The 56,938-nt window shown below is 72.0% G+C and carries 52 protein-coding genes and 1 tRNA gene (2 of these 53 cut by a window edge); 13 read left to right on the forward strand and 40 right to left on the reverse strand.

The window, feature by feature from the left end; translation table 11 throughout:
* The 8 genes from Q9S71_RS11735 to Q9S71_RS11770 all read right to left on the reverse strand — a co-directional run.
* A protein-coding gene (locus tag Q9S71_RS11735; RefSeq protein WP_311863262.1) for an NAD(P)/FAD-dependent oxidoreductase crosses the window boundary here: on the reverse strand, positions 1-978 show its 5' portion. The gene continues 417 nt to the left of window position 1, outside the view; only the first 978 of its 1,395 coding nucleotides appear in the window; the start codon lies at positions 976-978; its stop codon lies beyond the left edge, outside the window.
* Between the two features lie 32 nt (positions 979-1,010).
* Positions 1,011-2,294 (reverse strand): S8 family serine peptidase, encoded by a 1,284-nt coding sequence (locus tag Q9S71_RS11740; RefSeq protein WP_311862501.1) that lies wholly within the window; start codon positions 2,292-2,294, stop codon positions 1,011-1,013.
* Positions 2,291-2,761, reverse strand: a complete 471-nt coding sequence (locus Q9S71_RS11745; protein ID WP_311863265.1) for a DUF501 domain-containing protein — start codon at positions 2,759-2,761, stop codon at positions 2,291-2,293. The genes Q9S71_RS11740 and Q9S71_RS11745 overlap by 4 nt, the downstream gene beginning before the upstream one ends.
* Positions 2,762-2,848: 87 nt before the next feature.
* Positions 2,849-3,229 carry a septum formation initiator family protein gene (locus Q9S71_RS11750; protein ID WP_311862502.1) on the reverse strand — a complete coding sequence of 127 codons (381 nt, stop codon included), beginning with the start codon at positions 3,227-3,229 and terminating at the stop codon, positions 2,849-2,851.
* Between the two features lie 162 nt (positions 3,230-3,391).
* Complete coding sequence (eno, locus tag Q9S71_RS11755) at positions 3,392-4,672, reverse strand: phosphopyruvate hydratase (protein WP_217530374.1); 1,281 nt, start codon at positions 4,670-4,672, stop codon at positions 3,392-3,394.
* Between the two features lie 94 nt (positions 4,673-4,766).
* Positions 4,767-5,447, reverse strand: a complete 681-nt coding sequence (locus Q9S71_RS11760; RefSeq protein ID WP_311862504.1) for an O-methyltransferase — start codon at positions 5,445-5,447, stop codon at positions 4,767-4,769.
* An 8-nt stretch (positions 5,448-5,455) separates the two neighbouring features.
* Positions 5,456-6,466: a DUF1648 domain-containing protein gene (locus Q9S71_RS11765; RefSeq protein ID WP_311862505.1), complete on the reverse strand. Its 1,011-nt coding sequence runs from the start codon at positions 6,464-6,466 to the stop codon at positions 5,456-5,458.
* Positions 6,456-6,812, reverse strand: coding sequence for a GntR family transcriptional regulator (locus Q9S71_RS11770; RefSeq protein ID WP_253034014.1), 357 nt, complete (start codon positions 6,810-6,812; stop codon positions 6,456-6,458). The genes Q9S71_RS11765 and Q9S71_RS11770 overlap by 11 nt, the downstream gene beginning before the upstream one ends.
* Positions 6,813-6,874: 62 nt before the next feature.
* Between Q9S71_RS11770 and Q9S71_RS11775 the strand changes: the two genes are divergently transcribed.
* Positions 6,875-8,122 carry an APC family permease gene (locus tag Q9S71_RS11775; RefSeq protein WP_311862506.1) on the forward strand — a complete coding sequence of 416 codons (1,248 nt, stop codon included), beginning with the start codon at positions 6,875-6,877 and terminating at the stop codon, positions 8,120-8,122.
* Here Q9S71_RS11775 and Q9S71_RS11780 read toward each other — a convergent pair.
* The 4 genes from Q9S71_RS11780 to Q9S71_RS11795 form a co-directional block, all read right to left on the reverse strand.
* Entirely contained in the window at positions 8,031-8,903 is an 873-nt protein-coding gene (locus Q9S71_RS11780; protein ID WP_311862507.1) for an SGNH/GDSL hydrolase family protein, read from the reverse strand. The two genes, Q9S71_RS11775 and Q9S71_RS11780, sit on opposite strands and share 92 nt — an antisense overlap.
* Before the next feature lie 57 nt (positions 8,904-8,960).
* Positions 8,961-9,413 (reverse strand): YdeI/OmpD-associated family protein, encoded by a 453-nt coding sequence (locus Q9S71_RS11785; protein WP_064001742.1) that lies wholly within the window; start codon positions 9,411-9,413, stop codon positions 8,961-8,963.
* A gap of 32 nt (positions 9,414-9,445) precedes the next feature.
* The gene (locus Q9S71_RS11790) at positions 9,446-10,702 is read right to left on the reverse strand and encodes a histidine--tRNA ligase (protein ID WP_311863270.1); all 1,257 of its coding nucleotides are present in this window, start codon (positions 10,700-10,702) and stop codon (positions 9,446-9,448) included.
* A gap of 83 nt (positions 10,703-10,785) precedes the next feature.
* Complete coding sequence (locus Q9S71_RS11795) at positions 10,786-11,445, reverse strand: nucleoside triphosphate pyrophosphohydrolase (protein WP_311862509.1); 660 nt, start codon at positions 11,443-11,445, stop codon at positions 10,786-10,788.
* Positions 11,446-11,530: 85 nt separating this feature from the next.
* Between Q9S71_RS11795 and Q9S71_RS11800 the strand changes: the two genes are divergently transcribed.
* Complete coding sequence (locus Q9S71_RS11800; protein ID WP_311862510.1) at positions 11,531-12,967, forward strand: basic amino acid/polyamine antiporter; 1,437 nt, start codon at positions 11,531-11,533, stop codon at positions 12,965-12,967.
* Positions 12,968-13,035: 68 nt separating this feature from the next.
* Entirely contained in the window at positions 13,036-15,708 is a 2,673-nt protein-coding gene (locus tag Q9S71_RS11805) for a phosphoenolpyruvate carboxylase (protein ID WP_311862511.1), read from the forward strand.
* A 69-nt stretch (positions 15,709-15,777) separates the two neighbouring features.
* Here the strand turns inward: Q9S71_RS11805 and mfd are convergent, their stop codons facing one another.
* From mfd to Q9S71_RS11825, 4 genes are all read right to left on the reverse strand, one after another.
* The gene (gene mfd, locus Q9S71_RS11810) at positions 15,778-19,368 is read right to left on the reverse strand and encodes a transcription-repair coupling factor (protein ID WP_311862512.1); all 3,591 of its coding nucleotides are present in this window, start codon (positions 19,366-19,368) and stop codon (positions 15,778-15,780) included.
* A 305-nt stretch (positions 19,369-19,673) separates the two neighbouring features.
* Positions 19,674-20,105, reverse strand: coding sequence for an SRPBCC family protein (locus Q9S71_RS11815; RefSeq protein WP_311862513.1), 432 nt, complete (start codon positions 20,103-20,105; stop codon positions 19,674-19,676).
* 20 nt (positions 20,106-20,125) lie between these two features.
* Complete coding sequence (gene pth, locus Q9S71_RS11820; RefSeq protein ID WP_311862514.1) at positions 20,126-20,710, reverse strand: aminoacyl-tRNA hydrolase; 585 nt, start codon at positions 20,708-20,710, stop codon at positions 20,126-20,128.
* A gap of 66 nt (positions 20,711-20,776) precedes the next feature.
* The gene (locus Q9S71_RS11825; protein ID WP_311862515.1) at positions 20,777-21,409 is read right to left on the reverse strand and encodes a 50S ribosomal protein L25/general stress protein Ctc; all 633 of its coding nucleotides are present in this window, start codon (positions 21,407-21,409) and stop codon (positions 20,777-20,779) included.
* Positions 21,410-21,893: 484 nt separating this feature from the next.
* On the opposite strand from Q9S71_RS11825, the gene gndA reads away from it, so the two are divergent.
* From gndA to Q9S71_RS11845, 4 genes are all read left to right on the forward strand, one after another.
* Entirely contained in the window at positions 21,894-23,483 is a 1,590-nt protein-coding gene (gene gndA / locus Q9S71_RS11830) for an NADP-dependent phosphogluconate dehydrogenase (RefSeq protein WP_311862516.1), read from the forward strand.
* Positions 23,484-23,563: 80 nt separating this feature from the next.
* Entirely contained in the window at positions 23,564-23,962 is a 399-nt protein-coding gene (locus Q9S71_RS11835; RefSeq protein WP_311863273.1) for a VanZ family protein, read from the forward strand.
* A 49-nt stretch (positions 23,963-24,011) separates the two neighbouring features.
* Positions 24,012-24,737, forward strand: a complete 726-nt coding sequence (locus tag Q9S71_RS11840) for a response regulator transcription factor (RefSeq protein ID WP_064001732.1) — start codon at positions 24,012-24,014, stop codon at positions 24,735-24,737.
* On the forward strand, positions 24,734-26,200 hold the full coding sequence (locus Q9S71_RS11845) for a sensor histidine kinase (protein ID WP_311862517.1): 1,467 nt from the start codon (positions 24,734-24,736) through the stop codon (positions 26,198-26,200). The genes Q9S71_RS11840 and Q9S71_RS11845 overlap by 4 nt, the downstream gene beginning before the upstream one ends.
* On the opposite strand, the gene Q9S71_RS11850 is transcribed toward Q9S71_RS11845, so the two are convergent.
* The 6 genes from Q9S71_RS11850 to Q9S71_RS11875 all read right to left on the reverse strand — a co-directional run bounded on the left by Q9S71_RS11850 (position 26,194) and on the right by Q9S71_RS11875 (position 31,748).
* Positions 26,194-27,747 (reverse strand): FAD-dependent oxidoreductase, encoded by a 1,554-nt coding sequence (locus tag Q9S71_RS11850; RefSeq protein ID WP_311862518.1) that lies wholly within the window; start codon positions 27,745-27,747, stop codon positions 26,194-26,196. The two genes, Q9S71_RS11845 and Q9S71_RS11850, sit on opposite strands and share 7 nt — an antisense overlap.
* Positions 27,744-28,610, reverse strand: a complete 867-nt coding sequence (locus Q9S71_RS11855; protein WP_311862519.1) for an FAD:protein FMN transferase — start codon at positions 28,608-28,610, stop codon at positions 27,744-27,746. Before Q9S71_RS11855 ends, Q9S71_RS11850 begins: the two co-directional genes overlap by 4 nt.
* Positions 28,607-29,062, reverse strand: coding sequence for an FMN-binding protein (locus tag Q9S71_RS11860; RefSeq protein ID WP_311862520.1), 456 nt, complete (start codon positions 29,060-29,062; stop codon positions 28,607-28,609). Before Q9S71_RS11860 ends, Q9S71_RS11855 begins: the two co-directional genes overlap by 4 nt.
* Before the next feature lie 128 nt (positions 29,063-29,190).
* Complete coding sequence (locus Q9S71_RS11865; RefSeq protein ID WP_311862521.1) at positions 29,191-30,228, reverse strand: ribose-phosphate diphosphokinase; 1,038 nt, start codon at positions 30,226-30,228, stop codon at positions 29,191-29,193.
* Positions 30,200-31,675 carry a bifunctional UDP-N-acetylglucosamine diphosphorylase/glucosamine-1-phosphate N-acetyltransferase GlmU gene (glmU, locus tag Q9S71_RS11870; protein WP_217530413.1) on the reverse strand — a complete coding sequence of 492 codons (1,476 nt, stop codon included), beginning with the start codon at positions 31,673-31,675 and terminating at the stop codon, positions 30,200-30,202. The genes Q9S71_RS11865 and glmU overlap by 29 nt, the downstream gene beginning before the upstream one ends.
* Before the next feature lies 1 nt (position 31,676).
* A tRNA-Gln gene (locus Q9S71_RS11875) sits at positions 31,677-31,748 on the reverse strand.
* 104 nt (positions 31,749-31,852) lie between these two features.
* Here Q9S71_RS11875 and Q9S71_RS11880 point away from each other — a divergent pair.
* Positions 31,853-32,350 carry a MarR family winged helix-turn-helix transcriptional regulator gene (locus Q9S71_RS11880; protein WP_064001725.1) on the forward strand — a complete coding sequence of 166 codons (498 nt, stop codon included), beginning with the start codon at positions 31,853-31,855 and terminating at the stop codon, positions 32,348-32,350.
* 12 nt (positions 32,351-32,362) lie between these two features.
* Entirely contained in the window at positions 32,363-33,277 is a 915-nt protein-coding gene (locus Q9S71_RS11885) for a pseudouridine synthase (protein WP_311863276.1), read from the forward strand.
* On the opposite strand, the gene Q9S71_RS11890 is transcribed toward Q9S71_RS11885, so the two are convergent.
* The 5 genes from Q9S71_RS11890 to mgrA are packed head-to-tail and all read right to left on the reverse strand — an operon-like array spanning position 33,278 to position 38,760.
* Positions 33,278-35,086 (reverse strand): ABC-F family ATP-binding cassette domain-containing protein, encoded by a 1,809-nt coding sequence (locus Q9S71_RS11890; RefSeq protein WP_311862522.1) that lies wholly within the window; start codon positions 35,084-35,086, stop codon positions 33,278-33,280.
* Between the two features lie 31 nt (positions 35,087-35,117).
* Positions 35,118-35,417 carry a hypothetical protein gene (locus Q9S71_RS11895; RefSeq protein WP_311862523.1) on the reverse strand — a complete coding sequence of 100 codons (300 nt, stop codon included), beginning with the start codon at positions 35,415-35,417 and terminating at the stop codon, positions 35,118-35,120.
* A 2-nt stretch (positions 35,418-35,419) separates the two neighbouring features.
* Positions 35,420-36,730, reverse strand: coding sequence for a GNAT family N-acetyltransferase (locus tag Q9S71_RS11900; protein ID WP_311862524.1), 1,311 nt, complete (start codon positions 36,728-36,730; stop codon positions 35,420-35,422).
* A 33-nt stretch (positions 36,731-36,763) separates the two neighbouring features.
* Entirely contained in the window at positions 36,764-37,690 is a 927-nt protein-coding gene (locus tag Q9S71_RS11905; protein WP_311862525.1) for a 4-(cytidine 5'-diphospho)-2-C-methyl-D-erythritol kinase, read from the reverse strand.
* Positions 37,687-38,760, reverse strand: coding sequence for an L-glyceraldehyde 3-phosphate reductase (gene mgrA / locus Q9S71_RS11910; protein WP_217530424.1), 1,074 nt, complete (start codon positions 38,758-38,760; stop codon positions 37,687-37,689). The genes Q9S71_RS11905 and mgrA overlap by 4 nt, the downstream gene beginning before the upstream one ends.
* A gap of 94 nt (positions 38,761-38,854) precedes the next feature.
* On the opposite strand from mgrA, the gene Q9S71_RS11915 reads away from it, so the two are divergent.
* The gene (locus tag Q9S71_RS11915) at positions 38,855-40,423 is read left to right on the forward strand and encodes a stealth conserved region 3 domain-containing protein (protein ID WP_311862526.1); all 1,569 of its coding nucleotides are present in this window, start codon (positions 38,855-38,857) and stop codon (positions 40,421-40,423) included.
* On the opposite strand, the gene Q9S71_RS11920 is transcribed toward Q9S71_RS11915, so the two are convergent.
* The 10 genes from Q9S71_RS11920 to hemE form a co-directional block, all read right to left on the reverse strand.
* The gene (locus tag Q9S71_RS11920; protein ID WP_311862527.1) at positions 40,383-41,297 is read right to left on the reverse strand and encodes a phosphodiesterase; all 915 of its coding nucleotides are present in this window, start codon (positions 41,295-41,297) and stop codon (positions 40,383-40,385) included. The two genes, Q9S71_RS11915 and Q9S71_RS11920, sit on opposite strands and share 41 nt — an antisense overlap.
* A gap of 122 nt (positions 41,298-41,419) precedes the next feature.
* Positions 41,420-42,259: a 16S rRNA (adenine(1518)-N(6)/adenine(1519)-N(6))-dimethyltransferase RsmA gene (gene rsmA, locus Q9S71_RS11925; protein ID WP_253034038.1), complete on the reverse strand. Its 840-nt coding sequence runs from the start codon at positions 42,257-42,259 to the stop codon at positions 41,420-41,422.
* 33 nt (positions 42,260-42,292) lie between these two features.
* Positions 42,293-43,597 carry a glutamate-1-semialdehyde 2,1-aminomutase gene (hemL, locus tag Q9S71_RS11930; protein WP_311862528.1) on the reverse strand — a complete coding sequence of 435 codons (1,305 nt, stop codon included), beginning with the start codon at positions 43,595-43,597 and terminating at the stop codon, positions 42,293-42,295.
* Complete coding sequence (gene hemB / locus Q9S71_RS11935) at positions 43,594-44,589, reverse strand: porphobilinogen synthase (protein WP_311862529.1); 996 nt, start codon at positions 44,587-44,589, stop codon at positions 43,594-43,596. The genes hemL and hemB overlap by 4 nt, the downstream gene beginning before the upstream one ends.
* Positions 44,586-45,359 (reverse strand): uroporphyrinogen-III synthase, encoded by a 774-nt coding sequence (locus Q9S71_RS11940; protein ID WP_311862530.1) that lies wholly within the window; start codon positions 45,357-45,359, stop codon positions 44,586-44,588. The genes hemB and Q9S71_RS11940 overlap by 4 nt, the downstream gene beginning before the upstream one ends.
* On the reverse strand, positions 45,356-46,273 hold the full coding sequence (gene hemC / locus Q9S71_RS11945; protein ID WP_311862532.1) for a hydroxymethylbilane synthase: 918 nt from the start codon (positions 46,271-46,273) through the stop codon (positions 45,356-45,358). The genes Q9S71_RS11940 and hemC overlap by 4 nt, the downstream gene beginning before the upstream one ends.
* A complete protein-coding gene (locus tag Q9S71_RS11950; RefSeq protein WP_311862533.1) occupies positions 46,270-47,508 on the reverse strand; it encodes a ferrochelatase in 1,239 nt (412 codons plus the stop codon). The genes hemC and Q9S71_RS11950 overlap by 4 nt, the downstream gene beginning before the upstream one ends.
* Positions 47,505-48,188: a hydrogen peroxide-dependent heme synthase gene (gene hemQ, locus Q9S71_RS11955; protein WP_311862534.1), complete on the reverse strand. Its 684-nt coding sequence runs from the start codon at positions 48,186-48,188 to the stop codon at positions 47,505-47,507. Before hemQ ends, Q9S71_RS11950 begins: the two co-directional genes overlap by 4 nt.
* Positions 48,178-49,566 (reverse strand): protoporphyrinogen/coproporphyrinogen oxidase, encoded by a 1,389-nt coding sequence (locus Q9S71_RS11960; RefSeq protein ID WP_311862535.1) that lies wholly within the window; start codon positions 49,564-49,566, stop codon positions 48,178-48,180. The genes hemQ and Q9S71_RS11960 overlap by 11 nt, the downstream gene beginning before the upstream one ends.
* Complete coding sequence (hemE, locus tag Q9S71_RS11965) at positions 49,563-50,684, reverse strand: uroporphyrinogen decarboxylase (RefSeq protein WP_422880366.1); 1,122 nt, start codon at positions 50,682-50,684, stop codon at positions 49,563-49,565. Before hemE ends, Q9S71_RS11960 begins: the two co-directional genes overlap by 4 nt.
* Before the next feature lie 59 nt (positions 50,685-50,743).
* On the opposite strand from hemE, the gene Q9S71_RS11970 reads away from it, so the two are divergent.
* The gene (locus tag Q9S71_RS11970) at positions 50,744-52,015 is read left to right on the forward strand and encodes a glutamyl-tRNA reductase (protein ID WP_311862537.1); all 1,272 of its coding nucleotides are present in this window, start codon (positions 50,744-50,746) and stop codon (positions 52,013-52,015) included.
* On the forward strand, positions 52,012-53,025 hold the full coding sequence (locus Q9S71_RS11975) for a LacI family DNA-binding transcriptional regulator (RefSeq protein WP_311862538.1): 1,014 nt from the start codon (positions 52,012-52,014) through the stop codon (positions 53,023-53,025). The genes Q9S71_RS11970 and Q9S71_RS11975 overlap by 4 nt, the downstream gene beginning before the upstream one ends.
* Here the strand turns inward: Q9S71_RS11975 and Q9S71_RS11980 are convergent.
* Genes Q9S71_RS11980 through Q9S71_RS11990 form a run of 3 tightly spaced genes read right to left on the reverse strand, consistent with a single transcriptional unit; the run spans position 53,004 to position 56,518 of the window.
* Entirely contained in the window at positions 53,004-53,888 is an 885-nt protein-coding gene (locus tag Q9S71_RS11980; protein WP_311862539.1) for a TatD family hydrolase, read from the reverse strand. The genes Q9S71_RS11975 and Q9S71_RS11980 overlap by 22 nt on opposite strands.
* Positions 53,885-55,453, reverse strand: coding sequence for a methionine--tRNA ligase (metG, locus tag Q9S71_RS11985; RefSeq protein WP_311862541.1), 1,569 nt, complete (start codon positions 55,451-55,453; stop codon positions 53,885-53,887). Before metG ends, Q9S71_RS11980 begins: the two co-directional genes overlap by 4 nt.
* Before the next feature lie 51 nt (positions 55,454-55,504).
* The gene (locus tag Q9S71_RS11990; protein WP_311862543.1) at positions 55,505-56,518 is read right to left on the reverse strand and encodes a LacI family DNA-binding transcriptional regulator; all 1,014 of its coding nucleotides are present in this window, start codon (positions 56,516-56,518) and stop codon (positions 55,505-55,507) included.
* Positions 56,519-56,703: 185 nt separating this feature from the next.
* Between Q9S71_RS11990 and Q9S71_RS11995 the strand changes: the two genes are divergently transcribed.
* Positions 56,704-56,938 carry the start of a beta-galactosidase gene (locus Q9S71_RS11995; RefSeq protein ID WP_311862545.1) on the forward strand. 1,787 nt of this gene lie beyond the right edge of the window, so 235 of the gene's 2,022 nt are visible here — the first part of the coding sequence; the start codon lies at positions 56,704-56,706; its stop codon lies beyond the right edge, outside the window.

A 56,938-nucleotide genomic window follows, 5' to 3' on the forward strand; every position in this document is an offset into this window, starting at 1 on the left:
GTTGGGGACGCAGAACCCGCCGACACCGCCGCCGGAGAGGTCCGGGACGGCGGAGACGTCACCGGCGGCCCAGGCGCCCTCGACGACCTCTTCGGGCGTGCCCACCCGCAGGTCGGCGCGCGTGCGCAGACGGCCCCGCTCCTCCACGGGCAGGTCGCTGCCGCGGACGACGGTGGGGTTCGCCATGACACCGGCGGTCCAGATGATCACATCGGTCGGGATGACCTGGCCCGTCGAGAGCTCGACGTTGCCGTCGACGGCGCCCTTGACCTGGGTGTCGAGGTGGACGTTGGCGCCGCGCTTGGCGAGGTCCTTGAGGACCCACTCGCTCGTCTTGAGCGACACCTCGGGCATGATGCGCCCCATCGCCTCGATGAGGTGGAAGTGCGTCTCCTCGAACGAGATCGTCGGGTAGTCCTTCAGCAGCGCGCTCGCGAAGGCGCGCGTCTCGGCGAGCACCTCGATGCCCGCGAAGCCGCCACCGACGACGACCACGGTGAGCAGACGGTCGCGCTCGGGCCCGGGAGGCAGGTTCGCCGCCCGGTCGAAGTTCGTGAGGATGCGGTCGCGGATCGCGACGGCCTCTTCGATCGTCTTCAGGCCGATCGCGTTCTCGGCGATGCCGGGGATCGGGAAGGTGCGCGAGACGGCGCCGGCGGTCACGACGATCTGGTCGTACTGCTCCTGCCACGGCTCGCCGACCTCGGGCGTGATCGTCGCCGTCTTGCTGGCGTGGTCGATGCCGGTGACCTTGGCGATGACGATGCGCGTGCGCTTCAGGTGGCGACGCAGACCGACCACGACGTGGCGGGCCTCGATGCCGCCCGCCGCGACCTCGGGGAGGAACGGCTGGTACGTCATGTACGGAAGCGGGTCGACGATCGTGACCTCGGCCTCACCCTTACGGAGGTGCTTCTCGAGCTTCCACGCGGTGTAGAAACCGGCGTAGCCGCCTCCGACGACCAGGATCTTGGGCACAGTGGTAGTCACAGTCGGAAGAACTCCTTGATTCAACGGCTCGGCGGTCGCGGGGTGCGCGCCGATCGGATGCGCCGGGCAGCAGCGGTGACCCCGAGCACGATCAGTATAGTCCCCAGGCTGACCACGATCAGCGGCACCGTTCCGTAGCGCAACGAATCGCTGCTGGGCAGGAGCGGCGATGCGGCCGAACTCGGCGGCTCGGCCTCGGGCAGCGGTGCCACCGTGTAGGGGGTCGGGGTCGGGCTCGTCTGCGGGGTCGATTCAGCCCGGCGGTAGAGCCGGATCCACTCGCGGAGGTCGCCCATCGGGTTCGCCGAGACCTTCGCCACCGGAGCGGAGACCGCCTTGGCCGCGTTGATGAGGCCGTACCCGTACAGCGGGTCGGGGACCTTCTTCGCGCGCTCGCTCGGCGTCGCGGTGGCGATGATCCGCTTGATCACGTTCGCGGCATCCAGGTCGGGGTGCGCGGACCGCACCAGGGCGGCGACTCCGGCGACGATGGGGGCCGCGCCGCTCGTGCCGTCCCAGATGACGAGGTCGCCGTTCGCGGAGACACCCAGCAGCTCCTCGCTCGGCGCGGAGATGCCGATGACAATGCCCTGCGTGGAGGCCGTTCGACTCGCTCGGCCCTCCCGGTCCACCCCGCCGACCGTCAGGACGCCCGGGATCGTCGCGGGGGCGCCGACCTCCTCGGTGCCGCTCTCGCGGTTGCCGGCGGCGACGACGACCACGACGTCGTGGTCGAACGCGTAGAGGAAGGCGTCGTCCCACGACCGGTCCCAATCGAGGGTGTTCGTCGTGAACGAGAGGTTGATGACGTCGGCGCCGTGATCGACCGCCCACCGGATCGCCTCGGCGACCTGATCGACGAACGGGACGCTCGCTGAGCTCCCGAAGCCGATCGAGAGCGACAGCAGGTCGGCCTCCGGGGCCACCCCGATCATGCCCTTGTCGGCCGCCGTCCCCCGGCCCGCGGCGAGGGAGGCGACCCAACTGCCGTGGTTGCGGTCGCTGTCACCCACGGGTGTGCGGCCGTCGGCCTTGCCCACCCCGGAGAAGTCGGCTCCCCCGACGACGGCGCCGTCGAGTTCCTTCGGCCCTTTGCCGATGCCCGTGTCGATGACGGCGATCGTCGTCCCGGCGCCCTTGGTCGTCTTCCAGGCGTCGGAGATCCCGTACTCCTTCAGCCAGTACTCCATGTTCCGCACCGGATCGACCGGCGGAGGCGTCGGCGACGGGCCGGGCGCGGCCGCCGTGAGCACCGCCGTGACGGCGATGACGGCGGCGGCGAGAAGGGCGCGGACTCCCCTCATCCGGTCACCCTCGGCGTCGCGCAGGTGCACCGCTGCGGCGACCACGACCCGCGCGCGAGGGCGATGTCGCCGATCGGGTTCACTCCGGGACCGGCGGCGAGCGAGTGCGCGGCGAGGGCGTGCAGGCACTTCACGCGGGTCGGCATCCCGCCCGCGGACACGCCGGCGATCTCGGGGACGGCACCGTGCACCTCGCGGTCGGCGAGATAGGCGTCGTGGGCGCGGGCGTAGGACGCCGCGAGCTCCTCGTCGGCGGCGAGGTCGTCGTTCAGCTCCCGCATCACCTGGGTCGCCTCGAGGGCCGACATGGCGGCCGTCGCCCCCGGATGGGTCAGGTAGTAGAACGTCGGGAACGGGGTACCGTCGGGCAGCCGCGGTTCGGTGGCCACCACCGTCGGATTGCCGCAGACGCACCGCGCCGCGATGCCGATCACGCCGCGCATGGGGCGCCCCAGCTGCTCACGCATGGTGTCGTGATCGGCGGCTGACGCGGGCGAGAGTGTCGGATGAGGCACCGGTCAAGGGTACCGGGCGACGCGCGTGAGAGCTGGGCGTCAGCCCGGGGCCACGGTCCCTGCGAGTCCCGCCTCGGTCACGGAGCGCAGGAACTGCGTCATCCAATCGCGCTGCGTCTCCTGGACGTCGTCGCTGACGGGGCGCTGCGCGGGCTCGATCAGGTCGGTGGGGAGGTCGTCCGCGACGAGGTACACGACCTCGCCGGGCCGCCGATAGTACAGCCGCTCGCGGGCCTGGGCGACGATGTAGGCCTCGTCGCGCCAGCGTTCGCGCTCGCTCGTCAGCTGGGTGATCTCGTCCTTCGTGGCCTGGACGTCGTGAGTGAGCGCCGCGATCTGCTGCCGCTGGTCGACGTAGGTGCCGATCGTCGGGACGAGGACGAACGCCGCGAGCACGACGAGCCCGAGCATGATCCCCATGAACCCCGACATCCGGATGCCGCCGACCCAGTCGCGGACATCGACGCGTCGACCCGATCGGGGCGTGCGATCCTCGCCGCGCGGGGCCCGGGACGCACGGGAAGGGGGAGCCGATGGTCGGTCCACGGCTCCCCCTTCTCGTCGGTGTCTGTGCGGTGCGCGTCAGGCGGTGAAACGCGGGAACGCGGCGGCGCCGATGAACTCCGCAGCCTCGCCCAGGTCTTCCTCGATGCGCAGAAGCTGATTGTACTTCGCGACGCGCTCGCTCCGAGCGGGCGCGCCCGACTTGATCTGACCCGAGTTGACGGCGACGGCGAGGTCGGCGATCGTCGTGTCCTCGGTCTCACCCGAGCGGTGCGAGAGCATCGTGGTGTAGCCGGCGCGGTGCGCGACGTCGATCGCGTCGAGCGTCTCGCTGAGCGTGCCGATCTGGTTCACCTTGACCAGGAGCGAGTTCGCCGCTCCGCGCTTGATGCCGTCGGCCAGGCGCTGCGGGTTGGTGACGAAGAGGTCGTCGCCGACGAGCTGCACCTTCTTGCCCAGGCGCTCGGTGAGGGCGGTCCAGTTCTCCCAGTCGTCCTCGGCGAGGGCGTCCTCGATCGTCACGATGGGGAACGAGTCGACCAGGTCGGCGTAGTAGTCGGTGAGCTGCTCGGCGGTCCAGTCCTTGTTCTCGAGGCGGTAGACGCCGTCGTTGAAGAACTCGGTCGCGGCCACGTCGAGGCCCAGGGCGATCTGCGAACCGGGGGTGAAGCCGGCCTTCTCGATCGCCTTGACGAGGAAGTCGAGGCCCTCGCGGTTGCTGGGGAGGTCGGGGGCGAACCCGCCCTCGTCACCCAGGCCCGTCGCGTAGCCGGCGGCCTGCAGCTCCTTCTTCAGGACCTGGTAGACCTCGGCGCCCCAGCGCAGCGACTCGGAGAAGCTCTCGGCGCCGATCGGGGCGAGGAAGAACTCCTGCATGTCGATGCCGTTGTCGGCGTGCTCGCCGCCGTTGATGACGTTGAACAGCGGAACGGGCAGGACGCGCGCGTTCGGTCCGCCGAGGTAGCGGTACAGCGGGAGGTCGGCGCTGTCGGCGGCGGCCTTCGCGACGGCCAGCGAGACACCGAGGATGGCGTTCGCACCGGTGCGCGACTTGTTCTCGGTGCCGTCGGTCTGGATCAGGACCTCGTCGATGAGGCGCTGCTCGCTGGCCTCGAGGCCCTCGATGGCGGGGCCGAGCTCGTCGATGACGGCGTTCACGGCCTTGAGGACGCCCTTGCCGCCGTACCGGCTCTTGTCACCGTCACGGAGCTCGTACGCCTCGAAGGCGCCGGTGGATGCGCCGGAGGGGACGGCTGCGCGCTGGACGATGCCGTCGTCGAGCAGGACCTCCACCTCGACGGTCGGGTTGCCGCGCGAGTCCAGGATCTCGCGTGCGCCTACTGCCTCGATCAATGCCACGGGGGTTTCTCCTTGCTTGTGGAGGATGGAACGGGAGCGTCGTCGGTCCGCCCCCGAGTCTAGTGAGGCGCGGGATGCCGCACAGGACCCGCCGTCACACGACGAGCGCGATCGCGATGCCGTCCCACCCCTTGCGGTCGAGGGTCTGCAGCGCGGTGGCCTCGAACCGGGGGTCGTCGCGGAGCATCGCGAGACCGGCGCGGACGCCGTCGACCTGGGCCCCGGCATCCGTCTCCACCACATGCCCGGAGCGGACGACGTTGTCGACGACGACCACCGTGCCGGGGCGCCCGAGGCGCGCTGCCCAGTCGAGGTAGACGATGTTCGACTCCTTGTCGGCGTCGATGAAGACGAGGTCGAACGGCTCGCCGCCCTCCAGGGCCGGCAGGACGTCCGCCCCGCGCCCCTCGCGCACCTCCACCCGCTCGGCGACCCCGGCGCGCTCGAGGTTGCGTCGGGCCACGGCGGCGTTGTGAGGCTCGGCCTCGATCGAGACGACGCGCCCCTCGGCGGGGAGCGCGCGGGCGAGCCAGATGGTCGAGTAGGCGCCGAGGGTCCCGATCTCGAGCACGCGCCGCGCCCCCGTCATGCGCGCGAGGAGGTGCAGCAGCTTTCCCGACAGCGGCGCGACCTCGATTTCGGGGAGCCCCTCCTCGGCGAGCGAGGCGATCGAGGCGGCGAGCGCGTCGTCGTGGGCGATGAGGGTCGACGTCAGGTAGTCGTCGACATCGTCCCAGCGAGCGGGGACCGGATCGTACGGGTGTGGATGCGCCATGCCGCCACTCAATCGCCCCGGCGCGCCGACGTCAACGCGGCGTAGGCGCTCAGCAGGCCCGCCGCGGTCGCGGCGTCGTCGACCGTGACCGTGAGGGTGCGGCCGTCGCGGCGGCGCACCAGGAGCCCCTCGCCCGCGCGCAGCACGACGCCCTGACGCCCGCCGCCGGGCCAGCGGATGCCCCACCCGCCGAACTCCCCGAACGGCGAGACCTGGACGACCTCCGCCGAGACGATGTCCTGCGTCGGGACGTGCACACGCGGCCATCCCGCCGCGGAGACGGCGGTCAGGCCGTCCGGGTCGACGCGCACGTGGAAGCGCAGGGTCGTGGCGACGACGACGAACAGCACGACGACGACCAGACCGGAGATGATCGCCGTGACGAGGTCGCCGAAGAAGACGACGGGCAGGACGGCGAGGCTTCCGATCGCGAACGCGATCCACAGGACCACGGCTCCCCCGCGGGCGAGGGTGACCCCCTGCATCCAGACGACCCGCTCCCCCGCGCGGACCGGCACCTCGGCGGCCGGCATCGTCGGGGTCGGATGCCACGGGACGCGGGGTTGCACGGCCCACCCGATCCATCCCGCGGCAGCGGCGGCGAGGAGCACGCCCGGCAGGAGCAGCACGGGGAAAGCGGCGTCCGCATCCGTCCGTCCGACCTGGATGCCGAGGGTCGCGACGCCGAGGCCACCGATGAGCACGGCGAGTCCGAACGCGACGGCTCCCAGGAGGCGGTAGGCGAAGCCGTGGTCGCCGCGGCGCAGCCCGCCCACGCTGGCTCCGAAGAGGGTCGCGGGAAGCCCGAGGCCGAGGATCGCGGTGACGAGCGGGACGGTCCAGGCGGGCGCGAAGCCGTCGGGCTCCCCCGTCCACCCCCAGTGGGTCGCGACGACCGCGGGCACCGCCGGGAGGAGCAGCACCTGCGCGACGACCGCGACGAGGATCACCACGGCGGGGAGCAGCAGGGCGACGAGGGTGAACCGGCGGCGGACGACGGTCAGGGTGTCAGTGGTCACGAGCAGCCTCCTTGACGAGAGCGGACAGGGTGTCGGGCGAGACGCCCAGGGCACGGGATTTATCGACCAGGGCCGCGATCTCGGCTCGCAGGCCCGCGAGGGCGGCCCCGGCCGGGGTGACCACGGCGCCGCGGCCGCGGCGGAGGTCGATGAGGCCTTCGTCGCGGAGGTCCTGATAGGCGTGCAGCACCGTGTGGAGGTTCACCTGCAGCGCCTCGGCGACTTCGCGTGCGGCGGGGAGTCGCTCCCCTGCCCCGAGACGGCCGCCGGTGATCTCGGCGCGGAGCCCGGCCGCGATCTGCGCGAACAGCGGAACGGTGCTCTGTGGGTCGACCCGGATCAACATACGGTAATTATAGCGCAACTATAACTACTTGGGTGTTCGCCCCACTCCGGTACGCTCGCGCCGTGTCCTCCCCTGTTCTGGCGCGCCGCCTCGGTCTGGGCGACGCCGTCGTCATCGGTCTCGGCTCGATGATCGGCGCGGGCGTCTTCGCCGCCTTCCCGCCCGCGGCGGCCGTCGCCGGCCCCGGGCTGCTCGTCGGACTGGCGCTGGCCGCCGTCATCGCGTTCGGCAACGCGACCTCGACCGCGCAGCTCGCGGCCGTCCATCCGACCTCCGGCGGCGTGTACGCCTACGGGCGCGCGGAACTGGGGCCGTGGTGGGGCTTCCTCGCCGGCTGGGGCTTCGTCATCGGGAAGACGGCCAGCTGCGCCGCGATGGCGCTGACCTTCGCGGCCTACGTCGCGCCCGCGGGGTGGGAACGACCCGTCGCCGCCGGCGCCGCCCTCGCGCTCGGCGCCGTGAACCTCTTCGGGATCACGCGGACGGCGCAGCTGACACGCGTGCTCGTCACGGTCGTCCTGATCGTGCTGACCGTCGTCGCCGTGGCGGGCTTCACGGCACCGAGCGCGCCCGGTCCCCTCTGGGGTGACGGGATCGCCGGGTCCGGCCCCCTCGGCATCCTGCAGGCGGCGGGCCTGCTGTTCTTCGCGTTCGCCGGCTACGCCCGCATCGCCACCCTCGGCGAGGAGGTGCGCGACCCCGCCCGCACGATCCCCCGGGCGGTCGTGCTCGCCTTCTGTGGCGCCCTCGTCGTGTACGCGGTCATCGGTGTCGTCGCCCTCCGCGCCCTCGGACCCGACGCGCTCGCCGCGTCCACCGCGCCGCTCGTGGCCACCGTCGAGGCCGCAGGGTGGGATGGCGCGGCTCCGGTCGTCCGGATCGGTGCCGCCGCGGCATCCCTCGGCGCCCTGCTCGCCCTCATCGCCGGCGTCGGACGGACCACCTTCGCGATGGCGCGGGAGGGAGACCTTCCCCGGATCCTCGCCGCCGTGGACGCGCGTCACCGGGTGCCGCGGAACGCCGAGGTCGCGGTCGTCCTGATCGTCGTCGCCGTCATCGCGCTCGGCGACATCCGGGGCGCGATCGGCTTCTCGTCGTTCGGCGTGCTGCTCTACTACGCGGTCGCCAACCTCGCTGCGTTCCGCCAGCGGGGCACGGCCCGCCGGTACCCGCGATTCCTGCAGCTCGTCGGCGGCGTCGGGTGCGTCGTCCTCGTCGTCACCCTGCCGTGGCCGTCGGTGCCGATCGGGGTCGGGGTGCTGCTGGCGGGATGCGTCTACCGGTTGCTGCGTCTGCGCCGCCGCGCGTGATCGCGTCGCGCACGACGGGCAGGAGCGCCTCGGCCGTTCGCCGGTAGCCCAGCGCGCTCGGGTGGAACCGATCGAGGCTGAACATGCCGTCGGGGTCGATCCGGAAGAACGGACCTACCGCGCGACGCAGCGACACCACGCCGGCGCCCTCGGCGCGCGCCCGGTCGGCCTGGGCCGTGGCGAGCTGCTGCGACGCACGGGAGCCGATGCTGCGCAGCGGCTGCGGCACGGCGCGGAGGGCGCCCAGGTCGGGGCACGTGCCGACCACGACGGCGGTGCCGACTGCGCGCAGTCGGCGGATCGCCTCCGCGAGGTGGGCCGCCGCCACGGCGACCGGCACCCGGTGCGTCACGTCGTTGCCGCCGACGATGATGACGGCGGCATCCGCACGGTAGTCCGCCGGGAGCGCGTCGATCTGGCCGGCGAGGTCGGCCGATTCCGCACCGACGACCGCCCCCGTCCGCAGCCGCACGGGCCGGTCGAGCTCCCCCGCGAGACCTTTCGCGAGGCGTCCCCCGAGCGTCTCCTTGCGGTGCTGAGCCCCGAGACCCGTCGCGATCGAATCGCCGAGCAGCAGCAGCTCGAGCGGCGTGCCCCCGAGTCCGGCCCGCCAGACCCGGTCGGCGGTCGGGGCGGCGTCGCCGAGCGGCTTGCCGATCCGCCGCCGCGCGATCGCCGCCTGCCGCGCGAGCGCGACCCGGGTGCCAAGGACGACGGCGCCGACGACCACGAGGGCGGCGGCAACGGCGACGGGGAACGGAGTCCGAGCAGAACGTGGCACCACCGCATCTCACACCGCCCCGGTGAACGACGGGCGACGTCGCGGTGACGTGCGCGATCAGGTGCTGGCGGGCGAACGGAGGGAGTCCACCGCGGCGGCGATCCGCTTCTCGCGGGTCTCCGACTTCTTCGCGTCGACGACGGAACGAGCGACCTCCTTGCGGCGCGACGGCGCGAGCGCATCGAACGCGGCGCGCACCTGCGGTTCCGCGTCGAGGGCGGCCGCGAGGTCGTCCGGAACGTCGACTTCCCGCTCGTCGGTGTCGAGATCGATGGTCGCCTCGACCTCGTCCCCGATCTCGACCCCCAGCTCGGCGCGCGCCGCCTTCGACATACCGATCAGGTTGCGCCCGCCCATCACACCGAGACGCAGGCGCGCGGTGCGCCCCGCGATCGTCACCCGGACCGCGGCCCGCTTGCCGCCGCCGAGGGCCTCGACCTGTTCGTCTGTCAACTCGATCGCGGTGGCGGGGCCGTTCTTCGGCAGCACGGTGCGGACTGTGAGCGTCATGCGCGGAACGCTAGCAGCGCCGCGCAGCGCTGTCAGCCGAGCAGACGCAGCTCGATCGACGCGGACGGGGCGCCTGCGGACACGGTGCCGAAGGACGTGTACCCGTCGGCGGCGGACCGCTCCAACAGCCCCTTGAGGTTCTTCGTCCGCTGCTCGAGGCGCACACGCGCGCCCTGCGCGACGAAGAACGCCTTGTGGCCGGCGAGCTCGGCGAGGGGGACGTCGCGGTCGGCGATGAGGACGACGGCAGCGGATGCGGCATCCTCCCCCGCTCCGACGAGGTCCACGATCCGCTCGAACCCGATGGAGAAGCCCACCGCCGGCACGTCCTGGCCGAGGAAGCGGCCGATCATGCCGTCGTACCGGCCACCGCCGCCGAGCGAGTAGGAGACCGAGGGATGCGCGAGCTCGTAGATCGTGCCGGTGTAGTAGCCCATGCCGCGCACGAGGAACGGGTCGAAGTGCAGGGGCACGTCGGCGGTCCCCCGCGCGGCGGCGACCGCGTCGCCGATGCCGACCAGGTGGCCCACGATCTCGTCCGCAACGCCCTCGGGGAGCGCCTTGCGGATCTGCGCCTCGCCGAAGGGCAGGTACTCGCGCGTCTGCGGACGGTTCAGGAACGCCTCGAACGCGGTGACGGCGCCTTCGTCGGCGCCGCGGTCCCGCAGCTCGGCGACCACCCCGGCCGGCCCCACCTTGTCGAGCTTGTCGATCGTGATGAGGACGCCGGCGCGGTCCGCCTCGGCGAAACCGAAGGCGGCGAGCATCGCGTCGAGGGCGCGGCGGTCGTTGATGCGGATCGTGCCGCCCTCGAGACCGAGCGCCTCGAGGACGTCGAGGCTCGCCGTCAGCAGCTCGACCTCGGCCCGGGCCGTCGCGTCGCCGATGATGTCGATGTCGCACTGCACGAACTGGCGGTACCGCCCCTTCTGGGGCCGCTCCGCGCGCCACACCGGCGCGATCTGGATCGCGCGGAACACGGACGGCAGCTGTGCACGGTTGGTCGCATAGAACCGCGCCAGCGGCACGGTGAGGTCGTAGCGCAGACCCAGGTCGGACAGGGCCGCCGGGTCGTCGGCGGCCGCGCGGATGGCCTCGGCGTCGAGCCCGCGACGCAGGACGTTGAAGGCGAGCTTCTCGTTGTCGCCGCCGATCCCCGCATGGAGCCGCTCGTAGTCCTCGACGACGGGGGTCTCGATCTCGTCGAACCCGTGCGCCCGGTAGCGGTCGCGGATGACGGCGAGCACCCGCTCGCGGCGGGCTTTGTCGGCGGGGAGGAAGTCGCGCATGCCGCGCGGCGGATTCACGGAGGGCACGGTCCTAGTCTCTCAGACCGCGCTCCCGCGGCCGCGCCTGCAGGCCCCGGGGCGACTCAGCGGGACTCGGCCGCGCGGACGTCCTCGGCAAGCGCGCGCAGACGCTGCCGCAGGGCGCGCTCGGCATCCCAGCCGGCCTCCCTCGCCTGCGCGACCAGCGCCAGCAGCGCCTCGCCCAGCTCCGCCTCGTCGGCGGGCGACGGCGTCGGTGGCGGCGGTGGCGGTGTCACCCCGACCTGGGCGGCCTTCCCGAGCATCTTCTGCGCGAGGGCGAGCGAGGGCATGTGCATCGACACCCCGTCGAGGACGCTCGTGCGCGTGCGCTTCTCGGCCGCCTTCGCCGCGTTCCAGTGGATCAGCACCTCGTCGGGTGTCGTCGCGACGGCGGCGCCGAACACGTGGGGGTGGCGACGGATCATCTTCTCGGCGAGTGCCGCGGCGACGTCGTCGATGTCGAACGGATCCGTCTCGTCGCGCGAGGCGATCTCGGCGTGGAAGAGCACCTGCCACAGCAGGTCGCCGAGCTCCTCCTTGAGATCGGCGCGGGTGCCCGCTTCGACCGCGTCGACGAGCTCGGCGGCCTCCTCCTGCAGGTAGGGCACGAGGTCGGCGTGATCGATCCGCCGGGTCCAGACGCACCGGTCCCGCACGGCGCGCATCGTCTCCGCTGCCTCCCGCAGGTGGTCGCGGCGGGGTTCGCGGGGCTCGTCCATCATGACGGACACGATACGAGGGATGCCGCGGGCCGGGGTGATCGCCAGCGGCGATGGCCCGGCGAACCGCCGCGCGTAGGGTGGGACGGTGACCCCCGCTCCCACCGCCTCGGGTCCCACCGCACCCGCGCAGGCGACCCACGTCTCCCTCCTGACACTCAGCACCTTCGTCGTCGGCTCCATGATCGGCGCGGGGGTGTTCTCCCTCCCGGCGACCTTCGCCGAGTCGACCGGAGTCGCGGGCACGCTGATCGCCTGGGCGATCGCCGGCGGCGGCATGTTCATGCTCGCGCTCGTCTTCCAGCGGCTCGCGGTCCGCAGGCCCGACCTCGACGCGGGCATCTTCAGCTACGCGAAGGAGGGGTTCGGCAACTACGTCGGCTACTTCGCCGCATTCGGCTACTGGGCGAGCGCCTGCGTGGGCAACGTCTTCTACTGGGTCTTCATCACCGGCACCCTGGGTGCCGTCTTCCCCGCGCTCGGCGAGGGCAACACGCCGCTCGCGGTGGCGATCTCCTCCGCCGGCATCTGGCTCTTCTACGTCCTCATCCGTCGGGGCGTCCGCGAGGCTGCGGCGCTCAACCGGATCGTCACGATCGCGAAGACGGTGCCCATCGTCGTGTTCGTCGTGCTCTGCCTCACGGTCTTCGATCCCGCCGTGTTCGCCGCGAACTGGTCGGGCGACCCGGGCACCGGTCTCGGCGAGCAGATCCGGACGACGATGCTCGTGACGGTGTTCGTCTTCATCGGGATCGAGGGGGCGACCGTCAACTCGCGCCACGCGCGACGCCGATCGGATGTCGGACGCGCCACCGTCCTCGGCTTCCTGAGCGTGCTCGCCGTCTTCGCCTCGGTCACGGTGGTCTCGTACGGTGTCATCCCGCGTGCGGAGATCGCGGGGCTCCGACAGCCGTCGATGGGCGGCGTGCTCGAGGCCGCCGTGGGCGGCTGGGGGGCCGCGTTCATCGGGGTCGCGCTCGTCGTCGCGGTGCTCGGCGCCTACCTCGCCTGGACCCTCATGGCCGCCGAGGTGCTGCTGTCGGCGGCGCGCGCCGGCGACCTGCCCCGGTTCCTGCGGCGCACCAACGCGAAGGACACCCCCACCGGCGCCCTCACCCTCTCGTCCCTGCTCGCGCAGGCGATGCTCGTGGTCGTCCTGTTCGCGCAGAACGCCTTCGACGCGGCGCTCGAGCTCACGAGCGCGCTGGCTCTCATCCCGTTCTTCCTCTCCGCCGCGTTCGCGCTCAAGCTCGCCGTGCAGGACGGTCGGCGCGGCCGCCTCGGCGACGCCGTCGTCGCGGTGCTCGCAACGCTCTACACGCTGTACCTGCTGTGGGCCGCGGGGGCGACGTACCTGCTGCTGTGCCTGGTCATCATCGTCCCCGGCACGATCCTCTTCGTCATCGGCCGGCGCCAGCAGCGCGCGCGTGTGTTCACTCCCGCCGAAGCGGTGCTCTTCGGTCTCGCCGCCATCGGCGCGGTCGTCGCCGTCGTGCTCATCGCGCAGGGCGTCATCGCCGTGTGAGGGTAGCGGGCACCGGCATCCACCGTCACGCGGAAATTGTCGCTCGCAATCCTCGCTAACGTGAAACGGTGCACGAACCGACCCCCACCGAAGCCATCGACCTCGTCGGACGTTACGAAGCCGAGCAGGAGATCCCCGAGCGGATGCGCGCCGATGTGCGCACGCTCGGCGCGCTGCTCGGGCGCGTGCTGCGCGAGAGCGGTTCGCCCGGTCTGTTCGAGGACGTCGAGCGACTGCGCGTCGCGACCATCCAGGCGTACACCGACCCGACCCCCGAGGCGTTCGCGCGTGCGGCGTCCATCGCGGACGCGTTCACTCTGGAGCGCGCCGAGGAGGTCGCCCGCGCCTTCACCTGCTACTTCCACCTCGTGAACCTCGCCGAGGAGCACCAGCGCGTGCGAGTCCTCCGTGAGCGCAGCGGTCGTGGCGACACCCGCGACGCGGGCGACTCGATCGTCTCGGCGTACCGGCGGCTGTCCGAGGAGATCGGGCAGGAGGGTGCCCTCGAACGACTGCAGGGCCTGCGCTTCCACCCCGTCTTCACGGCGCACCCGACCGAGGCGCGACGCCGTGCCGTGTCGAACAGCATCCGTCGCCTCGCCGACCTGCTACGCGAACGGGATGCCGCGGAGGCCGACAGCCCCGACCGCCGCCGCGCCGAGCGTCGCATGCTCGAAGAGGTCGACACCCTCTGGCGCACCGCGCCGCTGCGCGCCGAGAAGCCGTCGCCGACCGACGAGGTGCGCGCCGTCATGGCGATCTTCGACGAGACGCTGTACACGTCGATCCCGCACGTCTACCGCCGCATCGACGACGTCCTGCAGGGGGAGGATGCCGGGGCCCGCCCGCCCCTCGTGCGCCCCTTCATGCGCATCGGCTCCTGGGTCGGCGGCGACCGCGACGGCAACCCGTTCGTGACGGCGAAGACCACGCGCAAGGCCGCCGCGATCGCGAGCGAGCACGTCCTGCTCGGACTCGAGCACACCGCGAACCGGGTGGGGCGCACGCTGACCCTCGACGCCGAGTCCACCCCGCCCACGCCGGAGCTCCTCGCACTGTGGCAGCGGCTGAAGGATGCCGATGAGGAGGCGGCGGCGGAGATCGCGAAGCGCTCCCCCAACGAGCCGTACCGCCGCATCATGCTGCTGCTCGCCCGCAAGATCGCCGCGACGCGCACCCGCAACGCCGACCTCGCCTACCGCGATCCCGAACATCTGCTCGCCGACCTGCGTGTCCTGCAGGATTCCCTCGTCGCGGCGCGCGCTCCGCGGCAGGCCTACGGACACCTGCAGCACCTCATCTGGCAGGTCGAGACCTTCGGGTTCCACCTCACCGAGCTCGAGGTGCGCCAGCACTCGGCCGTGCACGCCAAGGTGCTCGCCGAGCTCGAAGCGGGCGGTGCGCGCTCGGAGCTGACCGAGGAGGTGCTCGAGGTCTTCCGCACCATCGCGTTCCTGCAGGACCGGTACGGGCCGCGGGCCGCGGGCCGCTACATCGTCTCGTTCACGCAGTCCGCCGACGACCTCGCCGCCGTCCACACCCTCGCCCGGCACGCCGTGGGTCCCGACGGCACTCCCCCGGTGCTCGACGTCATCCCGCTGTTCGAGACGTTCGCAGACCTGCAGGCCGCCCCCGGGATCCTCGCCGAGATCGTCGACCACCCGGCGTTCGCGTCCCGGCTCGAGGCGACCGGTCGTCGGCTCGAGGTCATGCTCGGCTACTCCGATTCGTCGAAGGACGTCGGCCCCGTCGCCGCCAACCTCGCGCTGTACGAGGCGCAGGCGGAGATCTCGGCGTGGGCGGTCGAGCAGGGCATCGAGCTGACCCTGTTCCACGGCCGTGGCGGCGCCCTCGGGCGCGGTGGCGGACCGGCAAACTCCGCGATCCTCGCGCAGCCGCCCCACTCCGTCGACGGCCGGTTCAAGCTCACCGAGCAGGGCGAGGTCATCTTCGCCCGCTACGGCGACCCCGCGATCGCGATGCGCCACATCGACCAGGTCGCCGCCGCGACCCTCCTCGCCTCGGCCCCCTCGATCGAGGACCGCAACCGGTCCGCGGCCGAGCGCTACGCCTCGGTCGCGGCGACGATGGACGCGGCCTCGCGCGAGCGGTTCTTCTCCCTCGTGAAGGCGCCCGGCTTCGCGCCGTGGTTCGCCCAGGTGACCCCCATGGAGGAGATCGGGCTGCTCGCGCTCGGCTCGCGTCCGGCGCGCCGCGGCCTGTCGGTGGAGTCCCTCGCCGACCTGCGGGCGATCCCGTGGGTGTTCGCGTGGACGCAGGCCCGCATCAACCTCGCCGGCTGGTTCGGCCTCGGGACGGCGCTGGACGCCGTCGGCGACGAGGCCACGCTGCGGGGCGCGTACGAGGAATGGCCGCTGTTCCGGACCCTCATCGACAACGTCGCCATGAGCCTCGCCAAGACCGACGACCGCATCGCCCGTCACTATCTCGAGCTCGGCGACCGCGACGACCTCGCCACGCTCGTCCGCGACGAGATGACCCTCACCCGCGACTGGGTCGTGCGCCTCACCGGCGGCACCGAGCTGCTGTCCAACCGTCCCGTGCTGGGGCGCGCGGTGAAGATGCGCAGCCCCTACGTCGACGCGCTCTCGCTCCTGCAGCTGCGCGCGCTGCGCGGACTCCGCGAGACGCAGGCGGGCGGCCAGGTCGACCCCGACCTGCAGCGGCTGCTGCTGCTGTCGGTCTCGGGCGTCGCCGCGGGACTGCAGAACACCGGGTGAGCCCCGGCATCCCTCGACACGGCGCGTCCCGCCCCTGACGGTCCACCGTCGCGGGCGGGACGCGCCGTCTCAGGCGTCCGCGGTCTGGGCGACCGGGAGCGGGAAGATCTGATCGAGCAGCTGCGCCGTCCACGCGATGAGGTCGGCGTCGGCGAGCGGATCGCCCCCGGCGGTCGGCAACGGGACGACCATCGCCTCGCCGCCCGAGACGACCTTGGCCTTGGGGTGCAGGCGCTGCAGGCGCACGCGGATGGAGTCCGGGATGTGCGCCGGCGCGATGCGGAGGTTCGGTCCCATCGCGACGACGTCCGACAGGCCCGACTGCGCGGCGCGGCGACGCAGCCGCGCGATCGAGATGAGGCCCTCGACCTCGGCGGGCGGGGCGCCGTAGCGGTCGGTGAGCTCCTCGAGCACGAGGCCGATGGCGTCGTCCGCCGCGGTGACGGATGCCGCGGCCGACAGCTTCTGGTACGCCTCGAGACGCAGCCGCTCGCTGTCGATGTACGACTCGGGAATGCGCGCCTGCACGGGGAGCTCGAGCCGGAGCTCGGTCGGCCCCTCGGTGTCCTCGCCGCGGAAGGTCGCGACCGCCTCGCCGATCATCCGCAGGTACAGGTCGAATCCGACGCCGGCGATGTGCCCCGCCTGCTCGGCGCCGAGCAGGTTTCCCGCGCCGCGGATCTCGAGGTCCTTCAGGGCGACCTGCATGCCCGAGCCGAGGTCGTTGTTGACGGCGATCGTCTCGAGGCGGTCGGCGGCGGTCTCGCTCAGGGGCTTGTTCTCGTCGTAGAGGAAGTACGCGTACGCGCGCTCGCGGGCACGTCCGACGCGGCCGCGCAGCTGGTGCAGCTGCGAGAGCCCGTACTTGTCGGCGCGGTCGATGATCATCGTGTTCGCGTTCGCGATGTCGAGGCCGGTCTCGATGATCGTCGTCGAGACGAGGACGTCGGCGCGACGCTCCCAGAAGTCGTCGACGACCTGCTCGAGGGCGTGCTCGCCCATCTGGCCGTGGGCGACGGCGATGCGCGCCTCGGGAACCAGCTCGGCGAGCTGCGCGGCGACCCGCTGGATCGAGGACACGCGGTTGTGGACGAAGAACACCTGTCCCTCGCGCAGCAGCTCGCGTCGGATGGCGGCGGCGATCTGCTTGTCGCTGCGAGGACCGACGTAGGTGAGGATCGGATGCCGTTCCTCGGGCGGCGTCGCGAGCGTCGACATCTCGCGGATGCCGGTGACCGCCATCTCGAGCGTGCGCGGGATGGGGGTCGCGCTCATCGCGAGGATGTCGACGTTCGTCTTGAGCTTCTTCAGGGCGTCCTTGTGCTCGACGCCGAACCGCTGCTCCTCGTCGATGATCATGAGGCCGAGGTCCTTGAAGACGACCTTCTCGGTGAGGATGCGGTGCGTCCCGATGACCATGTCGATCGTGCCGTCGGCGAGCCCGGCGAGGGTGTCCTTGGCCTCCTTCGCCGTCTGGAAGCGCGAGAGCGGACGGACCTTGACGGGGAAGCCGGCGAAGCGCTCGGTGAACGTCTCGAGGTGCTGCTTGGCGAGGAGGGTCGTCGGCACGAGCATCGCGACCTGCTTTCCCTCCTGGATCGCTTTGAACGCGGCGCGCACGGCCACCTCGGTCTTGCCGAAGCCGACGTCGCCAGAGAGCAGGCGGTCCATGGGGATCGGCTTCTCCATGTCGGCCTTGATCTCGTCGATCGTCTGCAGCTGGTCGGGGGTCTCCGCGAACGGGAACGCCTCTTCGAGCTCGCGCTGCCACGGGGTGTCGGGACCGAACGCGTACCCCTTCGACGCCATCCGGGCCGAGTACAGCTTCACGAGCTCGACGGCGATGTCGCGGACGGCACGGCGCGCCTTGCCCTTGGCGGCGGCCCAATCCGACCCGCCCATCTTCGAGAGCTGCGGCGCCTCGCCGCCGACGTACCGCGACAGCAGGTCGAGCTGGTCGGTCGGGACGAAGAGCTTGTCGCCCGGGTGTCCGCGCTTGGACGGCGCGTACTCGAGCACGAGGTACTCGCGCTTGCTCTTGACCGCGTTGCGACCGCCCGAGGACACCTCCCGCTGCACGAGCTCGACGAACCGGCCGATGCCGTGGGTCGAGTGGACGACGTGATCGCCGGGCTTCAGCTGCAAGGGGTCGACGACGTTGCGTCGACGCGACGCGAGCTTCTTGACGACGCGCGAGTCGGCGCCGATCGTGCGTCCGTAGAAGTCGCTCTCGGTGAAGACGGCGAGCTTTGCGTCGGCGAAGAGGAATCCTGCTTCGAGGGTCGCGACGGTCGCGACCGCGATCCCCGCATCGGGGACGTCGGTCACCGCGTCGACCGCGCGCGCGGCGAGTCCGCGTTCGGCGAGGACGTCGCGCGAGCGGTCGACGAGGCCGGTTCCGGATGCCGCGACCACGACGCGCCAGCCCGCGCTCAGCAGGTTGCCGATGTGCTCCGTCGCGCCGTCGATGTTGCCCTGGAACGAGGGGACGGCAGAGGCGGGGATCCGAACCGCCGCATCCGCACGCTCGACGAGGCCCTCGGCGGCGGCATCCGACGCCCCCGAATCGAAGGTGCTGAGCGTCCACCACACGCCCTGACGGGAGGCGGAGGCCTCGCGCAGCTCGGGGAGGGTGAGGAAGTCGCCCGCGCCGAGGTCGACGGGGCTCTCGGCGCCGGCGGTCGCCGCGCTCCACGCGGCTTCGAGGAACTCGCGGTTCGTCTCGGCGAGCGTCATGGCGCGGGTGACGGCGCGCTCGGGGTCGACGACGGCCACCGCCGCGCCTTCGGGCAGGTAGTCCACGAGCGGAAGGACGGCGTCGGCGACGGCGGGCAGCAGCGACTCCATGCCTTCGACCGGGATGCCCTGGCTCATCTTCTCGAGCATGGTGCCGAGTCCCGGCATCCGATCCCGCAGGGCGGCGGCCCGCTCGCGGACGGCGTCGGTGAGGAGGAGCTCCCGGCTCGGGAGCAGGGTCACCTCGCGCACCTCGCCGGGCAGGGAGCGCTGATCGGCGACGGAGAAGGCGCGGATCTGATCGATCTCGTCGCCGAAGAAGTCCACCCGGTAGGGGTGGTCGGCGACGGGCGGGAACACATCGAGGATGCCGCCGCGGACGGCGAACTCGCCTCGTCGCGAGACCATGTCGACCCGGTGGTAGGCGAGGTCGACGAGTCGGTGGACGATGTCGTCGAGCTCCTGCCCGCGGGATCCGAGCTCGAGCCGGACGACACCGGCATCCGTCAATCCCGCCGCGATCGGCTGCAGCGCGCCACGGACGGACGCAGTGACTACGAGGGGGGTGCGACCGTCCCAGTCGGCCGCATCGCGGAGGACGCTCAGCCGCCGGCCGACGGTCTCGGCGCTGGGGCTGAGACGCTCGTGCGGCAGGGTCTCCCATGCCGGGAGGTGCCGGACGACGGCGTCGGGCAGGAGGCACTGCAGGGCCGCGCCGATGCTCTCGGCGCGCCGCCCCGTGGGGGCGACGAGCAGCAGGACGGGAGGCCGTCCCGACGCGGCGCGTCGCTCGAGGAGTCCGGCGAGCAGCGGAGCGTCGAGGCCCGTCACGGCCGAGAAGTCGACGTCCGATCCGGCGCCGTCGAGGGCCTCCCGGAAGCTGTCAGCCTGTTCGAGGGCGCGCACGATCCCGGGAATTGTCACCGGGGAAGTCTACGCGGCCCGTCGGACACCGGGGTCGGCGAGGCGGGCACGGTGCGGTGTGGGATCGAACATGGGTTCCCCTTCGGTCAAGTGGGCACGTGCGTTAGTTCGAACTCAAGGGTGGAGTCCTCGAATGGACCTCACCCCTCGGCAGGATCTACCGCGAAGACGCGCCCACCCCGGCCGTCGCCTTCACCCCTGCCGCACCACCACCACCGCCACCCGGGGCGACAGAACCCGCACCCTTCTGAGACAACCACGATTCCGGGATCGCGACACCCCTCCCGCCGAGTCGCCAGTCGCGCTCACGACACGTCAGCGTCGACCGCGCGGGCCTCACTCGCACTCTTCAACCGCGCCAGGTGATACCGCCACCCTGCCTCGTGTTCCGACTGCAGCGAGTCCGGAGTCCCCACACCCGAGAATCCCGACTCGGTCAGTCTCACCGACGTCGAATCGCCGTGACCGACGAGCTCGATCTCGACGTCGAGAGGGCCATCCCACCCGTCCTCCGACCAGCGGAAGCCGAGAACGTGCGGTTCCACGCAGTGGGTGACGCTTCCCGACGCGACGCCCTGACGCCCGTCTTCGACCCACGTCTCCACGAGCGGCGAACCGACAACCGCCTCGAAGCGCATCTCCGGCCACCACGCGCTCCGACCGACGGTGAGACACCGCCAGACATCCTCCACGGACGCACGGATCTCCGTCACCACCGTCAGCGAATCGCCAACCACGTGATCACACCATCGACCACTCAGGCGCGCGGCGCGTGATGGCGCTGCTGCGCGGCGAGCAGCCCCTCCTCGACGAGCTGCTCCACGGCATCCGCCGCATCCGCGATCGCGATGGGGAGGTTCGGGCGTTCCGCCGCACCGAACGGATCGAGCACCCAATCGGCGGGGTCCTGACGCCCCGGCGGACGCCCGATGCCGACCCGCACCCGCGGGAACTCCGGCGTGCCGAGCGCCTTCGCGACGTCACGGACGCCGTTGTGCCCACCGTGGCCGCCGCCGACCTTCAGTTTGAGGGAGTCGAAGGGGATGTCGAGTTCGTCGTGCACGATCACGACCCGCTCCGCCGGCACGCCGTAGAAGGCCGCGAGCGCGGACACCGGACCACCCGACACGTTCATGAACGAGTTGGGCTTGGCGAGCACCAGCTTCGGCCCCCCAGGACGCAGCCACGTCTCGGCCACCCGCGCGTTCGCCTTGTGCGCGCGCAACGACTCCGAGCGGCGCCGCGCGAGCTCGTCGATCACCATCTGCCCGACGTTGTGTCGCGTCGCCTCGTAGCGCGGACCCGGATTCCCGAGCCCCACGATCAACCAGGTGTCGGCCATGACCGTCCCTTCCGACGACGAAGCCCGTCGCAGCAACAGCGGCGACGGGCTTCGAACGTGTTCGTCTTACTCGGCGGATTCCTCGGCGGCAGGCGCCTCGTCGCCCTCGGCCTCGGCGCCCTCCTCGGACTCCTCCGCCTCGTCCTCGACGGGAGCCGGCGGCAGCGCGACACCGACGACGAGCGTGTCGGCCTCGGTCACCAGCGTGGCACCGCGGGGCAGCGTCAGCTCACCGGCGGTGATGTGCGTGCCGTCCTCGAGACCCTCGACCGAGACCTCGACGTTCTGCGGGATGTGGGTCGCTTCGACCTCGAGCGTCACGGTGGTGTTCTCGAGGTTCGCGATCGTGCCGGGGAACGGCTCGCCGATGACCGAGACGGGGACGTCGACCTGGATCTTCTCGCCCTTCTTCACGACGAGGAGGTCGATGTGCTCGATGACCTGGTGCACGGGGTCCTTCTGGACATCCTTGACCAGCGTGAGCTGCTGCTTGCCGGCGATCTCGAGCTCGAGCAGCGCGTTGGCGCGACGGATGAGCAGCGAGACCTGGTGGCCCGGAAGCGCGACGTGCACGGGGTCCGTGCCGTGGCCGTAGATGACAGCGGGGATCTTGCCGGCCGCGCGCAGACGGCGGGCGAAGCCCTTACCGAACTGCTCGCGCAGCTCGGCGACGACCTTGGTGTCGGTCTCAGTCGACATGAGTGTTCTCCTTGCGGGCCATCACGGCCCAGTCAATCGGGGCCGGTACGGCCTCGTCTGTACCCGGGCCGATGCGGCCCAGACGTGGTCTGTGGTTCGACTCGAACGCATGCGCGTGAGGAAAGCCGCGAAGCCTGCTTCACCGCGTCGATCACGGATGCGCCGCATCCCTCGCCGAAGTTCGAGTCGAGTCTATCAGCGCGCCGGATACGATGGAATCTCAGCCCCTCACCCCCGAGACACGGAGGACCCATGGACTACGGATGGATGTCGCACGCACTGCTCTGGTTCGTCGGAGCTCTGAGCGCGGCCACCGCCGTCTGCGTCGTCGGCGCCTTCTTCTCGATGGGTCGCAGCTACAAGGACTGACCGCGTCACACGCGATCGCCCCTCTCGGTCCAGCGGATACAGTGACCGAAGGGGACCGCCGGTCACCGGCACCCACCCCATTCCGCTCACACCTCACGTAGACCTGGAGCCCCGTATGTCGTCGACCCCCTCTCCCACCGGCCCCTCGACGGATCAGGATCAGGCTCCGCACGAGGCGACGCAGCAGCACGAGGGGGCTCCGCAGCCCGAAGAGGTCGACCGTCCCACCCACCCCGAGTCGGCGTCGACCGGCTCTGCGCAGGGTCCGGCGAACATCGGTGTCGTCGGTCTCGCGGTGATGGGCTCGAACCTGGCCCGCAACCTCGCGTCGCGTGAGGGCAACACGGTCGCGGTGTTCAACCGGTCGCGGTCGAAGACCGACGAGCTGCTCGAGGCGCACCCCGAGGCCGAGTTCGTGCCCGCGTTCACCTACGAGGAGTTCGCCGCGTCGCTGCAGAAGCCCCGCACCGCGATCATCATGGTCAAGGCCGGCAAGCCGACGGATGCCGTCATCGACGAGCTCATGCGCGTGTTCGAGCCCGGCGACATCATCATCGACGGCGGCAACAGCCTGTTCACCGACACGATCCGCCGCGAGAAGGCGGTCTCGGAGGCGGGCTACAACTTCGTCGGCATGGGTGTCTCCGGCGGCGAGGAGGGCGCCCTCAACGGTCCGTCCCTCATGCCCGGCGGCCCCGACGAGGCGTGGGTCACCCTCGGCCCCATCCTGAAGTCCATCGCCGCGGTCGCCGAGGGCGAGCCGTGCGTCACCCACATCGGCCACGACGGCGCCGGACACTTCGTCAAGATGGTGCACAACGGCATCGAGTACGCCGACATGCAGCTGATCGCCGAGGCGTACGACCTCATCCGCCGCGGCACCGGCAAGACGCCCGCCGAGATCGCCGACATCTTCGCCGAGTGGAACACCGGCGAGCTCGAGTCCTACCTGATCGAGATCACCGCCGAGGTGCTCCGCCAGACGGATGCCGCCACCGGCAAGCCCCTCGTCGACGTCATCGTCGACCAGGCCGGCGCCAAGGGCACCGGAGCCTGGACCGTGCAGACCGCCCTCGACCTCGGCGTCCCCGTCTCCGGCATCGCCGAAGCCACCTTCGCCCGCTCGCTCTCCAGCCACCGCGAGCAGCGCGACGTGGCCGGCGGCCTGCCCGGGCCCTCCCCCGAGGACTTCACCGTCACCGACGCCGACGCGTTCATCGAGCAGGTGCGCCTGGCCCTCTACGCCTCGAAGATCGTCGCGTACAGCCAGGGCTTCGACGAGATCCGCGCCGGTGCCGCCCAGTACGGCTGGAACATCGACCTCGGCGCCGTCAGCAAGATCTGGCGCGGCGGCTGCATCATCCGCGCCCAGTTCCTCAACCGCATCGCCGAGGCCTACGACGCCGAAGCGGACCTCCCCGTCCTCCTCACCGCGCCGTACTTCGTCGAAGCCCTCGGCCGCACGCAGGACGCCTGGCGCGAGGTCGTCCGCATCTCGGCATCCGCCGGCATCCCCGCCCCCGCCTTCAGCTCCTCCCTCGCCTACTACGACGGCCTGCGCGCCGACCGCCTGCCCGCCGCACTCATCCAGGGACAGCGCGACTTCTTCGGCGCCCACACCTACAAGCGCATCGACAAGGACGGCACCTTCCACACCCTCTGGTCCGGCGACCGCACCGAAGTCGAAGCCGAGGACACCCACTGAGCCGCAGCGACACCGCGCTGCGTGTCCACCGGGCCGCCGCGCGCATCGTCCTCGCCGTCCTGACCGCCCTCTACGCATGGCTGGTCGGCTGGATGACGCTGCGGGCGGCGCCGTACGGTTCCGACATCGCGTCGGGACTGAACCGGCTGCTGGAGTGGTTCGCTGAGCGTCCCTCGACGGCCTGGATCACGTTCGACCGCGTCGAGTTCGGCGCGAACGTCGCGATGTTCGTCCCCCTCGGGGTGATCGCCGTCCTGTGGTTCGGCGTGCGCGGCTGGTGGCTGGCGCCCATCCTGGGGGCGCTCGCCAGTGCGGCGATCGAGACCCTGCAGGCGCTCCTGCTCGACTCCCGCGTCGCCGACGTCCGTGACGTGATCGCCAACACGCTGGGCGCCGTCATCGGGATGTGCCTCATGCTGCTGCTCGCCTTCCTGCTGTCGCCGCCGCATCCGCGGCGGCAGCAGGGATACCGAGCATGACCGAAGCCGGGGCATAGCGCGGTCATAGGAAGGTCATGAGAATGGAGTCATGACCATGCCTGCCCCTGTACTCCAGCGCCCCGACGGCTCCCCCCTGCGCGTCCTCGTCGTCGACGACGAGCAGATGCTGACCGACCTGCTCTCGATGGCCCTGCGGATGGAGGGCTGGGAGGTGCGCACCGCCGGTTCCGGCTTCGACGCCCTGACCGCCGCGCGGGAGTTCGCCCCCGATGCGATGGTGCTCGACATCATGATGCCCGACCTCGACGGGATGTCGGTGCTGCAGCGTCTGCGCCAGGGCGGCGACGACGTGCCGGTGCTCTTCCTCACCGCGAAGGACTCCGTCAGCGACCGTGTCGCCGGGCTCACCGCCGGTGGTGACGACTACGTGACGAAGCCGTTCAGCCTCGAGGAGGTCGTCGCGCGGCTGCGGGGGCTGATGCGCCGCGCCGGGGCATCCGCCGGCGCCGCCGACCCGATCCTGCGCGTCGGCGACCTCACCCTCAACGAGGACTCGCACGAGGTCTTCCGCGGCGACGACGAGATCGAGCTCACCGCGACCGAGTTCGAGCTGCTGCGCTACCTCATGCGCAACCAGCGCCGTGTGCTCTCGAAGGCGCAGATCCTCGACCGCGTCTGGAACTACGACTTCGGCGGCCGCTCGAGCGTCGTCGAGCTTTACATCTCCTACCTGCGCAAGAAGATCGACGCCGGCAAGGAGCCGCTCATCCACACGGTCCGCGGCGTCGGCTACATGATCAAAGCGAGCCAGTGAGCACGACGTCCCGTCGTCGCCGTCGGCACCGCTGGAGCCTGCAGGCGCGGCTGATCACGGCGGTCGTGTCGTTCGTCTCGGTCATCCTCATCACCGTCGGACTCGGCACCGGTACGGTGCTCGAGTCGATCCTGCGTGAGAACCTCGACGCGAAGGTCACCGGGGTGCAGGACTCGATCGCACTCGACTACAACCACCGCGCCGACCAGATCCTCGAGGCGAGCCGGCCGGAGCGGGGAACCCTGCTCGTCGTGAACAACCTCGCAGGCCCCACCGCCGCCTACGTGGATGCGGAGGGCGGCGTCCGGACCCTCGACACCCGCAACATCCAGATCAGCGCCCCGGACGGCAACGACTGGGCCGACGCCACGGTCGCGGGTCTCGGGGACTACCGGCTGCGGATCGGCCCGTACTCCAGCATCTTCGGATTGCCGACCTCGGAGGTCACGAGCGTCAGCGCCCGCATCGTCACGACCGTCGCCCTCCTCACCACCGGCGGCCTGCTCGTGCTCGCCGCGGTCATCGCGCTCCTCATCCGCAGCGCCCTCGCACCCCTGCGCTCCGTCGCGTCGACCGCTTCCCGGGTCGCGGCGCAGCCCCTGGCGGAGGGTGCCGTCACGATCACCGAGCGCGTTCCCGACGAGGACACCGACACCCACACCGAAGTCGGTCAGGTGGGGCACGCCCTGAACACCCTGCTCGACCACGTGGAGACCTCCCTCGCCGCGCGCCAGCGCAACGAGGAGCGCATGCGCGCGTTCGTCGCGGATGCGAGCCACGAGCTGCGCACTCCCCTCGCCTCGATCCGGGGGTACTCCGAGCTCTCGCTGCGCGGCATCCGTCACGCCGAATCGAGCGGGAACACCGCCGCCGGTGTCGTCGCCGACACCACCCGCGAGTCGCTGGAACGCATCCAGGCGCAGTCGCTGCGCATGACGGCGCTCGTCGAGGATCTGCTGCTGCTCGCTCGCCTCGACGAGGGCACCGAGCTCGTCTACAGCGCGGTCGATCTCACCCGCCTCGCTGTGGAAGCCGTCTCGGACGCGCGGGTGGCCGGCACCGACCACGAGTGGGTGCTGGAGGTGCCCGACGAGCCTGTCATCGTCGCCGGCGACGCCGGACGGCTGCACCAGGTGGCGGCGAACCTGCTCGCCAACGCGCGGGTCCACACCCCCGCCGGCACCCGCGTGACGACGACCGTGGCGTCGGAGGACGGCGACGCGGTCCTGCGCATCCACGACGACGGGCCCGGTATCGACCCCACCGTCGTCGGCGACCTGTTCGAGCGGTTCTCGCGCGCCGACTCGTCCCGCGCGCGCCAGACCGGCGGCACGGGGCTCGGGCTCTCGATCGTCAAGGCGATCGTCGAGGGCCACGGCGGCCGTATCGCCGTGGCCTCCGAGCCCGGCTCGACGACCTTCGAGGTGCGGATGCCCGCCCGCCCCGACTCCCCCGCTCAGTAACCGCTGAACGCGTCCGTCGTGATCGACTTGGCCCGCTCGAGGGCCGGGGTGAGGGTCGCGATCAGCGCCGGCGGGCCCGACACGTAGGCGTGACGGCGGTCGATGTCGGGAACCAGGCGCAACAGCCCGTCGGCGTCGAGACGCGAACCGCCCGCCCACGTCCAGCCTGCCGGAAGGTCCGCGGGTCCGTCGCGCGTGACGACGATGACCGGGATGCCGGCGGCCTCGAGGTCGTCCCGGAACGCGAGTTCGTCGCTGGCCGAGGCGACGTAGACGAACACGACGTCGCGTCGCTCCTGCGTGAGGCGCAGGTGACGCAGCTGGGACACGAACGGCGTCACGCCGATGCCCGCCGCCACCATCAGCACGGGCGCGTCGGCGCGGCGCGGCAGGACGAAGTCGCCCCAGATCCCCGTGATCGCGAGCTCGTCGCCGGGTTCGACGGTGGCGAGCGCCTTCTTGTAGCTGGACTGCGATCCCTCGCGCATCGCGATCTTCACGAGCGGCAGCTCGGCCGGGGACGAGAGGATGCTGAACTCGCGCCGGGTCCCTCGGGAGTCGGGGTGCGCGTGGGGGACCTCGAGCTCGAGGTACTGCCCCGGGGCGAAGCGCACCGGGCGCTCGGCGCGGAAGCTGTACTCGCGCACGCTCGGTGTGAGCGGGGTGCGCTCGACGATCGTCAGCCGCACGGCCGTACGCATCGCGAAGACGAAGGCGACGAGGTTCCCGACGAGGAGAGCGCGCTCCTGGCCGAGGGTGATCTCGCCGAGGGAGATCGGCCACCCGGCGAGCACACCGACGACAGCCGCCACGACGAACTGCTGCCAGCGGCGCGGCGGCAGGGTCAGCGGCTCCGAGAGCATGAACGCGCCGAGGAACAGGAACGGCGACGACAGGACGATCGCCGAGAACGTCATCCCCGGGTCGAGGGCGAACCCCGCCGACTGGGCCTGCACGATCGTGCGCAGCAACGCGACCGCGATCGCGATGATGAGGAACAGGCCGACGACCCGCACCTTCTCGGTGCGCACGAGCACGACCAGCCCGAGGAGCAGTACCGGCAGGGCGAGCAGCGGGTTGCCGACCCACCACGCCGCCGACCCGAGGTCGGGCGCCCAGATGCTGATGATCGTGAGGGCCGTCGCGCCGACGGCGGCCGGGTTGAAGATGTGCCGGCCCTGCCAGGCGAGCACGTACTTGGATGCCGAGGCGAGAGCGCCCGCGACCGCGACGCCGGCGAGCGGCAGCGGCTCGAGGGTGGGGCGCAGGACGAACACGAGGATCAGCGCCGTGATGAGGGCGGATTCGATCCGCCACGGGCGGCGGACGATGCGCTGGGCGACGGTGTCGACGAGGGCGATCGAGACGGCCAGCACGGCGAGCGTGACGACGAACTCCAGCGGCGCCACCGACACCCCGCCCGCGAGGGACACCGCCAGGGTGATCACGGCCAGCGCCGAGAGCGCGAAGAGCACGAGGCGGTACATGGACAACCTGCCGAGGACGCCGATCACGCGACTCCAGGCGGCACTGAGGGATGAGATCACGAGAACAACTCCGCTTCGCATCGGGGGGACCATTCGACGGAGCCGTCGGTGCGCATGCGCACCCAGGCGACTCCCCATTCTGCGGCCAGCCGGGGGCCGCCGTCGAAGAACAACGCCGTCGCGACCGCATCCGCCGTCATGGCATCGGACGCGACCGCCCAGGTCGCGGCGTAGGCGCGCACCGGCTCACCGGTGCGCGCGTCGAGGACGTGGTGCAGCCCGTCGCCCCACGCGCGGCGGTTGACCGCCGAGGCGCACAGGGCGGCATCCGTCACCTGCCACACCCCGATCGCGCGGGACGTGTCGTAGGGGTGCTCCAGCGCGATCCGCTGGGTCGCGCCGCGGACCGCGATGTCGCCGCCCGCATCGACGACGGCGGCGCCTTCGGGGATCCTGGCGATGACGATGTCGACGAGGCGTCCCTTGCCGAGGGCGCCCACGTCGAGGACGGCGGGCTCCGTCAGGCGGAGGACGGCGTCCGACCAGTCCACGATCGCCCGCCAGTCCTGTGGCGCGGCGACGGCGCCCCGGTCGATCAGGGAGTATTCGGCGTCGTACCCGCGGCGCGCGAGGCTCTCCCCGACGAGCGGGTTCACGGCGCCGGAGGTGGCGGAATCGAGCGCGTCGTAGGCGTCGAGCATCGGCCCGGCGTCGGCGGGCGCGGGGACCTCGCCGCCGCTCTCCCCCAGCCGCCGCACGAGCGAGTCCTCGCGGAAGCGGGACCACTCGCCGTCGAACACGGCGATGGCGTCCGTGATCTCCTCACGGACGCCATCATCCAGGGGGTCGGCGGTGTCGATCCGCCAGACGGTGCCGATCGCCTCGAACGTCCAGGAGTGGACGAGCGGGCCGGCGGGGGTCATGATGCGGCTTCGGTCCGGATCTCGGCCACCGCCGCGTTGAAGCCGCCGCTGGTCAGGGACGAGCCGCCCACACGGTCGACGGACAGGTCGTCGAGGTTCTTCCCGACGACTTCGTCCTTGATGCCGCCGATGAACTCGCTCTGGTACTGCTCGGTCTCGCGGGCCTGCGGGTCGCCGGTCACCTCGACGGCGGTGACCTTGTTCGACTCGAGCGTCAGCGTGACGCTGATCTTCTCGACGGTCTCGGGCGTCTGGTAGGTGCCCTCGGCCGTGTAGGTGCCGTCCTTGTACGTCCCGGAGGACGAGCCCGCGTCGGCCGAGGCCGGCGGCTGCGAGGACGTCCCCTCAGCGGTCGTCTGGCCGGCGCACCCGGCCAGCAGAGCGAGCCCTGCGACGGATGCGGCGGCGGCGCCGACGCGGATCGGTCGGGGTACGGCGGTGGTGCGGATCATGAGAGGTCCTCCTTCTGTCGTGCCCGCCCGGTCGAGGGCGCGGGGCGGTGATCTCAGGAAAGCGGGCCCCGACAGGGCGATCCTTGCAGGAGTCTATGGATTTCCTGCGAACCGGAAGGAGTCGTCCCTCAGGCTGCGCCGTCGAACATGCTCGTGACCGAACCGTCCTCGAAGACTTCGCGGATGGCGCGGGCCAGCAGCGGCGCGATCGGGAGGATCGTGAGGGCCGGGAAGCGCTTCTCGGGGGGCAGCGGTACGGTGTCGGTGACGACGACCTCATCGATCGAGGGGTCCTGCAGCCGCTCGGCGGCGGGGTCGCTGAAGATCGCGTGCGTCGCCGCGACGATGACACGCTCCGCCCCGTTGGCCTTGAGCGCCTGGGCCGCCTTGACGATCGTGCCGCCGGTGTCGATCATGTCGTCGACGAGCAGGCAGACCCGGCCCTCGACCTGTCCGACGATCTCGTTGACCGTGACCTGGTTCGCCACGTTCGGGTCACGGCGCTTGTGGATGATCGCGAGCGGCGCGCCGAGGCTGTCCGACCAGGTGTCGGCGACGCGCACGCGGCCGGTGTCGGGCGAGACGACCGTGAGCTTGGCGCGGTCCTCGGCCGACAGCGTGTTCTCGAAATACTCCAGCAGCACGGGCTTGGCGAACAGGTGGTCGACGGGACCGTCGAAGAAGCCCTGGATCTGCGCGGCGTGCAGGTCGACGCTCATGACGCGGTCGGCGCCGGCCGTCTTGAACAGGTCGGCGACGAGGCGGGCGCTGATCGGCTCGCGGCCGCGACCCTTCTTGTCCTGCCGGGAGTACGGGAAGTACGGCGCGACGACGGTGATGCGCTTCGCGGATGCGCGCTTGGCGGCATCCAGCATGATGAGCGTCTCCATCAGCCATTCGTTGACGGGCGGTCCGAAGCTCTGGATCAGGAAGAAGTCGCAGCCGCGGATCGACACCTCGAAGCGGGTGAGGATCTCCCCCGAGGCGAACGTGCGGTGCTCGGTCGGAACGAGCTGGGTGCCGAGCGCTGTGGCGACCTCGGCGGAGAGCTCCTCGTGGGAGCGACCCGAGGCGACGACGAGCCGCTTCTTGGTCTTGGCCACCAGGCCCGGGGCGATCCCGCGCTCGGTGTCGAGGTCAACCGTCTGCTGCTTCTTGCGACCCATCGCCAGCTTCCTGTGCGGACCGGGCGCGAGCGGCGGCTTCTGCCGCTCCCGTTCCCGGTCGATTGTTCTCGACCCACCCGGCGACGTTCCGCTGGGGGGCGATGCTGAGCGCGAGGGCGCCGGCCGGAACATCCTTGCGGATCACGGCTCCCGCACCCGTCTTCGCGCCTTCACCGATCCTAACGGGCGCGACGAACACGTTGTGCGAGCCGGCGTGCACCTCGTCGGCGATCTCGGTGCGGTGCTTCGTGAGGTCGTCGTAATTGGCGGTGATGGCGCCGGCGCCGAGGTTGACGTTGCGCCCGATCGTCGTGTCGCCGACGTACGAGAGGTGCGGGACCTTGCTGCCCTCGCCGATCGTGGAGTTCTTCGTCTCGACGAACGTGCCGATCTTGCCGCGCTCCCCCAACTCGGTGCCGGGCCGGACGTAGGCGAAGGGTCCCACGGTCGCGTCCGCGCCGATGACGGCGAGGGTCGCGTCGGTGCGGGTGACGGTCGCGCCGCGCCCGACCTCGCAGTCGACGAGGCTCGTGTCGGGGCCGACGGTCGCGCCCTCGGCGATGCTCGTCGCCCGCAGGATGTGGGTGTTGGGGAGGACGGTCACGTCGGGCGCGAGGGTCGCCGTGACGTCGATCCACGTCGTGGCGGGATCGAGGACGGTGACCCCCGCGAGCTGCCAGCGACGGACGGTCCGCGCGTTCAGCAGTCGGCCCACCTCGGACAGCTGCACGCGGTCGTTGACGCCGTACGTGACGGTCGGGTCCTTCGCGACGGATGCCGCGACCCGCCGCCCCGCGCGGCGCAGCAGCGCGACGGTGTCGGTGAGGTACTTCTCGTTCTGCGCGTTCGCCGTCCCCACCTGCGGCAGGTGCTCGCGGAGCGCGGCGGCGGCGAAGACGTACATCCCCGCGTTGACCTCGCTGACGGCCGCTTCGTCGGGCGAGGCATCCTTCTGCTCGACGATGCGCGCCACGCTGCCGTCGCTCTCGCGGATGATGCGGCCGTACCCGGTGGGATCGTCGACGACGGCGGTCATGAGGGTCGCGTCGGCCTGCGCGGTGCGGTGCTCGGACACGAAGGCGCCGAGGGTGTCGGCGTCGGCGAGGGGGCAGTCTCCGCTCAGCACCAGGACGTCGCCCTCGAAGCCGACGAGGGCGTCGAGGGCGATCTCGACGGCGCGGCCGGTGCCGGGGATCTCGTCCTGGTCGACCACGACGACCTCGGGAGCGACACCGAGGACGGCCGCCGCGACCTGGTCGCGCTCGTGACGGACGACCACGACGACGTGCGCCGGAGCGAGGTCGCGCGCGGTGTCGAGTACGTGCCCGACGAGCGGACGGCCACTGATGCGGTGCAGCACCTTCGGGAGTGAGGACTTCATCCGCGTCCCCTGCCCGGCGGCGAGGATGACGACGGCGAGGCGGGGGTCGAGCGCGTTCTCGGTCATGCTCCGCCGCCAGGACTCGAACCTAGACCTCACAGCTCCAAAGGCTGTCGTGCTGCCATTACACCACGGCGGACCGCGGCGCTCCGGGGTCCGGTGGCCGCCCGACAAGTCTGCCATGCGCGCGCGGGCGGCCCACCTCGGACACGGGCGCCGCAGCCGCTCTGCGATGATGAGGGGATGGCTCCCGAACACGACGAGGTCGACCGGATCGTGAGCGCCTGGATCGCGCAGCGACCCGATCTGGACTTCTCGCCGCTCGAGGTGCTCTCGCGGGTGGACCGGCTGTCGCGCCACCTCGACCGCGCCCGTCGCGAGGCCTTCCAGCGCAGCGACCTGGAACCGTGGGAGTGGGACGTGCTGTCGGCTCTCCGCCGCGCGGGCGAGCCGTACACCCTCAGCCCCAAGCAGCTGCTGCAGCAGACGCTCGTCTCGAGCGGCACGATGACCAACCGCATCGACCGGCTCGTCGACCGTCGCCTCGTCGTGCGCGCGGCCGACCCCGGCGACGGCCGCGGTGTCTTAGTGACCCTCACCGAGGAGGGGCGGAATCGAGTGGATGCCGCGATCACCCGCCTCGTGGACGCCGAGGCCGAGCTCCTCGGCCAGCTCTCGCGCGCCGACCGGGACCGGCTCGCCGCGCTCCTGCGCAAGCTGAGCCTCGGATTCGACGTCTGATCCGCGATGGCGATGCGCGCACCCCTTCCCGTCCGTGACGGGGTCGGTCCCACGCGTCTGCGCGTGCCGCGGACCGGGCCCTGGGCGACGATCGCGGACTACGTGACGGGCCGGTTCGCGCACATCGACCCCGAGATCCTCCTCAGCCGCTTCGACCGGGGCGAGGTGGTCGCCTTCGACGGCACGCGGCTCACGCGGGAGACCCCGCTCGGTGCGGAGGACTTCATCTGGTACTACCGGGAGCCGCCCGACGAGCCCGACATCCCGTACGAGGTGACGGTGCGCCACCTCGACGACGATCTGCTCGTCGTGGACAAGCCGCACTTCCTCCCGACGACGCCCGGCGGCGGCTTCCTGCGCAATTCGGCGCTCGTCCGACTGCGACAGCGGTTCGACAACCCGGATCTGACGCCGATCCACCGCCTCGACCGTGCCACCGCCGGTCTCGTCATGTTCTCCGTGCGCCCCGCGACCCGCGGCGCTTACCAGACCCTGTTCGCCGACCGGGCCGTCGACAAGGTCTACGAGGCCGTCACCGCCGTCCCCGCCGGCGGGATGCCGGAGCTCCCCCTCGTCATCCGTTCGCACCTCACGAGCTCCCGCGGGAGCCTGCGGGCGATCGTGCACGAGGACCGTGAGCCGAATGCCGAGACGCGCGTCGAGGCGATCCGGGTCATCGCCGACCGGGCGCACCTGCGGCTTCATCCCCGGACCGGGCGCATGCATCAGCTCCGATCGCACCTCGCCGGGATCGGTCTCGGCATCCTCGGCGACCGGTTCTACCCCGACCTGCTCGACGAGGCGCCCGACGACCCCGACCGCCCGCTGCAGCTGCTGGCACGCGAACTGCGCTTCGTCGACCCGCTGTCGGGCCGTCCGCGCGAGTTCACGACCGGGCTCCGCCTGCGCGAAGCGCCGCGCGCCTGATCAGCCGAGCTGCTCGCTCAGCTCGAACCAGCGCTCCTCGGCCTCGGCGACCTCGGCCTCCATCGCGGTGATGTGCTGCATCTTCTCGCCGAGCCCGACGTAGTCGGCCTGGTCGTGATCGGCCAGGGCCGTGCGCGCCGTGGCGATCTGATCGCTCAGTTTCGCGATGCGGCGCTCGAGGCTCGTGACCTCCTTCTCGGCCGCGCGTCGCTCGGCTCCGCTGAGAGCGGATGCCGGTGGTGCGACGGCATCCGCCTGACGTCCCGCGGTGGGCGCCGCCCCTGTCGCCTGCGGCTGAGCGGCCCGCAGGCGCAGGTACTCCTCGATCCCGCCGGGCAGATGCCGGAGCGTACCCCCCATGACGGCGTACTGCTGATCGGTGACGCGCTCCATGAAGTAGCGGTCGTGCGAGACGACGATGAGGGTGCCCGCCCACGAGTCGAGGAGGTCCTCGATGGCGGCGAGCATGTCGGTGTCGAGGTCGTTCGTCGGCTCGTCGAGGATGAGGACGTTCGGCTGGTCGAGCAGGATCAGCAGCAGCTGCAGGCGGCGCTTCTGACCACCCGACAGGTCTTTGACCGGCGTCGAGAGCTGAGCAGACGAGAATCCCATGCGCTCGAGCAGCTGACCCGGCGTGAGCTCCTGCGCCTTCGACCCGGCCCCGAACGTGTACGTCGTCCGCAGGCGCGAGACGACGACGCGGACGGGCTCGTCGAGGTGCGGGTCGAGCTCGTCCATTCGTTGCGTGAGGGTGGCGACCTTGACCGTCTTGCCGTGCTTGACGCGTCCGGCGGTCGGCTGGACGGCACCGGAGACGAGGCCCAGGAGCGTCGACTTGCCGGCCCCGTTGACGCCCAGGATGCCGGTGCGCTCCCCCGGCGCGATGCGCCACTCGACGTCGCGCAGAATCTCGCGGCCGTCGTAGCTGACCCCCGCGTCGAGCAGGTCCACGACGTCCTTGCCGAGCCGTGCGACGGCCAGCGATTGCAGCGAGACACGATCACGGATCTCGGGGACGTCGGCGATGAGCTCGTTGGCGGCGTCGATGCGGAACTTCGGTTTGCTCGTGCGCGCGGGGGCACCCCGGCGCAGCCAGGCGAGCTCCTTGCGGGCGAGGTTCTGCCGGCGCGCCTCGATCGAGGCGGCCTGCCGGTCGCGCTCGACGCGCTGCAGGATGTAGGCCGCGTAGCCGCCGTCGAAGGGCTCGACGATGCGGTCGTGCACCTCCCACGTCTTCGTGCAGACCTCGTCGAGGAACCACCGGTCGTGGGTGACGACCATGAGCGCACCCGAGGCCGCCGACCACCGTCGCTTCAGGTGCTCGGCGAGCCAGGCGATGCCCTCGACGTCGAGATGGTTCGTGGGTTCGTCGAGCGCCAGGACGTCCCAGTCACCGGTGAGCAACTGCGCGAGGGCGACACGACGGCGCTGACCGCCCGAGAGCGTGCCGATGGCGGCATCCCAGTCGAGGTCCGAGAGGAGACCCGCAATGACGTCGCGCACGCGCGGGTCGCCGGCCCACTCGTGCTCGGGTCCGTCGCCGACCACCGCGCGACCCACGGTGAGGTCGTCGGGCAGCACGTCGGTCTGCTCGAGCACACCGATCGTCACGCCGCCGCGCACCGTCACGCGGCCGGAGTCCGGCTCGCGCCGCCCCGCCAGCATCGCCATGAGGCTCGATTTGCCGTCGCCGTTGCGGCCGACGATGCCGATGCGGTCGCCCTCGTCGACACCGAGCGAGACGCCGTCGAAGACGACCTTGGTCGGGTACTCCAGGTGCAGGGCCTCGGCCCCGAGAAGATGTGCCATCGCCTCCAGGCTACGCGGCGCGGGCGGCGGTTCAGTCCGCGTCGGCGGCGCTCGCCCGGCGGTTGTGATCGATCATCGCGAGGAGCCCCGCCGCCAGGACCGCCACCGGCACCAGCACCACCCACGGGCCCTGCGCGCTCCCCAGTGCCACGGCCGCGACGACGAACATCACCGCACCGATCGATCGTGCGGCGACGGTGCCGCGGGGCACGACCGCGGGCGCGCGGTTGTAGGGCACGAGAACGCCGCGGTTCGCCCGAAGCGTCGCGGCCAACGACCAGAGGAAGAGGATGCCGCCGAGGGCGAAGGCCGTCCATCCGAGGACCGTCATGCTCAGTACCAGAAACTCAGTCGCGGCGTGGTGGTCGAGGCGAACACGCGGGCGAGGCGGTGCGCGTCGTCGGTCTCGATGCGTCCCGCGCGGGCGAGGGTGACGGGCGAGACGCCGCCGAGCAGGATCGCCGACAGCTCTGCGACCCCCAGAGTCGCCCGCGGGATGCCGAGGGGCGCCTCGTCGACCACGTCGACGCCCGGCTTCTCCCCCGCCGACAGGACGAACGTGCCGTCGGCGATCCCGAGCGGATCGGTGACCTCGAGCGCCACCACGTCGTCGACGTCGTACCCGCGGGCCGCGAGCACCGTCGGGACGTCGAGGATGCGCAGGTAGTGGTGGTCCGCGATCGTGATGCGGGCGGCGCGCTGGTCGGCGATCATCCACCAGAGCGGCTCGTCGAGCGAGAGCTCGCTGGCCCGGACGGTACCGATGAGATCGAGCGAGAGGAGGAAGCGCCAGAGCCCGGCGTAGGCGGCATCGGTCACCGCCAGGAGCTGGTGCACCGTGGCGTTCGAGGCGGACCAGTCGTCGTCGTTCTCGCTGACCGAGTACAGCGCGACACCCTCGACCTCGCCCTCGGGTGAGCGGTACTGCACGGCGCGGAGTCGCTCCGCCTTCTCGGCGTCGGGCCGCGTACCGTACGTGCGGTCCCAGTGCCCGCCCGGCATCGCGATCTCGCCGGGCGAGGCGAGCCGCGTGCGCTCGTGCAGCGCGGCGGCGGCATCCCTCGCCTGCTCGCGCGTGACGTAGTCGAGCCGGCCCGGTGCGACAGGCCCGATCCACCCGGCGCGGCGCGTCCGGATCTCCCACGAGGTCGCCGCCGCGGCGGGGGCGAACCCGAACCGGCCGTAGATGCCGGACTCGCTCACCGTCAGGCCCGCGATCGGCGCGCCCTGCGCCACGGCGGTGCGCAGCTCCCCCGCCATGACCCGCGAGAGCAGACGCCGGCGGCGGTGCGTGGGCGCGACGGTGACGGCGCTGATCGCGCACATCGGGATGGCGGCACCGCCGGGCAAGGTGAGCTCGGCGATCCACGACGCGAACGTCGTGACCGGCTCGTCGGGCTGGACGGCGGCGGGGTCGTACACACCGATCTTGCGACGGTAGCGGCTCCGCGCGAAGGCCTCGCCGCGCTGCAGGTCGTTGCGTTCGCCGTCGAGGAAGCCGCGGGCCACGGCATCCGTCCACCGGTCCGACGCGGCACGGTCGTCGTCGCCGACGCGGTCGATGCGGAGGCCGTCGGCCTCGATCGCCGCGCGGAGGGTCTCGTCGAGCGGAGCGGAGTGGAAGGCATCGCCGAGGGAGGTCATGCGTCCCAGGCTACGGGGAGCCGCCGACGCGCGTCAGAGGATCCGCGTGCCGGCGACCGGTCCCGTGACCGCGTGGGAGGTGTGCCCCTGCTCGGCCAGGTGGGCCGCGATCCCGTCCGCGTGCGCGTCGTCGGCCGCGAGGAACGCGACCGTCGGGCCCGATCCCGACACGAGTCCACCCAGGGCCCCGGCGGCCAGGCCCGCGTCGAGCACGTCGGCGAGAGCCGGACGCAGGTGAACGGCGGCCAGCTGGAGGTCGTTGCGGATCGCGGCGGCCAGGGCCGCGGCATCCCCCGACCGCAGGGCGCGCAGCACCGCGGGATCGACCTCCGGCATGAGGCGCCCGGGACGGATGTCGGCCGTCTCGCGCAGCCGGTCGAGGGTGCCGTAGACCTCGGGGGTCGAGAGCCCGTCGCCGTCGGTGACGAGCACCCATGCGAAGCGGCCGCGGCCGAGCGCCGGGGCGAGCTCGTCGCCGCGCCCGGTGCCGACGGCGGTGCCGCCCAGCAGCGCGAAAGGCACGTCCGCGCCGAGTCGCGCGCCGAGGGCGTGGAGCTCGGCGGTCGACAGGCCGGCGTCGATCAGCTCGTTGACGGCGACGAGGGCGGCGGCGGCATCCGCCGACCCTCCGCCCATGCCGCCCGCCACCGGGACGCCCTTGTGGATCTGCAGACGGATGCCGCCCTCCCAGCCGACCGACTCGGTCACGGCGCGCGCCGCACGGAGCGCGAGGTTGCGCTCGTCGAGCGGGACGCCCGACACGTCGACGTCGCCGGTCACGGTGAGGTGGAAGCCCTCGTCGTGCGAGGCCCAGAGGTCCTCGAACAGCGACACCGCCTGGTAGACCGATGCGACCTCGTGGTAGCCGTCGTCGCCGACGGCCCCCACGTCGAAGAAGAGATTGAGCTTGCCCGGCGCGCGTACGTGCACGCGCCGGGCCGGGTCGATGCTCAGGCTCACGCGTTCGCCGAGTCGGCCCACAGGTCGACGTCGATCGCACCCGAGAGCGCGTCGATACGAGCGAGCTCGTCGTCGTCGAACGGGGCGCCCTCGGTCGCGGCGAGGTTCTGATCCAGCTGCTCGGGCCGCGAGGCTCCGATGAGCGCCGACGTCACGACATCGTCGCGGAGGATCCACTGGATCGCCATCTGCGCGAGCGTCTGGCCGCGCTGCTGAGCGATGTCGTTGAGCCCGCGCAGGGTGTCGAGCGCCTTCTGGTTGAGCTGTCCGTCGGGCAGCGAGAACCGGCTCTGCGCCCGGTCGGCCGTGCCGTCGCCGAGGTACTTGTCGGTCAGCAGGCCCTGCGCGAGCGGCGTGAACGCGATCGCGCCCATGCCGGCGGCGCGCAGCGAGTCGGTCAGACCGTCCTCGACCCAACGGTTCAGGATCGAGTACGAGGGCTGATGGATGACCAGCGGCGTCCCGAGGTCCTTCGCGACGGCCACCGCCTCCTCGGTGCGCTCGGCGCTGTACGACGAGATCCCGACGTAGAGCGCCTTGCCCTGCCGGACGAGGGTGTCGAGGGCACCGATCGTCTCCTCGATGGGGGTCACCGGGTCGGCGCGGTGCGAGTAGAAGATGTCGACGTAGTCGACGCTCATCCGCTTCAGCGACTGCTCGGCGCTCGCGATGAGGTACTTGCGCGACCCGTTGTTGCCGTAGGGGCCCGGCCACATGTCGTATCCGGCCTTCGACGAGATGAGGATCTCGTCGCGGTAGGGCGCGAAGTCCTCGCGCATCATGCGCCCGAAGTTCGTCTCGGCGGACCCGAACGGCGGGCCGTAGTTGTTCGCCAGGTCGAAGTGGGTGACGCCCCGATCGAAGGCGTGGCGGAGCAGAGTACGCTGGTTGTCGAAGGGGATGTTGTCCCCGAAGTTCCACCAGAGTCCCAGCGAGATCGCCGGCAGATACAGGCCGCTCGAGCCGACCTGGCGGAACGCCCCCGCATCGTAGCGGGAGGATGCCGCCTGATAGGGGCGGTGGGTGTCGCCGTTGCGCGACGGAGGGAAGCGGTCCGCGTAGTCGGTCATCCCCCCAGGCTATCGACGATGGGCACCCGAAACGTCGGTGAAACGACGGAGACCTAGTCTTGCCCGACCGGAGACGCACACAAAGGGAGAACATATGGCGCGACTGACTGCACTGCCGACCGAGGGTGGTTCCTGGACCGCTCTCCTCGAGCGCGAGGACATCGTCCTCATCGGAGGCATGCTGCACCTGCGCCATGACGACACCACCCCCGAGCAGGCCCGCATCGACGACCTGCTGCTGATCGCCGACACGCTCGCCGATGCCGGGATCCCCCATCTCCTCATCCGTCACTCGCGCTCGGTCCCCGGGCTCGTCGTCGACCTCGCCCACCGGGCTCGCGCCCTCGCCGCGCTCTCGGACCGTGCCGTCACCGAACCGATCTACGCGAAGGCGAAAGGCGGCACGCCGGTGCCTTTCGGCGAACTGCGCCTGCGCGCCTCCGGCCCGTCGTCCGTGCGCGTCTTCCGGCCCCGCGTGGCCGGCGAGCTCCGTTACGGAGCCGGTTGCGGCGTGCGCGTCGAGTTCTGGCGCTTCGGCGAGGAGCTCGTCGAAGCGCCCCACGCGAACGACCTCACGCGTCGCGTGTTCGCCGCCGAGGACGTCGAACCGGCCACGGTGGAGCGCTACGGGCGCACGTGGCAGACCCTGGACGGGATGTTCGACCCGCACCCGGGCGACGTCACGCATGAGATCGACATGGTGTTCTCCTGGGTCGACGGGTCGTCGTCGGAGTTCCAGCGTCAGCGCGCCGCGCAGCTCTCGGAGTACGTCGTCGGCGACGGCGACGACGGTCCCGCCCGCTACCGCCACGTCGACGAGCTGCGCTACGCACTGCGGAGCGTCCACATGTACGCGCCGTGGGTGCGTCGCATCTTCATCGCGACCGACTCCCCCGCCCCGGCGTGGCTGCTCGACCACCCCAAGGTGACGATCGTCCGCAGCGAGGAGTTCTTCGAGGACCCCGCCGTGCTCCCGACGCACAACTCGCACGCCGTCGAGGCGCAGCTGCATCGCATCGAGGGCCTGTCGGAGCACTTCCTTTACTCCAACGACGACATGTTCTTCGGGCGGCCGCTCTCCCCGGAGCTCTTCTTCTCCCCCGCCGGCGTCTCGTCGTTCGTCGAGTGCGACGTCCGCATCGGCACGGGCCCGCGCCGCGTCGCCCGCAGCGGGCACGACAACGCGCTGCGCCTGAACCGCGAACTGCTGCAGGAGCGCTTCGGCCGCACGATCGTCCGCGACCTCGAGCACTGCGCAGCGCCCCTGCGCCGCTCTGTGATGTTCGAGCTCGAGCGGGAGTTCCCCGAGGAGATCCGGCGGACGGCGGCATCCCGCTTCCGTTCCGCGACCGACGTCTCGGTGACCAACTGCCTGTATCACTACTACGCGCAGTTCACCGGCCGGGCGATCGCCTCGACGGCACCGCGGGTGCGGTACTTCCAGACCACGCAGGCGGCGTCGCTGCGGCGCATGGAGAAGCTCGCCGAGCGCGGCGACGTCGACATGTTCTGCCTCAACGACGGCGGCGACCACGAGGTGCCCGAGCCCGTCCGGGTGCGGGCCGTGACGGGGCTGCTCGAGCGCCTCTTTCCGATCCGTGCGCCGTGGGAGGACCCGGCCGTCAGTGCAGCGCCGGCACGCCCGGTCGAGCTGCACGCGTGACCGACCCGCTGACACCGGCTTCCCGCAGACGACGCTGAGCCTCGTCCGGGTCGATGTACTCGAGCGGCGCGGAGACGTCGATCGGGACCACCGAGTGGACGACCGTGTCGTCGTAGACGTGCACCATGTTGTACGCCTGGGCGCCGTCCTGCGGCCGCGTGCCGCCGACCGGGACCGTGAGGTCCTGCGCGTAGCACGTCGATGAGGCGACCGAGACGGGGATGCCGGCGAAGGTCGCGAACGTCGAGTAGTGCAGGTGGCCGGCGATGATCGCGCGCACGTCCGTGCCGCGCACGACCTCGGCGAGCCGGCGCTGGTCGCGCAGCTCGACGCTCGCCGCGAGCGGCAGCACGCTCGGGACGGGCGGGTGGTGCATCGCCAGCACGGTGCCGAGCGGCGCCGGGGTGGCGAGGACGTTCCGCAGCCAGCGCAGCTGGGCGGCGGAGAGCTCGCCGTGGTGGTGGCCGGGCACGCTCGTGTCGAGCGTCACGATGCGGAGGCCGTCGAGCTCGTCGACGCGGTCGTAGGGCGCCGTCGGGTCGGTGGGGGTGTCGTCGAGCAGTCGGGAACGGAACGCGCCCCGGTCGTCGTGGTTGCCCATGACCCAGAGCAGGCGGGCGCCCAGACGCTCGGCGAAGGGCTCGACGAGCGCGCGGATCGCGTCGTACGCGGCGACTTCGCCGAGGTCGACGAGGTCGCCCGTGAAGACGACGGCGTCGGGGGCGATGCCGCTGGACTCGATGGCCCGGAGGGCGGCGGTGAGCGAGGCCTCGCCGTCGACGCTGTCGAACAGGCGGGGGCCGGGACCGCGCAGGTGCGTGTCACTGAGGTGGAGCAGGATCCGTTCGGCGGCCGGATGCTCGGCGCGGCGCATGGTCACTTCTTCCGTCGGTGCGGAGGCTCGGGTACCCCCGCCTTGCTCCGAAATGTTACCGGCATGTTTCGGGAACGCGCGGTGAACGACGCGCGAAGACCTCGCGACCGGATGCCGCCGGCTCAGGCGCGGGCGATGCGGACGAAGTCCTCGATCGTGAGTTCCTCGCCGCGCGCGGTGGGTGCCACGCCGGCGCGCGCGAGCACGTCGCTGGCCGCCGCGGAGGAACCGCCGAGGACGCCGGAGAGGGCCTGGCGGAGCATCTTGCGACGCTGCTGGAACGCGGCGTCGACGATGGCGAAGGTGCGGAGTCGCTCCTCCTCGGTGCCGCGGGCATCGGTGTCGCGCTCGAATCCGACGAGGACGCTGTCGACGTTGGGGACGGGCCAGAACACCTGACGCGAGACGGTGCCGGCGAGACGCCAGGTGCCGTACCAGGCGGCCTTGACGCTCGGGGCGCCGTAGACCTTCGAGCCGGAGGGCGCCGCGAGGCGTTCGCCGACCTCGGCCTGCACCATGACGACGCCGCGCTGAATGGTCGGGAAGTGCTCCATGAAGTGCAGGAGCACGGGAACGCTCACGTTGTACGGCAGGTTCGCGACCAGGACGTCGGGGTCGCCGGGGAGCTCGCTCACGCGCAGGGCGTCCTCGGCGACGACGGTGAGCGCACCGTCGGGCACGCCGTGCGCCGCCGCGGTGGCGGGCAGACGCTCGGCGAGGCGGTGGTCGATCTCGACGGCGGTCACCGGCGCGCCGGTCTCGAGGATCGCGAGCGTCAGCGACCCGAGGCCCGGCCCCACCTCGACGACGCGGTCGGCGGAGGTGACCCGCGCGGCGGTGACGATCTTGCGCACCGTGTTCGCATCGACGACGAAGTTCTGTCCGAGCTTCTTCGTCGGGGTGACGTCGAGGTCGGCGGCGAGGGCGCGGATCTCGGCGGCTCCGAGGAGGGTGACGGGCATGGGTTCCAGCCTACCGGCGCCCCGTCCCGCCCCTCAGCCGGCCGCGGCCCGAGCGGCAGCCGGCAGCGCCTCGACGATCCGGCCGATCGCGGCGTCGTCGTGCGCGGCCGTGACGAACCACGCCTCGAACGCCGACGGCGGCAGCGAGACACCGCCCTCGAGCATCGCGTGGAAGAAGCGACCGTAGGCGTCGGCATCCTGCGACGTCGCCGTCGCGTAGTCGGGCACGCCGTTCACGACGGACTCGCCGAAGAAGATGCTGAAGAGGGTGCCCGCCCACTGCACGACGTGGGGCACCCCGGCATCCGTCAGAGCAGCGGATGCCGCGTCCGCGACGGTGTGCGCGACGGCGTCGAGCGTGCGGTACACCGCGTCGTCGGCGTGCGTGAGGGTCGCGAGGCCCGCGGCGACGGCGACCGGGTTCCCCGACAGCGTGCCCGCCTGGTAGACGGGACCGGTGGGCGCGAGGAGGTCCATGATCTCGGCGCGACCGGCGACCGCGGCGACGGGGAGGCCGCCGCCGATGACCTTGCCGAAGGCGATGAGGTCGGGCACGACGTGCTCCCCCGCCGCCTCCAGCACGCCCGCGTACCCCGAGCGCGACGAGCGGAACCCGGTGAGCACCTCATCACTGATGAGGAGCGCGCCGTTCCGATGCGCGATCTCGGAGAGGAACGCCGTGAAGCCCGGCGCGGGCGGGACGACGCCCATGTTGGCGCCGGCGGCCTCGGTGATGATCGCGGCGATCCGGCCCTCGTGCGCGCGGAACACCTCTTCGACGGCGGCGCGGTCGTTGTAGCCGATGACGAGGGTCTGCGCGGCGATGGGCGCAGGCACGCCCGCGGACCCTGGCAGGGCGAGGGTCGCGAGGCCCGAGCCGGCCTGCGCGAGCAGGCCGTCGGAGTGCCCGTGGTAGTGCCCGGCGAACTTGATGAGCAGATCGCGCCCGGTGGCGGCGCGGGCGAGACGGATCGCCGTCATCGTCGCCTCGGTGCCGGTCGAGACGAGCCGGATCTTCTCGGCGGCGGGGACGCGCGAGCGGATCTCCTCGGCGAGCTCGGTCTCGGCCGCCGTCGGCGCTCCGAACGAGAGCCCGCGCTGGGCGGCCTGCACCACCGCCTCGATCACGGCAGGGTGCGAGTGACCCAGCAGGGCGGGCCCCCAGCTGGCGACGAGGTCGACGTAGTCGCGACCGTCGGCATCCGTCACGTAGGCGCCCTGCGCCGACACCATGAACCGGGGGGTCCCGCCGACCGACCCGTAGGCGCGGACCGGTGAGTCGACACCGCCGGGGATCACTCCGCGGGCGCGGTCGAACAGCTCCTGATTGCGGCTCATGCGAGTTCCTTCCCGGCGCGCAGCCAGTGCGCGACCTCGACGGCCCAGTAAGTGAGGATGACGTCGGCGCCGGCACGGCGGATGCCGACGAGGCTCTCGCCGATGGCGCGCTCGCGGTCGATGAGACCGGCAGCGGAGGCGTGCTCGATCATCGCGTACTCCCCCGACACCTGGTACGCCCAGACCGGCACGTTTGAGCGGTCCGAGACCCGGGCGAGCACGTCGAGGTAGGGCATGGCGGGCTTGACCATGACGACGTCGGCACCCTCGGCGATGTCGACGAGCGCCTCCTCGACACCTTCGCGCGCGTTCGCGGGGTCCATCTGGTAGGTCCGGCGGTCGCCCTGGAGGGTCGACTCGACGGCGTCGCGGAAGGGACCGTAGAACGCCGAGGCGTACTTCGCCGAGTAGGCGAGGATCGCGACGTGCGCGAAGCCCGCGGCATCCAGTCCTGCGCGGACCGCGGCCACCTGGCCGTCCATCATCCCCGACAGTCCCAGCACGTCGGCGCCGGCGCGCGCCTGCGCGACACCCATCTCGGCGTAGACCTCGAGGGTCGCGTCGTTGTCGACCGAGCCGTCGGCGGCCAGCAGGCCGCAGTGCCCGTGGTCGGTGAACTCGTCGAGGCAGAGGTCGGTCTGCACCGTGAGGCGTCCGGCGGCCGCGCGCGCGGCGACCGCGATCGCGCGGTTGAGGATCCCGCTCGGATCGGTGGCGCCGCTGCCGACCGCGTCGCGGACGGCGGGGACGCCGAAGAGCATGATCCCGCCGAGGCCTGCGGCCGCCGCCTCGTCGACGACGTCGGCGATCGCGTCGAGCGGATGCTGCGACACCCCCGGCATGCTCGCGATCGGCTGCGCCTCGGTGATGCCCTCCTTGACGAAGACCGGCAGCACGAGCTGCGAGGGCACGAGGTGGTGCTCGGCGGCGAGGCGGCGCAGCGCCGGCGTGCCGCGCAGACGGCGCAGGCGACGGGTGGGGAACGAGGTCATGAGGACTCCTTGACGGGGAGGTGGGCGTCGAGCTCGGAGATCAGCGCGTCGATGCTCTGGGTCTGTGCGGTGTGCCCGACCGTGAATCCGAGGACTGCGGCGTCGCGCGACGTCCCCGGTCCGATCGAGGCGACGAGGGTGGATGCCGGGAGCCGCCCGACCTGACGGCGCAGCTCCCTGCCGACGCTCAGCGAGGTGAGCAGCACGACGTCGATGCCGCCGGAGCGGAGCGCGTCCGCGACCTGCGGTTCGAGGTCGACGCCGACGGTCCGGTAGGCGATGCAGACGTCGACGGCGAAGCCGCGCACCTCGAGCTCGTCGCTGACGACGGCCTGGGCGAGGTCGCTGCGCACGACGAGCGAACGCCCGGTCGCGGCGGGATCCCGGCCGGCGCACCACTGGGCGGCGAGGGCCGCGGCCGAGGACGCCCCGGCGGGGACGAAGTCGACCTCCCACCCGGCCTCGGTCAGGGCGCGCGCGGTGGCCCTGCCGACGGCGGCGATCCGGGTGGTGTCGGGGATCCGCACCCCGTGCTGCCGCAGCTGCTCGACGCTCGCCGCGCTGGTGACGAACATCCAGGCGTACGCCCCCGCCGACAGCGCGGCGAAGGCGCGGTCGCGGGCGGCGGTGTCGCGTGGGGCGGCGGAGGAGATGAGCGGTGCGATGACGGCGTCCGCGCCGCGGGCGTGCAGGTCGGCCGCGACGCGGTCACCCCAGGCCCCGCCCCGGGGGACGAGGACGCGGGTACCGCGGAGTCCTCCCGAGGTCATCGGGAGGTCCCCGCGAGGTCGGCGAGGTCGGCGGCACCGCCCTCGAGGAGTTCGGCGACCACGTCCGCCGCGGCCGCGTCGACGTCGACGTGCGGGTCGAGCCGGCGCGAGGCGGCGACCGACCGCGAACCGTCCTCGGCGTAGACGTGCGCGACGAGCGTCACGACGTCGCCGTGATGCTCCGCGTCGATCGCGACGGGCGCGGCGCACCCCGCCTCGAGGCGGCGCAGCACGGCGCGCTCGAGGTGGGCGGCGAGGGCGGTGTCGGCGTGCTCGATGCGGCCGACGGCGTCCGCCACGACGGTGTCGCCGTCGCGGATCTCGACGGCGAGCGCCCCCTGGGCGGCCGAGGTCGGCCAGTCGAGCACCTGGGTGATGGCGCTGTCGCGACCGATGCGACGGAGCCCCGCCTCGGCGAGGACGATCGCGTCGTACTGCCCGTCGGCGACCTTGCGGAGCCGGCTGTCGACGTTGCCGCGGATGCCCTCGACGACGAGGTCGGGCCGGCGCGCCCGCACCTGGGCGACACGACGCGGCGAACCGGTGCCGACGCGCGCGCCGGCCGGGAGCTCATCGAGGGCGAGGCCGTCGCGCGAGTGGAGGATGTCGCGCTGGGATGCCCGCACGGGGACGGCGCCCACGACGATGCCGGGGTACGGCGCGGTCGGCAGGTCCTTCATCGAGTGCACGAGGAAGTCGCACTCGTCCCGCAGGAGCGCGTCCCGCAGCGCCGTCGCGAACACGCCGGTGCCGCCCATCTGGGCGAGCGGCCCGGTGAGGACGTCGCCCTCACTGGTGATGGGGACGAGTTCGACGTCCCGCCCGGATGCCGCGGCCACCGCGTCCGCCACATGCTGCGACTGGGTCGTCGCCAGCAGGCTCGCGCGGGTGCCGAGGCGCAGGGGGGCGCTCACGGCGCCACACCCGACAGTGCGGGCTGGAAGCCGAGTCGCTTGTTCTCGCAGCATCCCGGACGGCACACGTCGTACCAGGGACCGAGGTCGGTGACGGCGGGGCGCTCCGCGGCGGGGGTGCCCTTCAGGCGCTCCTCGACGAGGTCGACGAGACCCGCGACGTAGTCGGGGTGGGTGCTGGGGGTCGCGGTGCGGACCGCGACGAGTCCGAGCTCTTCCGCCGTCTCCATCGCCTCGGTGTCGAGGTCCCACATGACCTCCATGTGGTCGCTCACGAACCCGAGCGGCACGATGAGCACGGCCTTGCGGCCACGGCCCGGCAACTCCTGCATCGCGTCGTTGATGTCGGGCTCGAGCCACGGCACCTGCGGCGGGCCGGACCGGCTCTGAAAGACGAGCTGCCACGCGCCCGGGAACCCGAGCCGCGAGATGATCTCCTCACCGACCGCGAGGTGCTGGGCGACGTACGCGCCGCCGGGGCCGAAGCCGCGCTCGGGCGGGCCGGAACGGTCGGCGTCGGAGGTCGGAATCGAGTGCGTCGAGAACAGGATCTCGACGTCGTTCGCGAGGTCGGTGATCCCGCGCTCGGCGAGTTCGGCGATCCCCGCACGGATGCCGTCGACGAACGGCGCGACGAACCCGGGGTGGTCGAAGAACTGGCGCACCTTGTCGATCTGCACGTCCGTCTGGTGGCCGGTGGCCTCGACGGCGTCCGCGAGATCCTCGCGGTACTGGCGGCACGACGAGTACGAGCTGTACGCGCTCGTGGCGATCGCCAGGAGCTTCCGCCGGCCGTCCGCGACGGCCGCGTCGATCGCGTCGGTGACGTACGGCATCCAGTTTCGGTTGCCCCAGTAGACCGGCAGGTCGAGTCCCCGTGCAGAGAGCTCGGCGTCGAGGGCGGCCTTCAGCTCGCGGTTGTGCTCGTTGATGGGCGACACCCCGCCGAAGTGGCGGTAGTGGTGCGCGACCTCCTCGAGGCGTTCGTCGGGGATGCCGCGACCCGCCGTGACGTTCCGCAGGAACGGGATCACGTCGTCCTGGCCTTCGGGACCGCCGAAACCGAGGAGGAGGATGCCGTCGTAGGCGACGGGGACGGTGGCGTGGGGCTCACCGGCGCACGTGCCCTCCGTCGCGTTCGGGATGACGCAGCCGTCGGCGACGACCACTCCCGATGCGCGGGGCGGCTTGGGACGGAACTCCGCGCCCGGGGACCCGATGTTCTGCGCGCTCATGAGAGCACCTCCGCCAGTTCGTCGATCTCCACGCGCCGCCCGGTGTAGAACGGCACCTCCTCCCGTACGTGACGCCGTGCGTCGGTCGCCCGCAGCTCGCGCATCATGTCGACGAGGCTGATCGGGTCGTCACTCTCGAGCGGCAGCAGCCATTCGTAGTCGCTCAGGCCGAACGTCGACACGGTGTTCGCCACGACGTCGCGGAAGGCGGCGCCCTTGCGGCCGTGCTCGGCGAGCATGCGCGAGCGCTCGTCCTCGGGCAGCAGGTACCACTCGTAGCTGCGGACGAACGGGTACACGCAGAGCCAGCCGCGGGGGTGCTCGCCGCGCAGGTAGCCGGGGACGTGCCGCTTGTTGAACTCCGCCTCGCGGTGCACGCCCATCGCGCTCCACACGTTCGTGAAGGCCGCGAGCACGGGGGTGCGGCGGAGCTCGCGGAGGGCTTTCTGGAGGGCGGCCGGGTCCTCGCCGTGCAGCCACACCATGAGGTCGGCCTCGGCCCGCATCCCGGTGACGTCGTAGAACCCGCGGAGGGTCACCTCGGCGGCGGGCAACGCGTCGACGACCGCTCGCAGCGTGTCGATGCCCGCCGTGGAGGCGGCGGCGCGCGGACGGGGGCCGGCGAGGATCGCGAAGAGCGTGTAGCCGAGGCCGGGGGCTGACACATCGTCAGCGGACATGACGTACTCCTTCGGAGGGGGTGGGGTGGGACAGCAGTTCCGCCGCGAGGGCGCGAGCGTGAGGGATGACCGAGGCGAGGCCGGTGCCGGCGGCGACCGCCCCGATCAGACGGATGCCGCGCGAGGCGGCGGCGGTGCGGACGGCGGCCTGCACCTCCGGCGTCACGACCGCATCCGACCAGGAGACCGGCACGACCTCCCGCACGTCAGCGGGGTTGACAGCGACGCCCGTGAGGGTGCGGACGGCCGCCGCGACCTCGGCGGGGGTGTCGAGCCCGCCGGCGCCGGCATCCCGAGCGGACAGCCGGACGACGTGGACGCCCGCGGGCACGGCGGCCGCGGCCCACTCCCACTTCGCGTCGACGTGGGTGAGGGCCTTCGCGGCCGAGGGCACGTCGGGCGCGGCGATGACACCGGACCCGACCGGGTGACGATCGAGCGCAGCCGCCGCGACGGCGGCGACGACCAGGCGGACGGGAGCGGCCTCGGGCGCCGTGACGCCGAGCAGGCCCGCGGCGGACACGGGGCCGGTCGCGAGGACCACCTCGCCCGCCGTCAGCGTCTCGCCGTCGAGGACGACCTCGGCGCCCGCCGACGTCGGCCGGATCCCGCGGACGGACGCACCGGTGCGGATGACGGCGCCCGCGCGGAGGGCCGCGATCTCGAGCTCGGCGGCGAGGCGCCACAGGCCCCCTTCGACGCCGCGCACAGCGGAGCCCGCACGGGCCTGCGGCGCGAGGGTGTCGACGGCGGCGGTCAGCGACCCGAGCTCGCGGAATCGCTGCCAGAGGGCCGGGTTCAGGGCCGAGAGGGTGACCGCTCCCGCGCTCTGCGAGTAGACGCTCGCGCAGAGGGGTTCGACCAGACGGGCGGTGACGGCCGGTCCGAACCGGGCCGTCGCGAGCTCGGCCAGCGTCGGCTCGGGCTCCTCGAACATCCGCGGGTCGAGCGGGAGGTCGCGCTCCTGCGCCGCACGACGGGCACCGGCGCGACCGAGGACGCGGGTGACATCGGCCGCCGTGGGGTCCGCCGGCATCCCGATCACCGCCCGTCGGGGCAACGGTGCGCGTCCGACGCGCCCCATCCCCCGGCGGAACGCGACGTGCGCCCCGGCGGGCCGGGGCGGGGCGAACTGCACGGCCAGTCGGGCGTCGGCCGCGAGGTCGGCGACGCCGGTCGTGCGGGTCGCGAAGGACTCCGCGCCGAGGTCGAGCTCGACTCCTGCGACGACGCCGCGGCGCAGCATCCCGCCGACGGCGTCGCCGGCTTCGAGCACGACGACGTCGCGACCGGCGCGGGCGAGCTCCCACGCCGTGGTCAGCGCGGCGACACCGCCGCCGACGATGACGACGTCGTGACGGCGGGGGGCTCCGGTCACGGCGCCCGCCAGTCGTGGACCGTCCGGACCACCGCCGAAATGGCGTCGGGGTCGGCCTCCATCGGCACGCCGTGCCCGAGGTTGAACACGTGTGCGCGCGCGGCGAGACCGGCCTCGAGCACGCGGTGCACACCCGCCGTCCGCACCGGCTCGGGCGCGAACAGCAGTGCGGGGTCGAGATTGCCCTGGATCGTCAGGTCGCGGCCGATGCGGCGACGCGCCTCGTCGAGCGGGACCCGGTAGTCGACGCCGAGCGCATCGATGTCGGGGGTCGCCATGTCGGCGAGGATCTCGCCCGTACCGACCCCGAAGTGCACGAGCGGCAGCCGGTCGACGCCCTCGGGCAGCGGCAGCGCCCGGGCGTGCGAGAGCGCGGCGACGGATGCCGGGAGCACCGACGCGCGGTAGTCGTCGGGGTTCAGCCCGCCCGCCCATGAGTCGAACAGCTGCCCTGCGCTCGCCCCCGCCTCGATCTGGAGGGCGAGGAAGCGGCCGGTGACCTCGGCGAGCCACATCGTCAAGTCCTGCCATGCGGCCGGGTCGTCGTGGATGAGGCGTCGGGCGGCGAGGTGGTCCTTCGACGGGCCGCCCTCGACGAGGTAGGCCGCCAGGGTGAACGGCGCGCCGGCGAACCCGATGAGCGGCAGCGGCTCGCCGCGCTCCTCGGACAGGTCGGCGAGCATCGCGGTCGTGCGGCCCACGGCATCCGCGATGACCTCCCCGCGCTCGGTGACGAGGGCGGGGTCGATCGCGACGGTGCGCGCGATGTCGGCGGGCGTCCGCAGCGGCTGGGAGAAGACCGGACCGCGACCGGCGACGATCTCGACGTCGACGCCGATGAGGGCGAGCGGCACGATGATGTCGCTGAAGAAGATCGCCGCGTCCACGCCGTGACGGCGCACCGGCTGCATCGTGATCTCGCTCGCGAGCGCCGGGTCGAGGCACGCGTCGATCATCGAGCCCTGCGAGCGGAGCGCGCGGTATTCGGGGAGGGATCGCCCCGCCTGCCGCATGAACCAGACGGGGGTCGTCTGCGGACGATCGCCCAGCAGCGCGCGGACGAGACGGGACTCGCGGGTGCGCGCGGCGATGAGGGGGTGGCTGAGGCCGGGAATGATGGACTCCTCGAATCGGTTAATCGATATACTAATCGTGATCCAAGGGGGTTCTCCGCACCGTGCTCGTCTGCCTGACCGCGCATCAGCGCTCCACGCCGTTCGATTCCCTCGAGCGGCTCTCGACGGTCGGAGACGACCTCGCCGAGCGCCTGTCCGCGGTCCACGAGTCGGTCCGCGGGGCGGTCGTGCTCGCGACCTGCAACCGGTTCGAGGCGTACTTCGACCTCGCCGAGGAACCCGACCTCGCCTCCCCCGTCCCCGCGATGGATGCCGCGATGGAGGCGATCGCCGGCGCCGCCGACATGGATTACCGGTCCCTCCGCGAGAACGTCGACTTCGCCCACGGCAACCAGGTCGCCCACCACCTCTTCACGGTCGCGTCGGGACTCGACTCCGTCGCCGTCGGCGAGGACGAGATCGCCGGGCAGGTGCGACGCGCCCTCGAGGCCGCGCGCGGCCGCGGCCTGACGACCGCGCCGCTCGAGCACCTCTTCCAGCGCGCCACCGAGACCTCCCGCGCCGTCAAGAACACGACGCGGCTCGGTGAGTCCGGGCGTTCGCTCGTCCGTCTCGCCGTCGACCTCGTGAGCCCCCGCGTCGACTGGGCGACCGCCCGCGTCCTCCTCGTGGGCACGGGACGCTACGCCGCGGCGGCCCTCGCCGCCCTGCGAGCGGTCGGGGCCACCGACATCCGCGTGCACTCGCGGTCGGGGCGCCAGAAGTTCGCCAACCGCGAGCACCTCGTCCACGTCGGCGTCGACGATTACGCCGCCGAGGCCGCAGCCGCCGACATCGTCGTGACCTGCACGGCGACGACCGACACCTTCGCCCTCGACGCCTTCTCGCACGCGACCGCCCGCGCCGGGAGCACCCGCGCGCAGGTGATCATCGACCTGGGCCTGCCCCGCAACGTCGACCCCGAGGTGGCGCTGCTGCCCGGCGTCGAACTCCTCGACCTCGAGACCATCCGACTGCACGCCCCCGTCGACGAGGCCGAGACCGTCGGCCAGGCGCGCGAGATCGTCCAGGCCGCCGCCAAGCGGCACGCCGCCGCCCGGCGCGTGCACGAGGTGTCCCAGTCGGTCGTCGACCTCCGCCGGTTCGTGCACGGCGTGCTGGACGAGGAACTCACCCGCGCACGACGGCGCGGCGACTCGGCCGAGGTCGAGACGGCGCTCCGCCACTTCTCGGGCGTGCTGCTGCACCAGCTCATCGCCCGAGGCCACACGCTCGCCTCCTCGGGCGCCGGTCCCGAGTGGGCCGAGGCGGTGCGCACCGTGCTGCCCGGGCCGCGCGAGGGCGCCTCACCGGACGAGGGCGAGCAGCCGTGAGCGCGAGCGTCACGCTGAAGGACATCGCGCGCGCCGCAGGCGTGTCGACGGCGGCCATCAGCCAGGCGCTCAACGATCGCGGCAGCATGCGCCCCGAGACGCGGGAACGCATCAAGGCCATCGCCGCCGAACTCGGCTACGTCCCCAACCGCCACGCTGCGGCGCTGCGCAGCGGCCGGACGATGACGGTCGGATTCGTCATGGGCGACGACCCCGACGACGACCGGCGCGGCGAGCTCCAGCGCGCGCGCAAGCTGACCTCGCTCGTCCGGGCCTCCGCGGCCCACGGGTTCACCGTGACCGTCCTCCCCGACTCGACCCCCGACCTCATCGCCGGCACGACGCTCGACGCGCTTTATGTGCCCGATGCGCGCGGCAACCGGGAACTCCTGCTCGCGGCCATCGCCCGCGGCATCCCGATCGTCGCGGACGACCAGTTCGTCGACGGATCGCGCGGACTCAGCATCCGCACCGGGTACGACGCGGCCGTCCGGGCGGGACTCGACGAGCTCGAACGCGCCGGCGCCCGCCGCATCGCCTTCCTCACCGAGGACGGCGGCGCCCCCCGCGACGAGATCGGACGCGCCGCGTACGAGATCTGGAGTTCGGTCCGCGGCCGCGAGCCGCTGGTGCGCGCCGTCGACGCCTCGCGGCGCACGCTGCCGCGCCTCATCACCGACGTCCTCGCCGCCGGTGCGGACGCGATCTTCGCCGGTGCCGAGGACGGGCCCGACGTCTACCTGCAGCTCGAGGAGATGCGCCTCGTCATCCCCCGCGACGTCCAGCTCGTCGCGCTCTGCTCCACCGACTGCGCCGTCAACCGCCGCCTCGGCGTGACGCACGTCTGCATCCGTCCCGACCTCGCGGCCCAGGCGATGTTCGACACGCTCCCCGGCGCTCTGCTCGACGACGGCCCCCGGGTGGTCGATCTGCCGTGGGAACTCGTGCCGGGATCGACGACCCGTCCGCCGATGGCCGTCGCGCTGCCTCAGTCGGTGAAGGCGCCGTAGACCTCGAGCGTGTTCTGCGCGAGCTGTGCGCACAGCTCCTCGAGGGGGACGCCGAGCTCGGCGGCCAGGAACCGCACCGTCACCGGCACGAGGTACGGGGCGTTGGGGCGGCCGCGGTGCGGTGTCGGGGTGAGGAAGGGCGCATCCGTCTCGACGAGGATCCGCTCGCGCGGGGTCACGGCGACGGCGTCCCGCAGGTTCTGCGCGTTCTTGAACGTGACGTTCCCGGCGAAGCTCAGCCAGTAGCCGCGGTCGGCGCAGTACCGCGCCATGTCGGCATCGCCCGAGAAGCAGTGGAAGACGGTGCGCCCCGGTGCGCCGACCCGCTCGAGGGTCTCGAGGACGGCCTCGTGCGCGTCGCGATCGTGGATCTGCATCGCGATCCCGTGCCGCTTCGCGATGTCGATGTGCGCCTCGAAGCTCGCGACCTGGGCGGGGATCCCGTCCTCGTCGGTCCGGAAGAAGTCGAGCCCCGTCTCGCCCACCGCACGCACGCGCGGCTGCGCGGCGAGCTCGTCGATGACGGCGATCGCCTCGTCCAGCCGCCCGGCGGCCGCGTACGCCGGCGCCTCGTTCGGGTGGATCGCGACGGCGGCCAGCACCGCGGGGTGGGATGCCGCGGCCCACGCCGACCAGCGCGAGGACTCGATGTCGCCCCCCGCCTGCACGACGCCCACGACGCCGACCTCCGCGGCGCGGGCGAGCTGCTCGTGCAGGCCGCGCGGCTCGTCGCCGTCCTCGATCTCGAGGTGCGCGTGGTTGTCGTAGACGGCGACCGGGAGCGGCTCCGGCGCATCCGGCCATCGGACGTCGCGCGCGGACTGCTCGCGCTGGCGGACGTAGGTGCTCGGGTCGTCCGTCATGCGCTCTGCTCGACGCGCGGGAACAGCGGCGCGAGCGTGCCGACGCGGGTACCCGCCGGCAGCTGGCCCCACGTGCCCGCCTCACGCAGCGGCTGCGCCGTCAGCTCGCCCGGAGCGCCGAGCGCGCCCCAGAGGGTCGCCGTCGACTGCGGCATGACCGGCGAGAGCAGCACGGCGAGCGCGCGCAGTCCCTCGGCGGCCGTGTAGAGCACCGTCGAAAGGCGCTCGCGGTTCGCGTCGTCCTTCGCGAGCGCCCAGGGCTCGTTCTCGGTGATGTAGCCGTTGAGCTCGTCGACGATCGTCCAGATGGCCGAGATCGCCTCGTCGGGGCGGAAGGCGGTCATCGCGGCATCGGCGGCGGTCGCGGCATCCGCCACCGTCCGCTGCACCCGGAGGTCCAGCTCGGTCGGCTCACCCGGAGTGGGCACGACACCGTCGAAGTAGCGCCCGATCATCGCGATCGTGCGCGAGGCGAGGTTGCCGAAACCGTTGGCGAGCTCGGCCTGGTAGCGCGCCGACAGGTCCTCCCACGAGAACGAGCCGTCCTGTCCGAACGCGATCGCGGAGAGGAAGTAGAACCGGTAGGCGTCGGAACCGAAGACGTCGGTGATCTCGGTCGGTGCGATGCCGGTGAGCTTCGACTTCGACATCTTCTCGCCGCCGACGAGCAGCCAGCCGTGCGCGAAGATCCCCTTCGGCACCTCGAGACCGGCGGCCATCAGCATGGCGGGCCAGATGACGGCGTGGAAGCGGAGGATGTCCTTGCCGACTACGTGGTAGGCCGGCCACCGCCGCTCGAACTCCGCCGGGTCGTCGCCGTAGCCGACGGCCGTCGCGTAGTTCAGGAGCGCGTCGACCCACACGTAGATGACGTGCGACTCGTCCCACGGCACCCGGATGCCCCAGTCGAACGCGGACCGCGAGATGGAGAGGTCCTTCAGCCCCGACCGCACGAACGAGACGACCTCGTTGCGGGCGGAATCGGGACGCACGAAGTCGGGCTGGCTCCGGTACAGCTCGAGCAGCCGGTCCTGGAACTCGCTGAGCTTGAAGAAGTAGTTCTTCTCCTGCAGCAGCTCCAACGGCTTGGAGTGGATGGCGCACACCTTGAGGCCCTCGAAGGGACCCGTGCCGTCGACGATCTCGGCCTCGGGCTTGAACTCCTCGCAGCCGACGCAGTACAGCGCCTCGTACTCGCCCGCGTAGATGTAGCCGCTGTCGTAGAGGGCCTGCACGAATTTCTTGACGCGCTCCTCGTGGCGCGGCTGCGTCGTGCGGATGAAGTCGTCGTTGGCGACGTCGAGGGTCTTCAGCAGCGGGAACCACGACTCCTCGACGAGCTTGTCGACCCACTCCTGGGGGGTCACCCCGTTGGCCGTCGCGGCGCGGAGCATCTTCTGCCCGTGCTCGTCGGTGCCCGTCAGCATCCAGGTGTCATCGCCTGCCTGCCGGTGCCAGCGCGCGAGGGTGTCCACCGCCACCGACGTGTACCCGTGCCCGATGTGGGGCAGATCGCTCGGGTAGTAGATGGGGGTGGTGATGTAGAAGGAGCCGCCGGAAGTCACCTGGAGATTCTACGGGCGACATGGCGGGCCTCCGCCGATCATGACGGGCGCTCAGGCGCTGGCGCGGGGCACGAGGGTCGTCGGGAGGACGATCGACTCCCCCGCGCCGCCGTCGATGACCTCGAGCAGCACCTCGACCATCCGGCGCGAGATCTCCGTCCACGGCTGGCGCATCGTCGTGAGGGGCGGATCGGTGGTCGCCGCGAGCCCCGAGTCGTCGAAGCCCGCGACCGCGACGTCGTCGGGGACACGCCGGCCCGCCTTGCGCAAGGCGGCGATCGCGCCGACGGCCATGACGTCGGATGCCGCGAAGACCGCATCGATGTCGGGGGCGCGCTGGAGCAGACGCGTCATGGCGGCCTCCCCGGCGTCGCTGGAGTACACGTCCTGCTCGACGAGCGCGGAGTCGAACCGCTCCCCCATCTCGTCGCGGAACCCGACGAGGCGGTAGCGTCCGCCGGGGGTGTCGTCGGGGCCGGTGATGATCGCGATCCGCTCGTACCCGCGGTTGAGCAGGTGCCGGGTCATCGCCCGCGCGGAGGCCTCCTCGTCGACCGAGACGGTCGGGACGTGCGCACGGTCGCCGAGGGGCACGCCGGAGCAGACGGTGGGCACGCCCGCGCTCGTGAGGGCGGCCAGCAGCGGGTTGGACTCGTGCGAGGAGATGAGCAGGACGCCGTCGACGTGACCGGCGCGGACGTAGCGCTCGATGTTCGCGTACTGCGAGGGGTGCTCGGCGATGAGGAGCACGAGCGTCATGTCGCGGGCGGCGAGCGCCTCGGTCGCTCCGCGCAGCAGCAGGGCGAAGGTGGGGTCGGCGAACAGGAGGTGCTGAGGCTCGGTCAGGAGGAACGCGACGGAGTTCGCCCGGCCCGTCGCGAGCGCGCGGGCGGCGTGACTGACGGTGTAGCCCGTCGCCTGGATCGCCGCCTCGACCGCGATGCGCGAGGCCTCCGAGACCCACCGGCCGCCGTTGATGACCCGGGAGACGGTGCCGTGCGAGACACCGGCGACCTCGGCGACGTCGCGGATGGTGGGACGTCTGCGCTCGGAGGGGAGGACCACGCGCCGACTCTATACCCGGTGAGGCGCCCGCTCCGTCGCGACCTGGGACCGGTCACAGTTCGGTAACGGGGCCGGGGTCGCGCGCGACGGCCGCATAGACTCCGAACGAACCTGTTACCGGTCCCAGCCCCGATCCCCGGAGGCCGCGCCGTGACACGCCCGATCGATGAGGATGGCACCCGAGCATGACGAGCCCCGCCTGGCCGCGACTGGAGGGCATCGCCTACGGCGGTGACTACAACCCGGAGCAGTGGCCGCGCGAGGTCTGGGACGAGGACATGCGCCTCATGCGCGAGGCGGGCGTGAACCTCGTCAGCATCGGGATCTTCTCGTGGGGGCTCCTCGAGATCCGCGAGGGCGAGTTCGACTTCGGGTGGCTCGACGACGTCATCGCCCTGCTCCACGCGAACGGCATCGCCG

The organism is Microbacterium gawkjiense, from assembly GCF_031932225.1.
In the GTDB taxonomy this organism is placed as follows: domain Bacteria; phylum Actinomycetota; class Actinomycetes; order Actinomycetales; family Microbacteriaceae; genus Microbacterium; species Microbacterium gawkjiense.

Bases quoted from the DNA above. Each gene is read 5' to 3' on its own strand.
- Q9S71_RS11740 (WP_311862501.1), bottom strand. From the start codon at position 2,294: ATGAGGGGAGTCCGCGCCCTTCTCGCCGCCGCCGTCATCGCCGTCACG.
- Q9S71_RS11745 (WP_311863265.1), bottom strand. From the start codon at position 2,761: ATGCGTGAGCAGCTGGGGCGCCCCATGCGCGGCGTGATCGGCATCGCG.
- Q9S71_RS11750 (WP_311862502.1), bottom strand. From the start codon at position 3,229: ATGGGGATCATGCTCGGGCTCGTCGTGCTCGCGGCGTTCGTCCTCGTC.
- Q9S71_RS11760 (WP_311862504.1), bottom strand. From the start codon at position 5,447: ATGGCGCATCCACACCCGTACGATCCGGTCCCCGCTCGCTGGGACGAT.
- Q9S71_RS11770 (WP_253034014.1), bottom strand. From the start codon at position 6,812: ATGTTGATCCGGGTCGACCCACAGAGCACCGTTCCGCTGTTCGCGCAG.
- Q9S71_RS11785 (WP_064001742.1), bottom strand. From the start codon at position 9,413: ATGACGCTCACAGTCCGCACCGTGCTGCCGAAGAACGGCCCCGCCACC.
- Q9S71_RS11790 (WP_311863270.1), bottom strand. From the start codon at position 10,702: ATGCGCGACTTCCTCCCCGCCGACAAAGCCCGCCGCGAGCGGGTGCTC.
- Q9S71_RS11795 (WP_311862509.1), bottom strand. From the start codon at position 11,445: ATGATGGACGAGCCCCGCGAACCCCGCCGCGACCACCTGCGGGAGGCA.
- pth (WP_311862514.1), bottom strand. From the start codon at position 20,710: ATGGCCGACACCTGGTTGATCGTGGGGCTCGGGAATCCGGGTCCGCGC.
- Q9S71_RS11825 (WP_311862515.1), bottom strand. From the start codon at position 21,409: ATGTCGACTGAGACCGACACCAAGGTCGTCGCCGAGCTGCGCGAGCAG.
- gndA (WP_311862516.1), top strand. From the start codon at position 21,894: ATGTCGTCGACCCCCTCTCCCACCGGCCCCTCGACGGATCAGGATCAG.
- Q9S71_RS11840 (WP_064001732.1), top strand. From the start codon at position 24,012: ATGACCATGCCTGCCCCTGTACTCCAGCGCCCCGACGGCTCCCCCCTG.
- Q9S71_RS11855 (WP_311862519.1), bottom strand. From the start codon at position 28,610: ATGACCCCCGCCGGCCCGCTCGTCCACTCCTGGACGTTCGAGGCGATC.
- Q9S71_RS11860 (WP_311862520.1), bottom strand. From the start codon at position 29,062: ATGATCCGCACCACCGCCGTACCCCGACCGATCCGCGTCGGCGCCGCC.
- Q9S71_RS11865 (WP_311862521.1), bottom strand. From the start codon at position 30,228: ATGGGTCGCAAGAAGCAGCAGACGGTTGACCTCGACACCGAGCGCGGG.
- glmU (WP_217530413.1), bottom strand. From the start codon at position 31,675: ATGACCGAGAACGCGCTCGACCCCCGCCTCGCCGTCGTCATCCTCGCC.
- Q9S71_RS11880 (WP_064001725.1), top strand. From the start codon at position 31,853: ATGGCTCCCGAACACGACGAGGTCGACCGGATCGTGAGCGCCTGGATC.
- Q9S71_RS11885 (WP_311863276.1), top strand. From the start codon at position 32,363: ATGCGCGCACCCCTTCCCGTCCGTGACGGGGTCGGTCCCACGCGTCTG.
- Q9S71_RS11890 (WP_311862522.1), bottom strand. From the start codon at position 35,086: ATGGCACATCTTCTCGGGGCCGAGGCCCTGCACCTGGAGTACCCGACC.
- Q9S71_RS11895 (WP_311862523.1), bottom strand. From the start codon at position 35,417: ATGACGGTCCTCGGATGGACGGCCTTCGCCCTCGGCGGCATCCTCTTC.
- Q9S71_RS11900 (WP_311862524.1), bottom strand. From the start codon at position 36,730: ATGACCTCCCTCGGCGATGCCTTCCACTCCGCTCCGCTCGACGAGACC.
- mgrA (WP_217530424.1), bottom strand. From the start codon at position 38,760: ATGACCGACTACGCGGACCGCTTCCCTCCGTCGCGCAACGGCGACACC.
- Q9S71_RS11915 (WP_311862526.1), top strand. From the start codon at position 38,855: ATGGCGCGACTGACTGCACTGCCGACCGAGGGTGGTTCCTGGACCGCT.
- Q9S71_RS11920 (WP_311862527.1), bottom strand. From the start codon at position 41,297: ATGCGCCGCGCCGAGCATCCGGCCGCCGAACGGATCCTGCTCCACCTC.
- rsmA (WP_253034038.1), bottom strand. From the start codon at position 42,259: ATGCCCGTCACCCTCCTCGGAGCCGCCGAGATCCGCGCCCTCGCCGCC.
- hemL (WP_311862528.1), bottom strand. From the start codon at position 43,597: ATGAGCCGCAATCAGGAGCTGTTCGACCGCGCCCGCGGAGTGATCCCC.
- hemB (WP_311862529.1), bottom strand. From the start codon at position 44,589: ATGACCTCGTTCCCCACCCGTCGCCTGCGCCGTCTGCGCGGCACGCCG.
- Q9S71_RS11940 (WP_311862530.1), bottom strand. From the start codon at position 45,359: ATGACCTCGGGAGGACTCCGCGGTACCCGCGTCCTCGTCCCCCGGGGC.
- Q9S71_RS11950 (WP_311862533.1), bottom strand. From the start codon at position 47,508: ATGAGCGCGCAGAACATCGGGTCCCCGGGCGCGGAGTTCCGTCCCAAG.
- hemQ (WP_311862534.1), bottom strand. From the start codon at position 48,188: ATGTCCGCTGACGATGTGTCAGCCCCCGGCCTCGGCTACACGCTCTTC.
- Q9S71_RS11980 (WP_311862539.1), bottom strand. From the start codon at position 53,888: ATGACGGACGACCCGAGCACCTACGTCCGCCAGCGCGAGCAGTCCGCG.